This window comes from Enterococcus sp. RTP21361st1_A6_RTP21361_211029, from assembly GCF_040910045.1.
Lineage (GTDB): Bacteria > Bacillota > Bacilli > Lactobacillales > Enterococcaceae > Enterococcus_D > Enterococcus_D gallinarum.
The window spans coordinates 1-57,671 of the sequence record NZ_JBDGBK010000006.1 but is presented as its reverse complement, the minus strand read 5'-3'; the positions used below and the strand labels follow the sequence as shown (position 1 = coordinate 57,671).

Genomic DNA, 57,671 nt, shown 5'->3' with positions numbered 1-57,671 from the left:
GAATTTGATCTGCTTCACGGACAGAAGAGATCCGATGAGCAATGATGAAAGTCGTTTTTTCTCCAGTTAGTTTGGTTAGCTCTTGTTGGATCTTGGATTCTGTCTCCATGTCAACCGCTGAAGTGGTATCATCAAGAATCAAGATCGATGGATCTTTCGCCAAAGCCCGTGCCAATGAAATACGTTGTTTTTGGCCACCGGATAAGCCTACTCCCCGCTCACCGACGATAGTTTCATAACCTTGAGGCATTCGGGAAATAAAGGTGTCGGCATCCGCTACCACCGCCATTTGCCGGATAAAGTTTTCGTCTGCCAACGGATTTCCAAAAGCGATATTGTCAGAGATCGTGTTAGAAAACAAGAATACATCTTGCATGACCATTGAAATGTTCTCCCGCATTTGGCGGACCGGATATTCTTTCGCATTTTTGCCATCAATCAGCACTTCACCCTCAGTAGGATCATAAAACCGGCCTACAAGATTGACCAATGTTGTTTTACCAGAGCCGGTTTCACCTAAAATCCCTAACGTTTGCCCAGGTCCGATTTTAAAGCTAACATCTTCCAAAACATTTTGATCCGGATCATCGGAAAAATGAAAGGAAACATGTTTAAATTCCACAAAGCCTTTGATTGGTTCCAAGGCTTTCTTTTCATGGACAGGAATTTTCGACTCTTGTGCGAGCATTTGACGAATCTTGATACAGGCGGCAGAAAAACGTTGAACATCATTGATCAGCCAGCCACTCATTCGCATCGGGTTATTCAACATCCATAGGTACCCGTTGAATGCCACTAGATCACCTAATGTCATGTCTCCATTGATCACAAAGATTCCTCCTAAGACCAAAGCAATGACATTCAAACTTCCGGCTAATCCATCCAACCAAGGCAAATAGGTTCGGGATACTTCGGCAGAAGCCATGTTGCGGGTCTTGAAATCTTGGTTGTACGCTTTAAACTTGTCGATCTCATAATTTTCTCTGGCAAATGCTTTGACGACGCGATTACCACCAATATTTTCTTCTACCATCGAATTCAACCGAGAAAAGCTTTCCCGAATCTCAAAGAACAATGGATGAGCTTTTTTTGACATTTGATTCGTTAATAGAAAGATGATTGGCGTCACAGCGACTAAAGCAAGCATCAATTTCCAGTCAATAAAACTCATGACCACTACGGCTGAGAAAAACCACAAAAAACATTCGGCTATATTATAGGTCACCCAAGAAACAAAGTGTCGAATAGCATCGGTATCCCCTGTCATACGCGCCATAATATCCCCAACTCGCGTATGATTAAAGAAGTCAAAATCCAGTTCTTGCAGTTTGTGATACAAATCTTCTCGTAAATGATAGAGCGTGTTTTGTCCAACTCGTTCAAATAATAGTTGATACGCATAGCGGACAATGGTTCGGATCACTGTCGTTGCGATCATAATCAGTAATAATGGAATCAATAAGTGCGTTTGCTGCTGATTGATCACATCATCGATCACCATTCCCCCTAGATATGGATTGACGACGATCAACGCAGCATTAATAAGTAAAAACAGGATTGCTAAAATGATTCGGCCACGATTTTTTTTCGCATATCGCCAGATCCATTGTGTGTTACTCATCTAATTCCCCCTCTCGTTGTTAAGCTTAGCGATTTACTAGGCGATTAAAATGGTTTTTCTTACTCATTTTGATGTAAAATATTACTAAGAAGCCGTCGACCTGAAATTACCAGGTTCTGACACCATTGGAGTGATAAATGAATGAATCTAGTAAATCCCAGAACCTTTAATCCCGAAATTATCTACTTGTTTGATCCTTGGACACAGTCTGAAAGTCATGGAGAAATGCATCACCATGATTTCTTGGAAATCAGTATCGTTTTAGAAGGAGAAAGCAATTATTATTTTGAAGAGGCGCCAGCTACTAAAATCAAGGCAGGCAGTATCATGTTGTTTAACCCTGGTGTCAATCATTGTGAGTTTCAGGAGTCAGGGACTTGTTCCCACCAACTGCATATTGGCTTAAAGAATATTTCTTTAGAAGGATTCAAACGCAACTTTTTCCCCAACAAGCAACCGTTACTGGATTTAGGAAAATACCACCACCAAGTTTTAGATAAAGCGTGGCAGCTCGTTCGGGAGAGTAATGAGGAGCAAGATGAATTCCAATTAATGCAAAAAGCATTGATCATCGAGATGCTGGTCTATATATTAAGAGGCTTAAACGACAAACGTCTGAATGTGGTTCCCTATCTCACGAAAAGCCAACGCCGCCACCAACAAATCGTTAACTACACCATCTACTTTTTAGAGAACCACTATAAAGAAGAAATCACTTTAGAAAAGCTCGCACAAGATCAGTTTCTCAGTCCAACCTATCTTTCAAAAGTTTTTAAAGAGGCTACTGGAGTCAGCCCAATCAATTATTTAATCGAGATCCGGCTAAAACGTGCGAGAGATATGCTGACAAACGAGAAACTCACGATCAAAGAAGTCGCTTCTGCTGTTGGTTATCAAGACGCGTATCACTTTAGCAAGTCTTTTAAAAAACTTTTTGGCGTTTCTCCTTCGTCAGTCATTCCCAAGTTGCAAAAATAAATTTACCATCATGGTCCCATCATCGATACGAATAAGACAAAAAAGCGAGGCGTCTCTTATAGAAAAGAGGCGCTTCGCTTTTGATGAATGGATCTACTTTGATTGAAAGGAATACCTAGTTTTTTCAACGAATAAAATAGTTCATAAATAAGCTAGCAATGTTGAAATAAATCAAGACACTAGTCAAATCACTAAGTGTCGTAATGAATGGACCACTGGCAACGGCTGGATCAAAGCCTAATTTATCCATTAACATTGGAATCAGACTTCCTGCGAGATTCGCTACCGTAATGGCACACATCATCGCCATTCCAATAACAAAACCTAAGATCGGGTTTTGTTTCCAGACAGCCACGATCGCAAAAATCGTTAAACCGGTGACAGCACCAGTCACTAACCCTGTGAGGACTTCACCGATCACCGTTCGCATAAAGCTTTTTTCTTTATCATCTGAGATGGCCAAACGGCGGACCGCAACCGCTAAAGATTGCGTACCGGCATTTCCTGCTGTACCAGTGATCAATGAAATAAAAACGGCTAAAATACTTGCTTCACTTACAAGCTCTTCATAATGACTGATCAAGCTTGCTGTTGCCATCCCCAAGAAAAGCAATGTGATCAGCCATGGCAAGCGTCGTGAAGAGGCTTTGAGGGGATTTTCACTGACTTCTTCCACGTTGACCCCGGCTAATCCGGAATAGTCACTGGCAGCTTCATCATCGATTACGTCAATGATGTCATCGACAGTTACGATCCCTAATAAATGGTCATCGTAATCTGTAACTGGCAAAGCTAGAAAGTCATAATCCCGAAATGTCTGAGCTACATCTTCCTGATCATCCCCCACATGCACGGACATGACCCGTTCATTCAAAATATCTGCAATCATCGTATCCTCATCATTGATGATCAAATCCCGCAAAGAGATTACTCCGACCAGTTTGTTGTCCGTATCGACGACATAAATATAGTAAATCGTTTCGGCGACATCTGCTGCATTTTTTAGGACATACATTGCGGATCGTACCGTTTGATTGGCCACGATCGAAACAAACTCTGTCGTCATCAATGAACCAGCTGTCTCATCTTCATAATGCAGGAGCTCTTTGATTTCACTAGCATCTTCTGCCGGCATCAAACTCAAATATTTTGCTACTTGCTTCTTATCTAACGTATTCAGAAGATCGACGGCATTGTCGGTATACATCTCTGCTAGCATGTCAGCCGCATAGCCGGGACGCATTTCCGAAAGATACTCTGTCATATGTTCATCATCTTCTTCGATCACGTCAAACATATCCGCCAACTCTTTGGGTGAAAGGTACGTATAAACGATTTGGCGCTGCGACTCATCGAGAGATTGGTAGAATTGTCCCTGCTCATAAATATGCAGATCCAAAAACACTTCACGAAATTTTTGGATATCTGTTTCATTCAACGCCTGAGTTAGCTGCTCAAAGCGCTCATTAAGTTCTTGATTTTCATCCAATCTCTTCACCTCTTTTATTCACTCATTGCTTGTTTGATTGATGCCATATCTGCCGGCAAGTCTGCTTTAAAATGCAGCGATTTGCCGCTGAAAGGATGGGTAAAAGCCAATTCGCAACAATGAAGGGCCTGACGATCAATGCCAAGATCCATCGCACCGCCATAAAGTTCATCTCCCAGTAATGGACAATGGATGGCAGCAAAATGAACGCGAATCTGATGGGTACGACCGGTATGAAGAAGAATCGTAACCACAGCAACTTGCTGATCCTTTTTCGTCAACCAATATTCCGTACGTGCGGATTTCCCTTCCAAACTTGTTTTTCGTTTTAATAATGAACTGAGATCTCGTGCAATCGGATAAGTGATTTCTCCGTGAGAAGCCAATTCTTGAATCTGTCCCGCAACGATTGCTTGATATTTTTTTATCAATTGCTTTTGCCGCAGCTGAACATCTAACTTCGCATGGGCAAAGCCATGCTTGGCAAACAACATCAATCCAGATGTATCCCGATCTAAGCGAGTGACCACATGAATGACCTGATCTTGATAACCTTGCTGTTTATAATAAGCTTTGACACGATTAGCCATCGTCCCATTAGGATGATATTGAGCCGGGATCGAGGCAATGCCTGCTGGTTTGTTTACAATCAAAAGATGCTGGTCTTCATAAACGATCTCGATTGGCGTCTCATCTAATAAGACCGTTTCATGTTCACCTTCGTCTGGGATCACAATGGTTACCGTATCATTTTGCACCAAAGAATACAAGACATTTTGTCTTTGGTCATTAACAAAAATCTTGCCTCCTTGAAACTTGATTTTTGCCAACAATCCTTTAGAAATCCCTTGCTCTTTCAAAAAGTATTTTAACTGTTGCGGCTCTTGCCGCTCATAATGATAAGTAAATTCCATAACTGTTAAATTTCTCCAATAAACGCATCTTTGACACGGTTCCAAAAGTGCATATGCCGATAGGAGGCAAAGTGGATCCGTTCGTCTGCAATACGATAATAAATCGCATCGATTTCTTCCTGTTCAATCGTAAATTGATCAATGGTCACTAGATAGTCCGTACTAGCTTGTAGTTTGACTTTGACCCACTCATGATCTCCGACAATGATCGGTGACCCTAACGTTCGGAAAACACGATTGTTTAAAGAAGCGATTTCTGCTAGTTGAAAAGCATTGATACTTGGATGCAATACTGCCCCTCCCACGCTTTTGTTATAAGCTGTTGAGCCTGTAGGTGTCGAAATCGATAAGCCATCTCCACGAAATTTCTCAAAAAGATCTTCTTTGATTGAAATATCAGCTACCATTGTCCGATTTCCCCGCTTGATCGTTGATTCATTCAATGCAAGAAAATGTTTGTCTGATTTCCCATTGGTATAAGTGATGCGGACATCAAGCAAAGGATAGCTCACACTCTTTTGACGATCATTGCACAACGTATCGACCAATTCTTCCAATTCATAGTCTCGCCAGTCGGTATAAAACCCAAGATGTCCTGTATGGACCCCCAAAAAACGAACCTCTGCTAAGCGATGACTGAACAAGTGAAACGCAGACAACAGTGTCCCGTCTCCGCCCACTGAAATAACCAATTCTGGGTTCTCTTGGTCAATCGTATTGTCAGACTGGGCCAACAATTCTGTTAATCGCTTTGTGACAAGCATCGACTTTTCTTCTTGATTGTTGATAATTGCTACTTTGATCCCTGTCATACTTCATCCCCCTGCCGCTGTTCCTTATGATTGCCTTTCCCATGTGAAAACAGCCGTTGCGCTTCTTGGATTTCTTCGCGAATATTCGACATCTCCTCATCTAATTGGTAGGCAGCTTCTGCAGACCGACGCAGGCGCTCGCTGATTTCATCTGGAAATTCTCCTTGATATTTATAATTCAGTGAATGCTCGATCGTTGCCCAGAAGTTCATCGCTAATGTACGAATCTGGATCTCTGCTAAAATGATCTTTTCACCATCGATCAATTGGACAGGATACTCGATCACTAAATGATAGGAACGATAACCGCTCGCTTTTTTATTTGTAATATAATCTCTTTCAATAATTACCTTCATATCATGTCGGGTGCGCAAAAGATCAACTACTTGATGGATGTCTTCAACAAACTGACACATGATCCTCAAGCCGGCAATATCTGACATTTCTTCTTCTAAACGATCCAAAGGGATTCCCCGCAATTTGCTTTTAGTTAAAATACTATCGACTGGTTTTACACGACCCGTGACAAATTCGATCGGCACGTGTTTATTTTGTTCTCGATATTGTTTGCGGATTCCCCGCAACTTTACTTTTAGTTCTGAGACGGCTTGTTCATATGGTGCCAAAAAATCTTCCCAATCTCGAATCATTTCTATCCCTCGATTCTTTTCATAACATACGGTTCTATTTTACCACAATCTTAAAGGAAAACAGAATGTTCAATCGGTGCCACCTGCAAGAAAAATAACAGAGCTCTTTTTTGCTTCAACTCTTCCAAGGGTTTTCATTTGACATATTGCCCGTCGTTATGTAAACTTGATGGACTGTAAGGAAAGAGGAAAACAATGACACATCAAGTAGAAATCGAATTTAAAACATTGTTGACTCGTGAAGAATATCAGAGAGTCTTTGCCTTCTATCAGCTTGATCGCTCCGCCTTTCATACCCAAACAAATCTTTATTTTGATACATTGGATCATCAATTAAAACAAAAAAAGTTTGGTTTGCGGATTCGGACGACGGAAGATAAAGCAGAATTAACGCTTAAATCACCTCTTAAAGAAGGGTTATTGGAAACGACCGATATCCTTTCGTTAGATGAAGCAGCTGATTTGCGTGAGAATCAAAGAATCCTATTTACCGGTGCGGTTGCCGATCGCTTGATCCAAGAGCAAATTGATCCGGCAGCTGTGAAACCTTTTGCTGAGTTGACGACTCGTCGAGCAGAATTCAGCGTAACAGAAGGTTTACTTGCTTTAGATGAAAGCTGGTATGGCCAATCCCATGACTATGAGCTCGAACTGGAAGTCTCAGAGGCTTCTTCAGGAAAACGAGCATTTTTGTCTTTGCTTGATCGCCTGCATATCAGTTATCGTCCAGCAAAAAATAAAATTATTCGTGCCTTAGAAGAGAAGTTGTCAAAAAAAGAGTATGAATAGTTCTCATTAGGCATTTCTCATTTATAATAATTTCTGTTATATTTAATATATACAAAAGAAAAAGAATCTTAATTGGGGAGAGATTCAGATGATCGAGATTTATTTGTTTGTGAATCCGATAGGTCCAATTTGTTATCAATCCGAGTTGACCTTGTTGGACGCACTGAGTGATCAAAGAAAAAAAATACAATTGCATATATTACCAATCATGAATTTACACACTGTGGGGATTTCAATGGATTACCTTTCAATGGATCGATCCGATCTAGGATTGCGTAATCAACAAACCAGTCAAATCTATCAGGCTTCATTGGACTACAAAGCAGCTCAGCTTCAAGGTCGAAAAATCGCCCGCGACTTTTTACTTAAACTTCAATGTCAAGTAGGCGTAAATAAAGAACCTTATTCCTTCGAATTAGTCAAACAGATTTTCGCTGAAACAAACGGCGATCTTGACATGTTTTTAGAAGATCGCAAGTCTGATTTGATCAAGCAGAATTTCGCATCCGACCAAAGTGTTGCTCGCGAAATGGGCATTACGATGTCTCCTTCGGCTGTAGTGTATAATTTCGGTTGTGAACGAGATTATGGTGTCTTATTAGAAGGAATGGAAGCTCTTAGAAATATTCCACACCTTTGCCGAACAGATCAGGAAAACTATCGTTTATTCTATCAAAAGAAAGATATCAGGGATGCTGATGTTCCTCGTATCGACTCGTTGAATCGACGACTTGTCTTGCTTTAAACAATCAATAAAACATCCAAACGCTGATCGAGTCACCCTCGTTTTGGTGGTCTCCTATTAATAAGAGACCGTCAAAGGGTGGATCCACCGTTTGGATGTTTTTTCTATTCAGTCCTATCAGAATTTTTCTTTGAAGGATCTTTTTTATATGTAGGGTCTTGATCCGGCAATTCGGTCTGCTCTAATTCGGTCTGCTTCTCTTTGTGGGCAGATACAGCTTCTTTCGTGACAACTTCCCGTTTTTTCTTGCTATTATCCAAGCGACGGGCAAAAATTTCTTCCTTGTCCATTCCAAAGGCCCCCTTTCCTCTTTCATTTCTATCGTAACATGGAAATACTTTTGCTTCTTGCAATTTGCTTACTCATAAAAAAAGATTTTCTCACTTTAAAGTTTAAATTGAGGTTTCTGTTGACAAGCAAATCCTTCCTATACTTACTTTTTTTCTAGGCGTCACCGTCAAAATAAGGCAATCAACCTGTTGCTTAAAAAAGCCACTGACGATCGATCAACGATCCTTCAGTGGCTAAGACAGTCTTGCTTATACTTCTAATTCCTTGACTAATGCTTCCAATTCATCCAACCGTTGTTCAAAGACTTTCATCGCGTCTTTGATATAATCTGCTTTAGTCATATCAACTCCAGCTTTTTTCATCACTTCAATTGGATAATCGCTGTTGCCTGCTTTTAGATAGGTCAAATATTTCGTTAAGGCATCAGGCTCTCCTGTTAAAATTTTCTTAGCTAGTGCAGAAGCTGCCGAAAAGCCTGTTGCGTATTGATAGACATAGTAATTGTAGTAAAAATGCGGGATACGTGACCACTCTAGACTGATCTCAGGATCTTTTTCTACAGAAGGACCGTAGTATTTAGCATTCAGCTCACCATAGCTGTCACTCAAAAATTCACTAGTCAATGGCGTTCCTTTGGCATCTTCTACGTGCATAAAGTGTTCAAACTCAGCAAATTGTGTCTGACGGAAAATCGTTCCTTTAAATCCATCCAGAAAATGATTCAAGACATAGGCTTTTACGCGAGGATCAGTTTCAGTTTGCAACATGTATTCTGTCAAGATGTTCTCGTTAGTTGTTGAAGCAATTTCCGCCAAGAAAATAGAATAATCGCCATAAACATAAGGTTGATTGTTGCGAGTAAAATAACTGTGAACACTGTGACCCATCTCATGCACCAATGTGAACAATTGATCCAAACGATCATTCCAGTTCATCAAAATATAGGGTAATGTGTCGTACGCGCCAGATGAATAGGCGCCACTGCGTTTGCCTTTATTTTCGACAACATCGATCCAGCGATTTTCAAACGCTTCGTTTACCACGGCTAAATATTCTTCACCTAGAGGTTTTAAAGCATCTTTGGCTTTTGCGACAGCTTCTTCATAGCTATAGCGAATCGGAGCTTCCCCTAGAATTGGTGTATAGACATCATACATATGCAAAGTATCAACAGCCAATAAGCGTTTTCTTAACTCCATGTAACGATGCAGCAGCGGCAAATGTTCATTCACGACAGCTACCAAGGTGTCATAGACACTTTCCGGGATGTGGTTGGCACTTAATGCAGCTTGTCGAGCAGACTCATAGTGGCGTGCTTTAGCTTTAAAGTTATGGGCTTTGATATTGGTACTTAATGTTTGGGCAAATGTATTACGGAACTGCTCATAGACACCATACAACCCTTTAAAGGCAGCTTCCCGTACGGAACGGTCGGTATTTTCCATCAATTGACCATAAACACCATGAGATAATTGAACTTTCTCTCCATTCTCGTCTTCAACGATCGGAAATTCTAAATCGGCATTGTTTAATACTGAAAAAATATTTCCAGAAGCGCCGAATATTTCTCCTGCACCTGCTAGTAAAGCTTCTTGTTCAGCCGGCAAAACATGGGGACGGTTATTGACAGTTTTTTCAATAAGATGGCGGTAAATGGCCAATTCCGGCTCTTGGTCGAAATAACCCCAAATAGTTGCATCATCCATTGAAAGCAATTCAGGATCAAACCAGGCAATCGCCTCACTTACTTGAGCAACAAGGTTGCTGGCTTTTGCATAAAGCCCTTGATAGGTTGTGTTGGCTGTATCTTGATCATTTTTCAGATGACTGTATACATAGAGTTTTTCCAGTTTACGGGAGATCGCTAACACATATTCTAATGCTTCCTTGAAAGCTGCTGGTCCTTGTGATAATGTCCCTTTGAAATCATCAGCCTGCTTCAACTCAGCCACGATCTCTTGGAACGCTTCTTCAAATGCCCCATCATCGGCATAGATCTTTGTAAGGTCCCATGTTAATGCTTCCGGTAGATCCGCACGATCTGGTAATTGTTTTGTTTCTGACATATTCTTCACTCCTTTACATACTAAAATAATCTTAACATACTTTTGGTGGGAACCGAGCTAAGAGAATCAAAAAGGTTGAATTTTCTGGAAATCAGAACATTCTTGATAAATACGTTTCAATAGTTGCCCTTGATCAATCATAGGAAACAACCAGTTCCAATTCATTTTGCGCAACTGATTCAGCCAGTGAGAAAAATTTCGATTTGCATTTTGATGAAATAAAAAACGCAGGACTAAAATTCGATGTTCCAACAAAAAACCATAATCACTGGGATGATAGCACCAATGCGGCAGATTGCCGATATGTCCTCCGAGAGGGTAAAGGAGTGCTTGAAGACTGAGGATCTGTTTTTGCTGTTGCATCAGCTTGTGTAATAACCAGACTCGGTAAGCTTCCGGCTGCCACCTTTGATGGTATGTTCGACAGGACTTTCTAGAATAATTGTTTAGCGATGGGCAGCAGCCGATAGGTTCTCCTTTCCGAAAATAACGTCTACGAAAAGAAACACCCCACTTATAATGCCAATTGATCTCGTATATGAGACCAACGCGTTGCTCTTGTGTATCTATGATCCACAAATAAAACCCCGGTTGCTCCGCAAAACGGCAACAGGCCTTTTGCAAAACGGTCCATCGATGGTGGAGTTGCGGCTGTAGATGTTTGCCTAGAAGCCACCAAGGAGAATAGTTATAGGCAAGATACTTCTCTGTTCGTTGGACAAAGCGCCTCCAAGACAAAGCCGAACACTGTACTTCAATCGCTGTTTTGCCCACAAGAAGATCCGGTCGCTGCTGCAAATCCGGCAAGTAAGCTTCTATTTCGATCGTTTCATCTGTTAGCCATTCGTAGAGGAGCTCCTTTGCTGACAAATGTTCCTCCGTCTCTCCTTCACTAAACACTTCGCAGTTAGCCGCAGCATAATGAGCGAAATGATGGCGTTTCAGGAGGCCTTTCCTTAAGTGCACCGGTCCATGACATCCTGGACAATAAAAGGGTTCTGAATCTTTCTTCGCCTGATCAGCTTTGATCCGCTGCTGCTGGTTGTCATACGCAATAATCATCTTCTCACCTCAAAAAGAAATACGCAAAAAAGCGAGAAAATGATTGTAGCCATTTTCTCGCTTTTACGATTATAAGTGAACATTAGACATTTTTGAAGTAGTAACGGGTCAATTCCAATGCGTCATGCTCCATAATGATTTTTCCATACTCTGCCAAAACCTCTGAAGTGACTTGTGTCCGGTTAGCAAATTCCATTAAATAAGCCAGTGCATTCTCAACTTCGATGTCTGTCGTATCGTTATCCATAAATTGGACTTCTAGATAGTAACGGTCATTCATTTGATAAAGATTCGTGGTCACTGAATCCAAATACACTTCGGACGCTAATTGAACCATTGCTTCAAAGCTGTTCAATTCAAAAATAAAACGATTGCCTAACTCCGGCTGGGACTCTGTCTCTTGTAATTGTGACGCGACATGCTTCTTCAACATATCCGTAATGTCCTCAGTTGAACCATCGCTCATATCATCAAAGTTTTCCATTCCTTCAGGCGGTAGATTTTTGCTGATAAACAATTCTAAGCCATCCCCTTTAGGTAAGACTTGGAAGGTCACCGCTTCACTGCCTTTAAATTCTTCATCAATATCTACTTCTTCTAATATGCTATAAAAAAAGTTTTCAATCTCATTGTGATTTCCAAGAAGGTCAAGAAAAGTGATGCCCCTAGCAGCTAAATCTTCGCTCTTGATCAGTACACGGATCGTATTTTCATTGATATGTTCCATTTCCATATTAGCTACACCTCACTTTTGCTAATCACTATAGGTTCATTTTAACGAAACCTGTTGAAAAGTAAAGAGAAAACGCATATCCTCTTAAGAAAATCCTAAAATGGCAAAAAAAGAGATCAGCTTTTCATTCACTGATCTCATAACTATTTGATTTTTATAAGCCTGCCATCAATTGTGCTTGACGTAGTTCTAGTTGACGAACATCTCTTGGCAAGAAACGACGGATTTCATCTTCATTAAAACCAACTTGGAGTCGTTTTTCATCAATCATGATCGGACGACGCAATAATCCTGGGTTCTCTTGTACAAGTGTCAATAAATCTTTTAGCGGCAGGTCATCAAGATCCATGTTCAATTTTTGAAAAACTTTGGATCTTGTAGAGATAATTTCTTCTGTACCATCTTCTGTCATTTGTAAGATTGCTTTTAATTCAGAAATATTTAAAGGTTCTGAGAAAATATTTCTTTCAACAAAAGGAATCTCATGCTCTTGCAACCACGCACGAGCTTTGCGACAAGATGTGCAACTTGGGGAAGTATATAGTGTCAACAACGTGCATCTCTCCTTTTTTAAATTCCATTCGCAAGTTCTGTTGTCTTGCTTGATTTTAATTATACAGAACTATTTAAAAAAAATCTAGTGTAAATTTTGTATTTTTTAATAAAACTCTCAAGTTATATTAAAAGAGAAACCTCTCAAACAAAAGCTTTCACAAACTTTACATCAATTTAAATGAGAAAAATCAAATTTTTTTTTAATTTCATTTCTTTTGTATAACAGTGTGTCAAAATTGTATCATGAACCATAGATTTATTTAAATCACTCTAGTGATTTAATTCTATCGTTTTTTAATTTTGATAAAATATTCGATAATATCTGACTCCTCTATACAAGTTTCTTTCTATAATACTAGTACTCTTTCATTGGTCTTTACCAATCTTTTTTTACACCTAAAACTCGTTAAAAACTTACAAACAGAGAAAAGAACTTGTTATTAAAAGATTTCAAAGAAACGAAAATCTGTATTATCACGTATTCTATTCCAAGTCATTAGTTGCTCATTATGAGTGAAAAATCATTTCATCGGCAACGAATATGACAAATGTTACAAACAAAGAAAGCGTTTGATAAGTAAATCCTAACAAATCTCTTTGAAGAAATCAGCGATATCCACTGAATATGTTTATTTGCATATAAACGAAAAAAGCGATCGAAGTCGCTTTTTTCGTCTAATTTTTGAACTGGGCATCATATAATGCTTTGTAATGTCCCCCTGTTGCTAACAGTTGCTCGTGGGTTCCTTCTTCCAAGATCCCTTTATCGCTGACAACAATGATCCTTGTCGCATGTTTGATGGTAGCCAAACGATGGGCAATAATCAATGTTGTCCGTCCATCAGCTAATGAGTTCAATGATTCTTGAATCACTTGTTCTGTTTCTGTATCCAACGCAGAGGTCGCTTCATCTAAGATCAAGATTGGCGGATTTTTTAGAAACATTCGGGCAATCGCTACCCGTTGCTTTTGACCACCAGAAAGTTTGACCCCGCGTTCTCCAATGACTGTTTCCAATCCTTCAGGCATTTGGTCGATTACTTGTTCTAAATGAGCGAGTTTCACGGCTTGAGCAATTTCTTCTTCTGACGCATCCAATTTCCCATAAGCAATGTTTTCTCGAATCGTTCCCGGGAACAAGAAAACATCTTGCTGAACAGTTCCGATCTGGCCCCGTAGTGAGGCAAGCGTCATGTCTTGGATATTGATTCCGTCAATCGTGATCTGACCCTCAGTTACTTCATAAAACCGCGGCAGTAAATTGCAAAGCGTTGTTTTTCCAGAACCGCTTTGTCCCACAAAAGCGACAGTCTCGCCGGATTGAATCGTTAGATCAATATGGTTCAATACCTTCGTCACATCTGCATAAGCAAAGGAAACATCTTGATAAACGATATCGCCTTTTAGTGCGTGTACATCGATGGCATTTGGCTTATCTTGAATCGCCGGTCTCTTGTCCAGCTCTTCTGTCAGGCGTTTGAAGCCAGCAAATCCTTTCGGATAGCTTTCAATCATGGTATTGACCTTTTCGATTGGCCGAACAAAGACATTGGATAACAAGATAAATCCAACAAACTGTCCATTCGTCAATTCCCCTTTGATCACGTAATAGGCCCCAAAAATCAAGGCAAACAAATTGATCAGTCGAATCAGAAAGTAATTATAGGCAGAACTGATTGCCATCACTTTATAAAAGACGATTTTTGAACGACGATAAAGGCCGCTCAGACCGTCAAATCGTTGATGTTCAAACGTCTCATTGGCAAAAGACTGAGTCACGCGAATGCCGCTGACTGCTGCTTCTACCCCAGCATTGAATTCACCTAGATTGTCATAGATCTCTGTATTGACTTTCGTCATTTTCTTATTGAAGAAAACCAGTGCAATCGTAATCAATGGAATCAGTGCAAAAGTAGCAAGTGCAAGTTGAACATGCATATTGAGCATCAGCAAGAATGAACCGATCAATGTCATGATCGTAATAAAGACGTCCTCGGGACCGTGGTGAGCAACTTCTGATATTTCAAACAAGTCAGTCGTTAGCCGACTGATCAAACGTCCAGTTTTTTGATTGTCATAATATTCAAAAGACTGTGTCTGTAAGTGTCGGAATAATTCTTGACGCATATCTGTCTCGATATTGACACCCAATTTATGGCCATAAAAGACCACGATATATTGCAAGATCGTATTGACCAGATAAAATAAAAATAGCCCCAAACAAGCGAGCAAAATCAGCCGAAAATTGTTCTGCGGCATAATCTTGTCGATCACTTGATTCACGGCAACTGGAAAAACCAATTCAAGCAGCCCTGCAAAGACAGCACAAGTAAAATCTAAGACAAACAATGACCGGTATGGCCGATAATAGCTAAAAAACCTTTTTAACACACGTCCTCCTCCTTTTCATTAATCTACATTATAAGCAAGTCTTTCTGGAAAAGCAAAATGAGAAATCGATTGAAAAGGGTAAAATTCACTCAAATTTGAAAAAGCGATGAGACCAAGGATTTCTAAAATTAGTAAATAAAACCTTTATTTATCAAGCTTTAAGCCCTTTTTTTCTCTCAAGATATCCGCTATTATATGTTCGAAAACAAAATGAAAATTTTCACTACAATTGAAAGGCGTGTCTCTTTTGCTTAATGCGGTAATCTTTGATGTCGATGATACTTTATACGATCAACAACAACCATTTCGAAATGCGGTTACAACCATCATACCTGAAGTAGCAACAACAGATCTCCATCCTCTTTATATTCGTTTTCGCGTACATAGCGATAACCATTTTGGAAAAGTCATCTCAAAAGAATGGACATTAGAAGAATTTCGTACCTTTAGACTATGTCAATCGCTGATTGATTTAGGCTACTCTCCTTTATCAAATGATGCTAGCCGATTGTTTCAAGCGACTTACGAGACAGAGCTAGACAACATCCAACTTCATCCAGCCGTAGAAGAAACTCTCAATACCTTGGCTTCATTACCTATCAAGCTTGGAATCATTACCAATGGCCCAACAGATCACCAACAAAAGAAAATCGATCAATTGGAATTGACTCGCTGGATCCATCCAGAATACATGCTGATTTCTCAAGCAACAGGGTACCAAAAACCGGATATTGAACTTTTTCAGCTTGCTGAAGAACGATTTGATTTAGATCCCTCACGGACATTATACGTGGGAGATAACTTTGACAATGATGTCTTTGGCTGTAAACAAGCGGGATGGCAAGCCCTTTGGCTGAATCATCGCCGACGCCAAGCTCCCGAAATCAAAAATTGTCACCCTGACTGTACGTTAACTGCTTTTGAAGAGCTGACAGAAGGTATCTTATCCTTTACAGATGCAGTTGTGATGGCTCGCTAAAAACTAAGAGACAGCTATAGATGCAAATCTTCGCATCCTAGCTGTCTCTTGCTTTCGTATCAAGGGTTTTGTATTCGCTGAATCTATTCTTCACCAATGCTTAAAATCAAGCGAATATCTTCTTCCGTCATTTGGTTCAGCTGGGCTTCATTCCCTTGGATGACTTTTTGGAATAGTTCCCGCTTTTCTTGTTGCAAAGCATCCATTCGTTCTTCAATGGTTCCTTCAGCGATCATTCGCCAAACTTCCACAACCTTTTTCTGACCGATTCGATGTGCCCGGCCAGCGGCTTGTTCTTCCACTGCAGGATTCCACCATAAGTCATATAGAATGACCGTATCCGCCCCTGTCAGATTCAATCCAGTTCCGCCGGCTTTTAATGAGATCAAAAAGACATCTTTTTCTCCATTATTGAAAGCATCGACCATACTCAAACGTTCTTGAGGAGGAGTGCTTCCTCGTAAATAGAAGGTTTCAATTCCTTCTTGAGCAAGTTCTTCTTCAATGATCGAAAGCATGCTTGTAAACTGTGAGAATAAGAGCACACGGCGGCCGTTTTCTTTTGCTGCTTGAATCAGGTCCTTGACCTGTTCTAGCTTGCCTGATGTGCCTTCGTAATCTTCCACAAACAATCGCGGATCGCAGCAGATTTGACGCAAACGAGTAAGGCCAGCCAAGATGCTGATACGATTTTTGCGAAATGCTGCTGTATCCATTTGTGCGATTTCTTCCCGCATTTGGCGCAAATACGCAAGGTAGATTTTTTTCTGCTCTTCTGTCAGTACACTATAATAATTCGTTTCTAACTTCTCTGGCAGATCTTGAAGAACGGATTTTTTATCGCGTCGCAATATGAATGGCTTGATCATTTTTGCGATCTCTTGTGTCGTCAATTCTTTGTAGCGTTGTTTATTTGGGAAAAATCCCGGCATGATCATCTCAAATAAGGACCACAACTCTTCAAGATTATTCTCGATGGGTGTCCCACTCAATGCAAATCGATGGGGAACATTTAAAGAACGCAACGCTTGTGCTGTTTTGGTTCCGCTGTTTTTGACCATTTGCGCCTCATCCAAGATCAAATACGCTAAACCTAATTCTTGGTACTGGTCGATGTCCTGCCGTAAGCTGGCATAAGATGTGATGCGGACATCTGCCGGCAGCTGTAATTGGCTGCCGCGTTCCTCCCGAGAACCACTGATCACCACCGACCGGATCGTTGGTGCAAAGCGTTTGATTTCTTGCTGCCAATTATACGTCAAACTCGCAGGTGCAACGATCAGAGCATTCAACTGTTGCTTCTCTTGCTTTTCGGACAACAAGTAGCTGATTGTTTGAACTGTCTTCCCTAATCCCATTTCGTCTGCAAGTATGCCGCCAAATTGATACTGACTCAGCATCTTCAGCCAACGAAATCCGACCTCCTGATAGTGTCTTAATTGCGCTTGGAGCTGATGAGGCAATGGTGCAGAAAATTTTTCTGGATGAATCAAATCTGTCGTCATTTGTTTGAATCCTTGACTAAAAGTTGCTTGGTCAGCTAGTTCTTCTTGCAAATACAATCCTTGGTTCAACGGAACTTGTAACGTACCTGACTGAGATACAAAGGCTGTCCGTAATTTTTTCAGCGCGGCGCTTGCTTCTTGAAAGGCTTCTGTTTCCAGTGAAAGAACTTGCCCATTTTCTGTCGTGTAAAAACGATCAGCCTGCAACAAACTCCGCAAGACAGCATCGATCTCCGATTCAGCGATCCCGCTGACATCAAAGTGAATATCCAGCCAGGAACCATTTTCTTCAATTTCGATCGTTGGACGGTGCTGCTGTGCATCTAAGTAAAGTTCCCGCAATTTTTTGCCGATACGTACTTCTCCTAGTTGGCGCAGTAAAGGAATTTCACGAGTGAAAAAGGCAAACACTTCTTCCCCTTCCGGTAGCGCTTTGAACCAATTTTTGGTACTTTTTTGATACTTCATTCTTTCAACTACTTGTTCGATCCGCTTTTCCTGAGGGTAATCCCTTAAAATCTCTGGATGGGCCTCAGGAATCACTTGATGCTTTTCGTCAGTCGAAAAAGTCACTTCGCCATAATTGAAATCAATTTGCAAATCGATCTGACCTTTGATTTTACGCAGTGAAAAAACAACGGCTAACGGACTCTCTTGGATCTCTGCTCCGACCTCTTTTGTGATCTCTACCGTGCCGATCTTGCGTAAATGAGGCAAAACTTGCATAAACAAGTTGGACAGTTCCGCTTTTGGATAAATGATCGTTGGTTCTTCAAAGCGTTTGAATAATTGCTGCATCGTCAAATAGACTTCTTTTTGGTCCATCGTCAATTCAACGATCGTATCGCCTTGAAGGCCCCAATTGTAATAGCTCAGCAAGTGATCAAAATCCCTCGTCAAAGATAACGTAAATTGACCGTGTTCTTTTTGAACACGAAAATGCAGCGGCTTGCCTTCAGAAAAAGTCACTTGACGAAGTTTAGCGTTGCCAATCGTTAACTGCATATAAGCAGCGTTCATTTTCTCTAATAGTTCTTTCCCGTATTCAACTGGCAATAGCAAATACTTTTTGTCTAGTTTGCCTTTCACTTGGATGCCAGCTTGTCCAATCAGCTGCTGTGTCTGAGCAATGCCTAGTAAGCGGATCAGAATATCATTGTTGGTTTGGTCAAATGCTTCACTCGTTAAAAGAAACTCTGTTTGTTTGTTCGCCAGATAGCTTTTTTTTTCTTGATAGATTTGCAAAAATTTATAGATATTTTTGACGACATACGTCTTTGAAGTTCCCCGTTGACCGACTTTTAGTGAAATCCCTAGAACATCCATCTCCTGGTGGTAAGGGTTCGTGGTCAGATTTTCGACACGATATTCAATTTGCAAAGGAGTGATCGTCCGCTGTCCAGACTGCAATCGATTGAATCCCTGAGAAAACATCTCCGAAGCCGAAAATGCGGCTTTTGTTGGCTTTTTTTCTTCTGTGATTTGTCTTGTTTTGCCTTGCTTTCGTAAATAAAGTTCAACAGCTATAGTGTGTTTACAATAGTGATGTTCTTCCCAATAGGGGCATTGGCAATAATCGATCTCTTTAGCCGTCGCATCAAGATCGACTAAATATAGCTCACTTCCCAAGACTTCCGCATGCCATACCTTTCTCTCTGGATCTGGAATAACCGATAGGACGCGACCTTCATTTAGATAGGTCCGACCTCTTTCAATGACTTTTTCTGGAATACTCCATTTCATATGCTTCTGATTCCTCCTTTCTCTAAAGTTTTGTACGAATTTTGCTTTGTCCGCTGCCATCTGTTTGAACAACGACTTGCTGCAAGATTCGCTCTCTTAATTCTCTTACATGACTAATGATCCCAATCATCCGCCCTTCATTTTCAATCATTTCTAATGCTTCCATCGCCATTTCCAACGATTCTTCATCTAATGAGCCAAATCCTTCGTCAATAAACAACGCCTCGATCTCGATGCCTCCCGAACGATTTTGGATCACATCAGCTAATGAGATAGCCAATGCCAATGCGGCAATAAAACTTTCACCACCCGATAAGGTATGTGCTCGCCGAAGACTGCCAGCATTATCATCATAGATATCGATCTCCAACCCTGTCGAGCTTCGATAGCTCCCCACTTTGTCTGCCAACTCGAATTGATAACGTCCTCTTGTCAATCGAGCTAGGCGAACATTCGCCACTTCTAAGATCTCTGTTAAAAATCGTTGCAGAACATAGCGTTCCAAACTGGTCTTCTTTTCATTTTCTCCATTGATGACTTCTGATAGTTGCTGTAAATGGCTGATTTTTTCTAATTGCTTGGTGTTTTGTTGATAGATTATCTGCAATTCTTCAAGTAATCGCTGATTTTGCTTGATTTGTTCTTTTCCTCGGATTACTTGTTCTTGTAATTGTTCTACCGCTGTTTCAGACTGGTCTACTTGTTCTTGCAAGACTTCCAAGTCAGGCACAGCTTTGTTTTGCAAAAATTGTGCCAGTTCAAGCTGTCGCTGTTGAACAAAACGTTGTTGTTGTTCATAGGTTTTTATCGTACTGCGTAGCTCCTGGCGTTCCTCAAGATCATTGAGCAGACTGCGCATCTGTTGTTCGGTACATGCCGCAGGCAAGACTTCTTCCAAGCGTTCTTGGGCTAGCTGAGCAGCTTGTTGCTTGTCGGCTAGAAACTGTTGCAGATTTCGTTGCTGCTCTGTCAGGATCGTATACTGTTCCTTCAAACGTTGCTCTTCCAACTGATCCGCTTCAATCAGAGCTGCTAAACGAGACGATTGTGCTGCTAGTTGCTCCTGTTCCTCGTTCAACTGCTCCAGAGATACTCCCTCCGTTTGCTCTTTTAGTGAGGACAGTTTTCCTTCTTCCAAACGTAAAGCGTCACTAGCAGTCTTGAGACTTGCTTCAAGTGCTGTCAATTCTTCTGTAAGATGTTGGCTGTTTGTTTGGACCTCTGTCAATTTCTGTCTGTCTAGAGCAAATTGCTCTTTCAACTGCTGATTGATTTGTTGGCATTTGAAATAGGTAGTGGAAATTTCCTTTTCAGTCAATCCTTCTACCAGCAATGGGTCAGCTGGTTCCTTGCCAGCTCCTTCTTTCAGGACTGTTTGACCTAGCATATTTTCCATCAACGGCTGGAGGATTTCTCGCAGTGTCTGATACGTTGTCTGTTGTTTTTCCTTCAACGCGCTCATTTTTTGTTTAATTGTTTGAAACTGGTCATTGACTTGTTCTAGCAGCAGCAAGTTCGTCGAACGGTCTTCACCAACTTGTTGCAGCTGGTTCTCCAAAGATTCAAGTTGCTGCTCGCTATCAATGATTTCTTCATTACTATACTCTGTATGTTTTTGAGCAGCGGGGTGTTCAAAAGAGCCACAGACCGGACAAGGTTCCCCCTCCACCAATAAGAGACTCAAACGAGCAATCTGCATCTTGGCATTTCGACTTTTTTCTTGCACCAATTCTTCAGTTAACTCATCATATTTACTTACTAACTGCTGCTGCTTCTCTTGCAATTTTCGCTGCTGGTCTGTTAGTTGCTGTTGGGTATCAGTCAGCTGCTGCTCCTCTTTTTTCAACATCTGCCATTGGTACAACAGATTTTCTCCACGAACCAGTTGGACTTCCTGTACTTGGTAGATCGAATGCTTTTGGATTTCTTCTTTTAATCCTTGCTCCTGATTCATAGCAAGATTTTGCTGTTCTTTCAGATGCTGCGCTTGTTTTTCCTGTTGAGTCACCGTTTCCTGCAAAGAAGCGACCTGTTTTTCTTGTTGCTGAACTTGCTCGGCTAATGGTTTTAACTGTGCCAGTATTTGTAAACGTTGCTTAGCTGCTGTATGTTCGTCCTTTCGATCTACCTGAACTTCTCGGCTTTTGTCCCATATCTCTTGAGACTCTTGCCATTGTTCTAATGATTGCTGATTGAATGTAAGTTGTTGAATAGCCTGTGCTACTTCAGCTGTCCGCTCATCTTTTTGGCGTAAGATTTCTTGATGCTCACTCGCCCAGTCTAGCTGCTGCAGCCGCAGTTTATCGTCTAAAATTTGACTTTCTTTCGCAGCTAGATTCGCTGCCTGTTGGCTGAGTTCCTGTTGCTCGGCAAGTGCTTTATGGATTTCTTTTGCCAAATAAAAAGCTTCCTGTGCGGTCTTTTTCTCTTGCTCCGCTTGGAATTTTTTTGCTTCAATTGTTTGCTGATGACTTCGTTGTTTCTCAAGATCTGTCTGCCAGTACGCTAATGTCTCAACCAACGAAACCGGAGTTGCCGGTTCGGTCCACTCAAAGCGTGTGACCAAATGATCCGCTGCCGTTTGTTGTTTTTCAATTTGTTTGGTTTGCTTTTTGACCTGTTCATTGAAGCGCTGATACATTTCCGTTCCAAAAATATTCCGCAAAACTTTTTCTTTCTCATTACTGCTGGCGATCAAAAAATTGCGAAATTCTCCTTGAGGCAGCAAAATGATTTGGAAGAATTGTTTGGCATCCAATTGCAGCAGATCTTTGATGAAGATATCTACTTCATTTTTTTTGCTGATTTGTTTGCGCTCTTTTCCTTGCTGATCATAGATCGTCAACCGTACCTTAGCTGCTTGATTCGTGACTCCATCGCCGCGTTTTTTGGCTAAGACTTGTTCGGGACGTCGTTCGATCTCATAGTGCAAATGTTGATGGTCAAAGGAAAAACGGACACTCGTCTCTTCTGTGGGGGAAGCGAATGTCGAACGCATTTCTTTACCGGACCGCAAATTTCCGGAAGTTTCTCCAAATAATGCAAATGTCATTCCATCAAAGATCGTCGTCTTGCCAGCCCCGGTTTTCCCGCTGACTAGAAACAAACCACCTTCTTGAAAGTCGCCAAAATCCAGTTCCTCATGAATGTAGGGACCAAAGTTTTTCATGATTAATTTTCTTGGCTGCATGACTTCTCTCGCTCCTTCTCTCCACCCGCTGTCAAACCTGTGAGCCATTTTTGCTGCTGCTCATTTAACGGTTCTCCAGTCATTTCTTTATAAAAATGGGCGATCACCCGTTGCGGATCCTCCTCATCGGCTAATGTCAAATTTTTCTTGCTGACGGTTCGCCCATTTTGCCGCTCCACAGATAAAATTCGAGGATAGACCCGCCGTAATTGATTCATCATATTAGGAATTACGGCTCGATCCGTTAACGTGAAGTGTAAGAAGGCCTCTCGATCCACTTGCCGATAAAAGGCAGGATCAAGCAATGTTTCAAAAGAAGCAGTGTATTGCTGAAGATCTCTTTTCGGCCGCAACGGATAAAAATGCTGCTGGTCCTTTTGAGTATCTACGATATAAACACCTTTCTCATTGGTTATTTCAGACAATGAAAATTTCAACGGAGACCCGCTATAACGGATTCGTTCATGATTTAGCGCAGTATTTGCATGCAGATGTCCTAAGGCGACATAGTCAAACCCTTCAAACGCCGTTGTCGGAACACTATCCAATCCGCCTACTTGAATTTTGGTTTCCGAATCCGTCTGGCTTGAACCAGCTACAAAAAAGTGAGTCACCAGGACTTGTTTTTTCGTAGAATCAAAATACTGCTTCATCTCTTGAAGGACCCGAGTCACCCCTTCTGCGATCGTTGTGATTTTTTCATCAAAAAACAAACGCGCTTCGATCGGTTCAAAATAAGGTAACAAGAAAAACTGGGTGTCAGAAAATTCAATCGGCTCAATACTTTCTTCAATGGAGGTCGTTAGGTAAAATTGCGTATTTTTGAACCATGGACTTCCAGTTTCAAGTCGTGTCGGACTATCGTGATTACCAGAAATCGCTAGTAAAGGAAACTTTTTTTCTAAATTGATTTTCGCTATTTTCTCATTTAAACATTTCACTGCGTCAACGGCTGGCACCGTGCGATCATAAAGATCCCCAGCAATGATAATTGCATCTACTGATTGTTCTTCCGCCAGATCAATTATCTGGTCAATAATGTAACTTTGATCTTCGAGAAGATCATAGCCGTGTAATTTTTTACCTATGTGCCAATCTGCTGTATGTAAAAAACGCATATACCCACCCTCTTAAAAATATCCTTCCCATCATTATACCACTTTACGATTATGAATTGAATGTATCAACGTGATCTTCTCGTTCCCAGACAATTGAGTCCTTCTTTTTCCAAACGGGTTCTCACACTGATTTGTCAAATTAATGAAATTAAATTTCCTTTTACAAAAAAAAATCATTGAAATGCAATTACACATACACTACAATAAAGACGAGGTTGAAACCGAATACATTTCCGCCCAAGTTCATCTAATTTGGTTTCGACAAACACAAAAGAAAGGAGGAGAAACAATGCTTGGAATTGGACTCATGTCTGGAACTAGTTTAGACGGTGTTGATGCCGCATTAGTAGAAATCGATAATCATTCACAGCCATCTATTCGTCTGTTGCATCTGACGACTACTGCTTTTTCCCCCGAGTTGCGCCAAAGAATAAAACAAGCCTGTGACCCGGAGGACTCTTCTGTTTCCTTGATCTGTCAGTTAAATGTTGAGCTAGGCTATGCCTTTCTCGCTGCTTGTCGTCAGGTCTGCCAAGAAACAGCAGTAACCGAAACTAGCATTGACTTTGTTGCTAGCCACGGACAAACTATTTGGCATGCACCCTCGGAAAACCCGCTTGTTTCCAGTACGTTTCAAATTGGAGAGCCGTCAATCATTGCCTACGGACTCGGAACAACTGTGGTTGCCGATTTCCGCGCGATGGATATGGCTGCTGGTGGACAAGGAGCACCGCTTGTACCTTATACTGATTATCTCTTGTATCGTTCCCCTGATAAAACCCGCTTATTGCAAAATATCGGTGGGATTGGAAATGTGACGGTCCTGCCGAAAAATGGCACATTAAGTGATCTTGTCGCCTTCGATACTGGTCCTGGAAATATGATCATCGATGAACTGATGCATCAATTATTCCAACTTCCTTACGATGCTGAAGGAAGGATTGCTCAACAGGGAACCATTATTCCTAAATTGCAAACACAATTAAGAAATCATTCCTATTTCGATCAAGCACCCCCTAAGAGCACTGGACGGGAACTATTTGGTCAAGCATTCAGTGATCAACTATTAGCAGATTTTTCTGCAGAAAAACCAGCAGACTTAATAGCAACAGTGACCGATTTTACTGCCTACTCGATTGCCGAGAGCTATCGGCGCTTCGTTTTCCCACTTGTTGAAAGCGGACCCATTGAAGTGATTTTAGCAGGCGGCGGCTCGCATAATTCAACACTAAAAAAAATGCTGGTCAACTACTTACCCGTTGAGATTACAGTGATTACCCAAAATGATTTAGGTTGGTCCAATGATGCGAAAGAAGCTATGGCATTTGCCCTTTTAGGATACGAGACCTTACAGGGACATAAAAATAATGCTCCTGCCGCGACTGGTGCCAAACAATCCGTGATTCTGGGAAAGATCATCCCAAATCCATTTGGTCCCATAGGAGAGCGGAATCACCCAACATAACTTTATTAATTCAACCATATGAACGTTTTCACAGGAGGTTAAAAAATGTTAGATAAATTTACACAGTTCATTGAACGTCACCTGGCTGGACCAATGGAAAAACTGGGGAGTCAACGGCATTTACGGGCGGTCCGCGATGGGATCGTCTCTACTTTGCCACTGATTATCGTCAGCTCATTTTTTATGATTTTAGCTTTTCCTCCCCTGCCACAAGACTGGGGAATCTATCAATTTCTTTCGAGCCATGCGACCACGATCTTGCTTCCTTACCGCATGACGATGTACATTATGAGTTTATATGCCGCATTCGGGATCGGCTTTAGCTTAGCCCGTTCCTATAAACTCGATGGTCTCTCTGGTGGTATCTTAGCCACCACAGCTTTTTTATTGACTTTCACGCCAATAAATATTCCCCCCGAAGCTTTGGAGGCTGCTGGTACAGCCGGATTTGTTTTACCAATGGCAAACTTGGGCAGTGCCGGGATGTTCGTAGCGATCATTACATCGATTTTAGCTGTCGAGATTTATCGTTTGACGGATAAATCTAAATTTAAAATCACGATGCCGGAACAAGTCCCTCCTGCTGTTGCTCGATCTTTTGAAGCTTTAACGCCAACATTGATCATTATTTTAGGTATGGGGGCAATCACCTATTACATTGGCTTTGACTGGCATACCATCGTAGCAAAAGTTGTTGATCCTCTAGTTAGCGCAGCCGATAGCTTGCCAAGTGTCTTATTGATCACTTTCTTAACGACATTCTTTTGGTCCTTTGGGATCCATGGTGCCTCGATCGTTGGTTCACTGGCACGGCCGTTATGGCTGCAATTATTGGAAGGCAACACCACTGCGTTAGCTTCTGGCGATGTGATTCCCAACATTGCTGCTGAGCCATTCTACCAATGGTTCATTTGGATCGGCGGCGCAGGGTCAACCATCGGTCTGGCGATCTTGCTTGCTTTTCGTACAAAATCCGAATTCGGATCAAAACTAGGAAAAACCGCATTGATCCCTGCTATTTTCAATATCAATGAGCCGCTGATTTTTGGGACGCCTATCGTCTTGAATCCAATTTTGATTCCGCCATTTATCATTGCACCATTAGTCAATGGTGTAATTGCCTGGGTAGCCACCTCGGCTGGTTTAGTCAACAAAGTGACCGTCAATGCCCCTTGGACATTGCCAGGACCAATTGGTGCCTTTCTTGCAACAGGCGGTGACTGGAGAGCAATCGTCTTAAACATTCTTTTGATTGTACTTTCCATCCTCATTTATTATCCATTTGTAAAAATCTATGACAAAAATGAATTGGAAAAGGAAAATCAACCAGTCACTGAATAACTCTTGATGAGCTAAAAAAGGAGCCTCTGTCTAACAGAGACTCCTTTTTAAAATTTTTTTGAGCATACCAATAAGGAGCTGCTTTTCCTAGGTAAGAAGCACGAAGCAAGCCTACTTTAGAAATTAGAAATAAGACTATGTTTTAACGCAGTGTTACTATTCTAACAATCATTAAGGGAAATTATTATCCTTCCCTTAATGCACCTTTTAAGAAATTTACAAACTATTTATATAAGATATCTATTCATTTTATTCAATAGGCAAATTGTGCTGTTTCAAGAAAGATAGCTTATCCCAGTAGCCTCTTTGAAATAAAATTTTATTATTTACTATTTGAAAAAAACCGCAACCTCTCAAACCTAACGGGTCACGCCACTCTAAAATTGCCCATTGTCCATCTTCGAAAATGTTTTCAACGATACAAACCATTTCTGCGTTAGAGAAGTCTTGTTCAAACATTTTCTTTATAGCCTCTTTTCCAATAACTGGCTCATTGGCAACCTGATGGTTTATTGCATTGTCATCATATAATTCTGAAATAATTTCTACATCCGCATGATTAAATGCGTCAACCCATTGGCAAAGTATTTCTTTTGGCTTCATATCATTTTACCTCCTCGATGTGTAAAAATCTTCATTTTAATTTGCACTATAAAACAAGTATCTAATTGTATTTATATATTCTACTTTCACAAATAATTTTTGAACATCTGAAATCAAAGAATTACTATTTGCCATAATAGGCCCTCTAAACCTGTAACTAAACCCTTGTTATTGATTATCTCATAGCATATCCTCAAAAAATTATCAAGTTCAATATTTATTTAAAACACAGTCAAAAATAAAAGAAGAAACGCATCAACGTTTCTTCTCTTCTACTTCATAAACAAAATTCGGATCTATTTCTTGGTCGAGCTTTGTAAAAGCACCTTGAATGCGGCGTTCCACTTCTGCTAACCCTTCTTTATCCATTTTCTTGATATCACTGATATCGATCGCCTCCCCAAAACGAACGGTTACTCGTCGACGTTTAAATAAATCTTTTAGCGTTAAGGGACCTTGATAAACAGAAGGAACGATTTTTACCTTCGCCATTTTGGCGATCAGTGCCATGCCACCCTTCAGCGCGGTCGAATGTCTTGTTCCGCTAGGAAACATAATGAGACTCAGATCTGTATCTTTTAAGATTTTCACCGGTGTTTTGACAGCACTCGGCCCTGGTTTGTCACGCTTTACCGGAAAAGCATTCGCATGAATCAAAATAAAGCGCAAGATTGGATTCTTAAACAGTTCTTCTTTTGCCATAAAGCTGAACTTTTTGGGACGAGCAGCCACCGCCAGATACAACGGATCCCACCAGGTACGGTGAGGTGCAACCAATATGTAATTTTCATTTTGCGGCAAAGCCTCTTTGTTTTGATATCGGGCGTTCCCGTTGATCAAAAACAAAATGACCCGAACCACGCCTCGCATAAAGCTAAAAAACATACTCACTTTCCTTTCCAGTTTCTTTTATAAGTATGCAAAAAAACGCTTCAAATGACAAGCCTTTTTTGTCGTTTCCGATTATTCTTAATCGTAGTATAATACAAAGGAAATGAATTAGAACAGGAGTATGCTTTCATGTTGCAATCAAACGAACGCATAGATCAATTATATGCGGAAGATATCAAAATCATCCAAAGCAGCGAGGTCTTTTCTTTCTCCCTCGATGCCGTTTTGCTAGCTAACTTCCCAACGATTCCCAAACGGGGACGAATCGTTGATCTGTGTGCTGGAAATGGTGCAGTCGGCTTGTTTATCAGCCGTAAAACTTCGGCTCACATTTACCAGATCGAGCTGCAGGATCGGCTGGCTGATATGGCCCAACGCAGTGTAAGCTTGAATGGGCTTGAGGAACAAATAACGGTTTACCCAATGGATTTAAAAAACATCTTTACCAAAATCAAACCGGACTCGGTGGATCTCTTGGTCTGTAATCCGCCCTATTTCAAAAATGTTCCCACTGCTGTTAAAAATCCTAATCCTTATCTGGCGATTGCTCGCCATGAAATCGAGACCACATTAGACGAGGTGGTCTACACAGCCAGTAAAGCGCTGAAAATGAATGGGCGCTTTGCTATGGTTCACCGACCTGATCGTTTTTTGGATATTTTAGACTGCATGAGAAAATATCGAATCGCACCCAAACGTGTCCGTTTCGTCTATCCCAAAGCAGGGAAAGACGCGAATATCCTATTGATCGAGGGCATCAAGGATGGTAAAGCTGATGGTTTCAAGATTGCCTCACCGCTGATCACTTATCATGCGGATGGGAGCTACAGTGAGGAAGTGAGTCGGATGCTTTATGGCAGCTGATACGCATTACTTCTATGTATTGCTCTGTAAAGACAATACCTTTTACGGTGGTTATACCACAGATTTGATACGCCGCCTGCATCAACACAATCAAGGCATTGGAGCAAAGTACACTCATCCAGCTAGTCGTCGCCCCTTACAAATGATCCATGCGGAATGTTTTGCTACCCGTAGTGAAGCCACAAAAGCGGAAGCTGCCTTTAAAAAACTGGTGCGCAAACACAAAGAACGTTATTTGACTGAACAGAAAGAAAAAAATGTTTTGAATGCTCAATCTTCAATGGGAAGTAAAGACATCACAAAAGGATAGATGAATCGGATGATTCACCTATCCTTTTGTCTCATGTAATGACATTTTTTATTGGTTTCCAGGGACTGCCCAAGCTGTTTGACTTTTGCCAAACTCTTTTGGCAAGATCCCATCAATGGATTCATAGACTAACTCTTTTTTGCTCTCAGGCAAAACGATGGCTGTTAAATAATTGTTTGTTTCTGTAAAAAAACCGATGTCTGCAAAAGCGGACTCAATCAGATGGTATTGGACACCTTGCAGCTCAGCTTGTTCTTGTTTCGCAAAGATTGGCTCTTGGCGCAAATAGTAATACTGTTCTCCTAGTTTGAAATACACAGAGTTGTGCGCAATACCCAGAAATTGGATTTCTCGGCTAACCGGTTCTGCTTGATAGATCCCCAGAGAAGGAATGGCTTCACTTTGGATTCGCTGATAAGCCGCCAACGTGCTCTGATCATAATATTTATATCCGATAAAGCGTTTTTCCCGATCGCGGATATTTGGCGTAATTTGTGCATTGTCATTTTTAAAGTCGTGAAAAAAATGATCTCCTAACAAGAAACCGCCGCCGCAAAGCAACAAAACTACGACAGGCAGCCAGATCAAACCCTGCCGCCGGTTCTCCCGATACAACAAAAGGATCAGCAAAAGTAAAAGCGCCACTAATCCAACGACTAATAAAACCGGAACGATTGAATAATAAAAAAACTCACTTTTAAGCCACATTTCTGCTGACATGAATGCAATCATCGTCTACTCCTTTTCAGTTCAAATAAGCACCTATCATCAACCCAATAAAACTAGCCGTCAATCCTACAATGTACGTACTGAAAAAATAAAGATAAAAGTACTGGCGATTGGTCTTTAGCAATGTAAATAATTCAATCGTCATTGTTGAAAAAGTAGTATAACCGCCCATGATCCCTGTTCCAAGCAAAAGATACAAGTGTTGATCAATCTGAAGACCGGCAAGAATCCCTAGTATCAACGCACCAGATAAATTAATCAGCAAAGTGGCTTTGGGAAAAGGATGTGGTCTTCGTTCAAAATAACGATTGATACCATAACGCAGGACAGCGCCCATGGCTGCACCAATTCCTACAACGATATATGCCATACTTACACCTGCTTTCTAACGAGGGCTTCGCCTAACCAGACAAAAAATAACCCGCCGCAAATCGACAGGATCAAATACCCCGTCGCTAATCCATAGGCTTGCTTTTGCAGCAACTGCACCGTGTCAAGTGCAAAGGATGAAAAAGTCGTCAAAGCACCGCAAAATCCGGTCCCCATGCCCAAGATCAAACGTCCATTCAAGTGTCTTTTCGTCATGATCTGCTTGACTAAAAAGCTAAAAATAAAACAGCCAATAAAATTAGCCAGTAATGTGCCTAAAGGGAAGATGCCCCAAGACGGCAATTCCGAAGCAAGAAAATAACGTGCCATGCCGCCAAAAAATGCAAAAAATGCCACAACAAGTACATTCATGTTGATCCTTCTTTCTAAAAGAAAAAGAACCAAGTTCATAAAACCTTGGCTCTTCTAGAAAATGATTATTTCGCGCGTTTGATGTACGTACCTTCAGAAGTATTGATTTCTAGAGATTCGCCTTCTTCGATAAAGTCAGGTACGTTGACGACCAAACCTGTTTCCATCGTTGCTGGTTTACCTGAGCCAGTCACAGTCGCACCTTTGATCGACGGTTGTGTTTCAACAACTTTCAAGATGACTGATGATGGTAATTGAACCCCAATCACTTCACTGCCGAAGAATTGGATCTTCACTTCCATGTTTTCCAGAATGTATTTCATTTCTTCTTCTACAACTTCAACCGGAATTTCATATTGTTCATAGGTTTCCAAGTCCATGAAGAACGCTGTATCGTCCATTGTATACAAATATTGAACAGCTTTCGTATCAATATGAGCTTTTTCAAATTTTTCTTCTGGACGGAATGTTGTATCATAGGTTGAACCTGAACGAACATCGCGCAATTTCATACGCATGACTGTATTCCCTTTACCAGGTTTGTGATGGCTGGCTTCTAATACCTTGATTAGTTTGCCGTCTTGCACGAATGTCATTCCTGCTCTTAAATCACTTGCATTGATCATAATGGTTTATTCTCCTTCGTCTTAGATAATCCTTGTCTATTGTATCAAAAAAACTGGCTTTGTTCTACAAAAATCAGTCTTGTGATCGGACAAGTTTTCGCCGTTTCTCCATATAATGAGGATCATACTCATCCGTTTCAATATAAATATACATTTTTTTATCCGGCATGAAGCTGCGGATCTTTGCTTCGATCTCATTAATGATTTGATAACCGATCTCCTCTTGTTTTGCTGTGATATCAATTTTGGCAGCGACTAAGATTTCCGCAGGACCTAAATGAACGGTTTTGATATCCAATAATCGATCGACATCTGGACGATCAAAGGCTTCTTTGATCAGTACAAGATCTCTTTTCGTCACGCTTTCGCCAATCAATAAACTGTAAAATTCTCGTGCCAAAAAGATAGCAGCAATCATCAACAAAATACCGATCAGCAAGCCACTGAAAGCATCAAAAAACGCATTGCCAGTGACCATTGTCAAGATCGTTCCACCCATTGCCAACATCAAGCCAATCACTGCACAAAAGTCTTCGGTAAAGATAATCAAGATCTCACTATGGCGACTTTCTTTCAAAAACCGATAAATAGGCTGCTTTTCTACGTTCAAGGTCCGAATTTCTTTGATCGCGATCCACAAAGAACTACCTTCTACAACTAAACCGAAAAGCAAAATACCAATCACTAGCCAAGTATTACCAACTTCATGAGCAGGATGCAGCAGCTTTTCAAAAGCTTCCATTACACCTAGAGCGCCCCCACCAAAAAACAGCATCATCGCTACGATCGTACTAAAGAAGTATTTCGCGCGTCCTTCGCCAAATTGGTGAAGTTCACTTTGCCCTTTCGTTGCTCGTTTATCACCGATCAACAGAAAGATTTGATTGCTGCAATCGACCACGCTGTGAATACTTTCATTCAACATCGCCGCACTGCCGCTCAATGCGTAGCCGACAAACTTGCTGATGGCAACTAAAATATTCGAGATGAGTGCTGCTATCACCGCCATCATGCCGTTTGCTTGTTTTTCCATTCAAATTCGCTTCCTTCCAAACCAAATTCTTGCCTATTATATCTCAAAAAAGGACCGTCGCACAGGAGAGAAAAAGAGCTATTCCTTTTTTTGTTCTTTTTTGACCCGAGCTTCTCTCCGACTGATTTTCTTCGTCCAAAAGCCGCCAGAAATATATTTGGGCTCATAGCTAATGATAAAGGCCCGTTCTTCGATTTGTTTGATTTTTTGAAACAGTTTCTTCTCGCTTTTGCGTTGTGAGAGAATTTCAAGGATCAATCGCGGACCTTCTAATCCTTCTCCGTAACTTTGAGTAACACCATATCCTTCTTGGCGTAAAATTTTTGGCAAATTCTTTTCTTCATCTGTATTCGTCGGTAAAATCACCGTGACCATCGTATAGCCTAAAGCTAGCTGATCTTCGATTTTGATTCCAACACTAACTCCTGCGGCGTAACCTAATGCATAAAACAGTAGGTTCAATGGATTGTCTAAGCGATCCAATACCATCGACAATCCTAATATATAAATCGTGATCTCGACCATACTGACCAGCGGTGCAATCAGCCGATACCCTTTCATCGTCAATAAAAAACGAATTGTATTCAATGTGACATAAGCCATATTGATAAAGAAGATCATCGCTAACATTTGCAAATCAATTTCCATCCCGTATCCCTCCTCTTTTAAGAATAGCAAATGCTTCTCAAAAGTGAAAATAATTGAGAAGTTGCCATCTGTTAGTCACCGTTTTCTTTCAACAAATAAAAACAAGGAGGACAGCTGCCGCTTCTTTAACGGAAATTGTCGCTTCAGCTTTCTTGATATTTTTTGAAAAGACTAGCGGTATTCTGAAGCACAAAACAACTATCCAAATCACAGATGATAGCGACTGGTTTTGTCAGCTTACTTCATCCAGCAAGCTAGCGCCACAGCTTCATCTACAATTCAGATAGTTGCTTTCTTTGTTGTTTAAATCATTATCCTTGTTTTATTAACGAATAACTCCCAACTGCTTGTTGAGCGAGAGATTCTCACGAGTGCCTTTGCTTATTTCAGTTGTCCTACTCATCAAGAGCGAAAGTAGCCATTTTTATTGCTTTCTGACTGCCCCTCTTCGATCATTCCTTCTAAGGAACGATCTAGAACAGCTCGCTTATCGCCGTTTTTTTTGTTCATGCCGCGAAATTCCCGCCGTGTCATGCCTACAGATTGCGGTCGATTGAACTTTCTGACCGTGGGATCATCGCCTTCTTTTACTTGGTAGGCTGCTGGCTCAGTATCAAAGAGCAAATAGGATTCGCGGGGTTTCTCCATTGAATCCATCAGTTCTTGTGAAGTGATCTCTTCTTTTTCTTGTTCAGGGATGATCGATGCAGGAATGTATTTGGGAACAAAATAAGATCGCCCAGAATACTCTTTCTTGGTCGGTGTTGGCGTTTCAGCCCGTTCTGCTTTACTCGTCACTTTATAAGAAGCACGTCGTTGATCATTGCCAAAAAGATTTGTTTTGCCGGTAGGTGTACTTTCCTGCAAAGGTCGTTTTCCATAGCTTGGTAAATTTGCCCGATGTTGCGCTAATTCTTCTTTTTGCCGCACACTATGACCGTAATTGGGGTGACTGGAAGGAACTTTCCGACGCAATGAGTGAGCAGAATCCTTTTCTTTGCTGCTCGTGCTAGGTTGATCCTTGATTTCTGTCAAAATCCAATCATCAGACTGACTGAAAACTTCCTTGTGTTCGGACTGCAGCTTTACCCCTTCTTGATCATCATATGCTGGAAAACGGAAATGTTTGCGTTTCACATCTAAATAATTTGCCAATTCACTCATCCTCTGGTTGCGATTTTATCTAATCATATCATATTTCAGTGAATAATTCACGAAAGCTGTGGTGTCTTTTGGGAATATTCAATGAGCAAGTACAATAGATTATTACGTCAGACTAGCTGAATTTGGCTCTTTGACATGTGCATACAATGGTTCGATCTGCCAAATGTCATCAGCATAATTTTGAACCGTATAATCTGCGGAAAATTTGCCGGCATTCGCAATATTCATCAAGCTGATCGCTTGCCAGCGCTGTTGGTCTTTATAAGCTAAATCCACGCGATATTGGGCATCACAATAAGATTTGAAGTCTTTCAACAAGAAGTATTCATCATTATATTTTAATAGTGAATCAAACACTTCCCGACCTTCTCTTTCTATATTTGGGATCGTTCCATCAATAAATGCATTCACGACCCGTTGCAGCACAGGATCTTCTTCGTAAAACGCATACGCAGAATAGTTTTGTTGGGCATAATAAGCATAGACCTCTTCTTCTGTTAATCCAAAAATGGCAATGTTCTCATCTCCGATTGCATCTCGAATCTCAATGTTCGCGCCATCCAATGTCGCGATCGTGACTGCCCCATTCAACATCAGCTTCATGTTGCTCGTACCGGAAGCTTCTTTTGATGCTAAGGAAATTTGCTCACTGACATCCGCTGCGGGAATGATCCGCTCAGCCAATGTGACGTTGTAGTTTTCCAAAAAGACGACTTTCAGCTTATCATTGATTGTCGGATCATGATTGATCAGGTTAGCTACTTCATTGATCACTTTAATAATGGCTTTCGCATAATGATAACTAGGTGCGGCCTTCGCTCCAAAAATAAATACCCGTGGATGAATCGGTGCTTGAGGTTCATCTTTCAAGTCAAAGTATAGTTTCAAAATATGCATCACATTTAGCAACTGTCGTTTATACGCATGGAGCCGCTTGATTTGGACATCAAATATCGCGGTTGGATCAACTTCGATCCCGGTTGTCTGCTGGATATATTCAGCTAACGCTTGTTTGTTGGTCAGTTTTGCATCTGCTAGACGTTGCAAAACTGTTGGATCTTCTTGGTAATTTTTCAATAATTGCAAGTCTTGCGGGTTATGGCGCCAACTTTTGCCGATAGTCGTATCAAGCACCTTTGATAAAGGTTGGTTGGCTAACTGCATCCAGCGACGTTGTGCGATCCCATTGGTTTTATTATTGAAACGTTCTGGGAATATCAAATAAAAATCATGTAGGACAACGGATTTCAACAGATCAGAATGGAGCTTTGCGACACCATTGACACTATGGCTGCCAATAATCGCTAAATGCGCCATATGGACTTGGCCATTAATAATAATACGCGTCCGATTAAGAAGGGCAGCTTCGTGAACCTCTGCATACTCTTCAAGATAACGACGATCGATTTCTTCAATGATTTGGTAATTCCGAGGAATAACTTCTTTGAATAGATCAATCGGCCATTTTTCTAACGCTTCAGCCATAATCGTATGGTTGGTATAGCTCATGACTTTCACTGTGATTGCCCATGCTTGTTCCCATGGCAAATCATGATCATCTAACAATAACCGCATCAACTCGGATACACATAATGCAGGGTGGGTATCATTGATATGGATAGCAATTTTTTCACTCATCATCGTTAGCGGATGATTCAATTTTAAATAGTAGCGAACAATACTTTGAATGCCTGCTGAGACAAAGAAATATTCTTGCATAAGTCGAGTCTTCTTGCCTCGTTCATTAGAATCATCTGGATACAAGACAGCGGTCAGATCTTCTAGAGAACGACGAGATTCAATGGTTGCATAGTTGGCTTCTTCCGCTGCAGGAACCTCAACGCTCCACAAACGTAATGTATTGATCATATCATTTTGATAGCCAACCATTCCGGTATCATAAGGAACCGCACGCCAGACATACCCACCATGCCGTTCAGGACGCAGCCTCCCATTCTCGTCTTCAATCAAGTACACTTCGCCGCCATATTGGATATCCACGGCTTTACTCTCCTTTCGAACCTCCCAGACATTTCCGGCACGTAACCAGTCGTCAGGCAGCTCTACTTGATGCCCATCTACAAACTTTTGTTTAAAAAGGCCATAATTATAACGGATGCCGTTCCCATTTCCTGGCAACCCTAATGAAGCCAAAGAATCCATGAAACAAGAAGCTAATCGTCCTAGTCCACCATTTCCTAATGCCATATCTTTTTCAACTTCAGCAACTTCATCTAATGAAAAGGATAACTCTTCGAAGAGCTCTTCCGCAGTATCCAGCAACCCTAAATTCAGTAGATTACTTTTCAACAGTTTTCCAGGTAAAAATTCGATCGAGAAATAATACGCCTGTTTCTGCTGTTCAACGAGCAGATTTTTTCGTGTCTGGCTCCAATCATTCGCGTAGCAGCTCTTGACCACGTTAGCTAAAGCTAAAAACAATTCTTGCGGTGAAGCTTCTGCGATCTCGATCGAAAAAATATCTTTCAACCGGCTTTCTAATAATTCTTGCAAGGTAGCTTTCTCCATTACAATTCACTCCTTTATGACTATCAATTTGTATGAAAAAGGACAGAAGCACCAATCGCCCTTGTCGCTAGGTCGTTCTGTCAAACCCGCTCTACTTTCAGACTAATGAATACTTCTGTCTTATACTTGATTATACTTTGATCGCTTGGTAGAGATCAATATATTGATTGGAACTAATGTCCCAGCTAAAATCTTTATTCATGGCTTGTGCTTGCAAAGATTTCCACGTTTGCTGGTCGTCTTGATAAAGCAGGATTCCTTGTTTCACTGCATTCATCAAATAAAATGACGTGAACTCTTGGAAACCAAATCCGGTGCCTTGATGAGTGATTGGATTGTATGAATCTACCGTATCTTTTAGTCCGCCAATCTCATGCACGACTGGCAATGTTCCGTAACGCATGGCGATCATTTGTGAAAGCCCGCAAGGTTCAAAAGCAGAAGGCATCAAGAACAGATCCGCTCCGGCATACATTTTTTGCGCCAGTCCAATATCAAAAGAAATCACCGCGGCACATTTTTCCGGATATTTTGCAGCAAAGTAACGGAATCCTTCTTCAAATTCCGGTTCTCCCGTTCCTAAAAGCGCAAATTGAACATCAAATTGCAATAAGTTTTCCATTTCCGGCATTACAAGATGAAAGCCTTTTTGTGTAGTCAAGCGGCTGACCACTGTGATAAGAGGCACATCACGCGCTGGTAGCCCCAGCATCTTTTGCAATTCTTGTTTGTTTGCAGCTTTACCGGACATTTCATCGGAAGTAAAATGATAGGGCAGCAATGGATCTGTTGCAGGATCGTTGGTTTCATAATCGATCCCGTTCAATATTCCTTGCAGTTTCCCAGATTCCATTCTTAGAATGACTTCAAGTCCGCAACCAAATTCCGGTGTTTTGATTTCCTCACTATAAGAAGGACTAACTGTTGTGATACGATCTGCGTATAAAATACCTGCTTTCATGAAATTCAAACAGTCATTTAATCGTAATGTCCCGTCATCGTAACGCTCTGTCCCCATGCCAAACAAGTCCGGTAAAATATCTTTGCTATACCATCCTTGAAAGCCAATATTATGAATCGTCAAAACGGTGCGGATATTCTGATAAGCATTGATCCAATGATATTTTTCTTTCAGAAGAAAAGGAATCATTGCTGTATGGTAATCATTCACATGAATCACGTCAGGAATAAAATCGATTCTCTCCATCATTTCGATAGTTGCTAGTTGAAAGAAGGCAAAACGTTCGCCATCATCATAATAATCGTATAAATTATCACGACCAAAATAGTACAGATTATCGATAAAATAGTAGGTAACACGATTGAGAACTAGTTTCTTCAACCCACAATATTGCTTACGCCAACCCACATTGACTTCAAATGAAAAACAATCTTCCAGCTGTTCTTGATAGTCGGCTGACATTTTAGTAAAGAATGGCAGAACCACGACTGTTTCTACCCCTTTTTTGACAAGTTCTTTGGGCAATGCACCCACGACATCCCCTAGTCCACCTGTCTTGAAAAATGGCGCGCATTCTGCTGCGGCAAATAGTACCTTCATGCCGTTGCTCCTCCAATTAGATCTTCAGTGACATGGGTATTTTTTTTGACGACGATCGGTGCGTCACTGGTTCCTCTAACTTTGACACCTTCTGCGATCACAACATTTTTATCGAGAATAGCATAGGAAACTTCAGCACCTTCCTTGATTTCATTATTCCCAAAAATGATCGTGTCTTTGACATGGGCATTCGGATGAATCGTTGTTCTGCGGGCAACAAGTGACCGTTCGACAGATCCTTCTACGATACAACCAGAAGCAAAGTGACTATTTTTGACATCCGAAGTTTCAGCGTAATAGGTTGGCACTTCATTCTTCAGCTTGGTGTAGATCTTTTGATTTGAGTAAAGCAATGAGGTAAATTTGTGGACATCTAACATATCCATGTTGGTTTGGTAATAGGATTGAATATCATAAATATTGCTTAAATAACCAGTATATTCATACAAGCTAGTATTTTCGATAGAGATTCGTTCCCGCAAGAAACGACCTAGGTCTGGAGTAGCTCCTACAGCTTGTCCTTCTTTTAAAGCTTGGATCAGGCGGTCTGTTTTGATGATGAAGATATCAGTGCAAAGATTGACCATACTTTCTGTCTCGCATTTCTTCGCTTGGACAGCTTCATTCAAATGGCCTTCTTCGTCAACTGAAAAGATCAAGTCGTTGTCACTTACGTTATCACTGCTGATTCGTTTATAAACGACCGTCATTTCTTTATTCTGTAACTGGTGGATTTTCAGCAACGCCCGCAAATCGATGTTGCACAAAATATTGCTGCCCATATAAACCGTATGCTCTGATTTAGATTTTTCCAAATAATCGATCACGTTATAGTAATACTCTTGACCAGCAGCTTGCTGTTTTAATGAGTCTTGGAACAAATGAATGAAGAAACGGTTTTGAACACCATCTAGATTCCATTCTTTCCCGCCACCGATATGGTCAAATACGGATTGTGTTTCTCCTTCATTAAAAATCATATACACTTGTTTGATATTTGCATTTTCAATACTTGACAAGTTGAAATCAAGCAAACGATATTTACAATCAAACAATAGCGTCGACAACGGACGACTTTCCGTTAAGGGCATCAGTTCTTTGTAGCGGTGCAGATTGCCTAAAATGGCACACATTTTATTAGTTCTCATCAATCGTCACTCCTATCACTTCAGAATAACCAACAACAGCAATTTCATCTGTTCCGTCTATGACTGCATCATCACCGATCACTGCATTTTCTCCAATGATCGCGCGTTTTAGTGTTACATTTTTCCCAATGACTGCTCCAGGCATGACCACACTATCTGTGATCTTGGTTCCTTCTTTGACTTGAACATTTTCTGATAAAATACTATGTTCAATATCTCCAGCAACATAGCAACCATCCATGATCAACGAATTTTTTGCAGAACCTGTTTCTGTAATGAAATGAGGAGGAGCAATCGGATTTTTTGAGAAGACTTGCCAATTTTTATCACGGATTCCCAGTTCCATCTGTGGATCGATAAATTCCATATTAGCTTCCCAAAGAGAATCAATGGTACCCACGTCTTTCCAATAGCCTGAAAAACGATAAGCAAATACATTGTCGCCACTTTCCAAGTAAGATGGAATCACGTGTTTCCCAAAGTCGACCATTTCGCCGTCTTTTGTATAATTGCTTAACAGTACGCTGCGTAAGCGAGCCCAGTCAAAGATATAGATTCCCATTGAAGCTAAGTTACTTTTTGGCTCTGCTGGTTTTTCATCAAATTCAATGATCCGGTCATTTTTATCTGTGTTCATGATACCAAAGCGGGAAGCGTCTTTCATTGGCACTTCTAGCACTGCAACAGTAAGAGACGCATCGTTTTCTTTGTGTTTTTCCAGCATTTCTTCGTAATCCATCTTGTAGATATGGTCACCGGATAATACTAATACATATTGAGGGTCCATTTCATCAATGTAGGCAATGTTTTGATAGATCGCATGGGCTGTTCCCTCAAACCATTTTCCACCTTCAGAATTTGAGTAGGGTTGTAAAATCGTCACTCCGGTATTGATACCATCTAACCCCCAACTTGATCCGTTTCCAATGTGACTGTTCAGTGCCAAAGGTTGATACTGTGTCACCACACCAACATTCTTAATCCCTGAATTGACACAATTACTTAATGTAAAATCGATAATACGATACCGACCACCAAAAGGTACTGCAGGTTTCGCAATATTTTTGGTCAACTTCCCTAAACGTGTGCCTTGTCCTCCTGCGAGGATCATCGCTAACATCTCTGTTTTCATTTTCTTGAGCCGCTAAAAAGCCAATCTCTTTCACGATGCCGGTGTTATTTTCGATATGAATGCTTTTCTTTCAAAAAGCCTTCTTTTCGATATCACCTTTCACGTTGTCACTTCGATTGGACTTTCGAGCCAGCTCCTCCCCCCTTTCATTTTTTCCTGCGTTTGATTTGAATCTTTTCTGGTTTTATAATCAATGCCCCAAGTGCTGGCAAAATTGTTTTGATTTGATAAGGATATTCTTTGAATGGAATCGCTTCTGTTTGTTGGTCTTGATTATTCTGGGTCCAAGTCCCGCCAAAACTATCGCGTTCGGTATTCAATACTTCACGGTAGGTCCCTTCATACGGAACGCCAATGGCGAAATCGTGGCGTTCAACAGGTGTCAAATTCAATACAACGATCACGAAATCTTTTTTGGTTTTACCTTGTCGCAAATAGGTCAATGTTGTTTCCGCTAAGTTATCAGCATCAATGACTACCAGCGATTCTTCTTTATCTTCGATTTCCCACAATGAGCGCTCCTGTTTATACAGTTCATTTAGTGTCTTTGTAAATTGCTGCATACGCTGATTTAGTTCATCTGATAAATCAACCCATTCAAGCCCGTGATCATATTTCCATTCCAAAAATTGTCCCCACTCACTGCCCATAAACAGCAGTTTCTTCCCTGGATGGGTCATCATGTAGGTATACAAATTTCTTAATTGTGAAAATTGCTTGTAACGATCTCCCCACATTTTGTGCATTAAGCTACGTTTGCCATGGACGACTTCGTCATGGGAAAGGGGTAATATATAGTTCTCATTCATGCGGTACATGAATGAGAACGACAACAAACTCAAATGATCCTTACGGAAGATTGGATCCATTTGGTAAAAACGCAGGACATCGTTCATCCAGCCCAGATTCCATTTGTAATCAAATCCAAGAGCCCCTTCTTCAATCAGGCCTGTAACTTTCGTTTCTGAGGTACTTTCCTCAGCGATCATCATCACTTCTGGATGCGCCAGTTTCACGACTGCATTTAGTTTCTGCAAGAAGTAATAACCTTCATAATTTCGATTGCCCCCCTCATGATTTGGTTGCCAAACACCCTGGTCGTAGTCTCGATAGATCATGTTCGAAACCGCATCCACGCGAATCCCATCGATGTGATAAAATTCGATCCAAAAAAGGGCACTGGATAGCAAGAAACTTTGTACTTGTGGTTTGCCTAAATCAAAATTGATTGCTCCCCAACGAACATTTTTTGCACGATCGGCATCTTGATATTCAAATGTCGGCGTTCCATCATAGTAAGCCAAACAATCATCATTGACACAAAAATGGCCCGGCACCCAGTCAACTAGGACACCGATATTTTCCAAGTGACAGGCTTCAACAAAATCTTGAAATTCTTCTGGTGTGCCGTAATAAGCGCTGAGCGCAAAATAGCCAATCAATTGATAACCCCACGATGTGCCTAATGGATGTTCCATCAATGGCATAAATTCAATATGGGTGTAGCCCATTTGTTTGAGGTAAGGAATGAGTTCATCTTTTAATTCAGAAAAACGATAAGGGGTTCCATCTGCGTGGTGTTTCCAAGAACTTGCATGGACTTCATAAATATTAAGTGGTCGTTTAAATTGATTTTGACGCTTTTTGCGGCCTTGCCACAAACCATCACGCCATTTTTTTGCCGGCACGGTGTACAAGACAGCAGCCGTTCCAGGACGTTCTTCGAAATAAATTGCATATGGATCAATTTTCATGATTTCACGGCCGTCGGCTTGCTTGACCTTGAATTTATAATGCTGTCCTTCTTGAGGCTGATTGGTGGTAATTTCCCAAATCCCCGATTCGGAGCGTTTCGTCATCGGCAAAGAGTCATCCCATTGATTGAAGTCACCTACTAGCCAGACATTTTGCGCATTTGGCGCCCAGACACGAAAAACATAGCCTGCTTTCATACGATGTGCACCTAAAAGATGCTGTGAATAAAAATTTTCACCGGTCGTAAACTGCTTCTCTGCTGTAATCATTTGCTCATTTTCCACTCGTATGTCAAACCTCCTCTTAAATCAACCCTATTTTTTCAGCCAATCAACCTTCCATCTAAAAACAGAATATTAGGAAGATCACTGGGAAAATAGTTCAGGGCAGATGGCTTTAATTTAGCATTGCTGCTCCTATATGTAGAATAGCATAAATTAAAGATCTCGTAACGTAAAAGCCTTGGCGATTGCCGGAATAGAACAATTCCTATTCCTGATTCGTTGTATTTCGATCCTCTGCTTATAATCAAAAGATTTAAGGCAGAAAAAAAACAGCTTGAACACGATTGGTTCAACCTGTTTCAGTGCTGCTTCTTTTTTTGGAAACAAAAGCGACATAAGAAGCGACACTTACTTGAAACAAACCGACGATCAAAAATAAAGCAAACAAAAATGGATGGAATTGAACTTTCATCTGGAAAGCCGTTATGACCGCAGCGATCCCAATTCCGGCTGAAAGATAAGGCCAAGAACGAAAAGACCAAAAGCTGGCAACTGTTGTATATAAACTACAGATGCCCAATAAAAAAAGCCTTGTGACCACATCAAAGACTGTGTCTGAAAAATGTATATTCTCTGAAAAAATTTGATTTGCATTAAATGTGTTAGGAACTTTTAAAATAAATAAAAGTGCCGACACCATACTAAGAATAAAAATAAACACATGGCTACTTGCAAAGACGATTCTTTGATTTGATTTCACCTGAGACTCACAACCTTTGATTAATCCATTCAGAGACAGGCATGACCTTTCTCTCGATCCTAAAAAGGATCATGCCCGCCAAAGTTCTTTCACTTGTCCATCTGTATATACTTTATACACTTTTTTATATTGCTTATTCATTGATCGACAGGCAATCAAAAAGTATTTTCCATCCCCGTCAAACTCAAGATCTCCTAATGCTTTCAAAGATACTGATTCTGTCTGTCCTAATTTATTCGTCAAAAAACGAACAGCTTGGGCCGGAGTCAATAAATAGTTTTTCATTAACAACCAGTCGATCACGATTGGTACGATTGTATTTGCATGACATTCATTTTTTTGTTTAAGTGCAAAAATTAATTCTCCATCAGAAAAGCGGCTTTCTTGAATACCGGCTTCGCAAAGTTCTTTTCGTGCATGCTCAATTTCCGCCATCGAAACAAAAGTGATCATCTCTGCTTTGCTTCTTGTTTCTTCAATCACTTCTGTATGAAATGCTTTGATTCCTTCCAATTTTTACGCCCTCTTTCAAAATTCTAAAGTTATCATACCACCTCAAATGAGAACAATCAATTAATACGCTCGTTATTTTCTAATCATTTTCAAATAATAAAAAATGCAAAAAAAGAAAGAAAACGTTATCCCAAAGAGGGTTTTAACGAATTCTTTCTTTTTTATCTTTTCTATTTCTAAACATTTATTAAAATTTTATCATTTCCGTAATGAGAATTGTTTGTGGATTAGATGTTTTTCCAAGATAATCTGCTAATAATGTACGCCGATCAAATTCGGACAATCCTTTCATCAATGACCCATTCTGCTCAGTGAGAAATGCAGCCTCAACAATAGGAAGATCAAAACGCTGTTCTGACTGAAGAATATTTCCTTCTATGAGTGATGTGAGAAAAATACTTGGCCGGATTTTTCGCTGTTTTGCCACCCGTTCAAAGATGACACTGATTTGATCTAAGTAATAGGCCTCATCAACATCCCCTAGCAAATGCAACAGCTCCTGATAAATTGGCAATGACAGTTGTTGTCGATTTGCTGCAAAAAAAGCGGGAATCGTTGCTGGCCATTTTTCTTTGGAAAAAGAAATAAGCTGAAAAGACTCATGGATTAGCCGATAAATGAATGCTTGTACCACACCTTCTTCACAAGCATAGAAAAAGCGCTGATCACTCATGATGTCCGCTTGTAAAATGAACGCCAACTCTTCTAAAATTATCGTATTAGGTTGTTGCCAACGCTCACGACTCTTCTGCTGATCTTTTGTGGAATAGATAGGAAATGCCACTTGATAGCGACGATCCTTTCGGGTAATGATCCCAGCATCGATCAACTGATCAAGTATTTTTTCAAAATTTTTCTCTGGAAAATTTTGTTTTAATTCTCTTAAGATTGGTGGTTTTTGTTGTTTTTTCAAGAAAAGAATCAGTTTTGAGAACAACTCTGAATCAATAATTTTCTGAATCCCTTGATAATGACTACTATAAAAAAATTCCATGTCTTTCGCTCTCTTTCCATTCCCACTAGGAGGGCCGTCTCTCATTCAAAAATAGCCGGACAATCTTAAGCTCCCCTGCTAGCCAAAAACCTTTCATTATTACAGTGAAAGGACTGCAGTTGCTGATTGTCCGACCAATTCAAATGTTCATCTTTTTTGCCCGTATTATCCTGTCAGCTATTAGTTATTAAAGCTTTCAGTTAATTGCGGCACAACTTGTTTTTTACGAGAAACAACCCCCGGTAAGAATGCGCGATTTGCTGTCAAGACAACGTTAAACGCCGCTTCAACCGGTGCAGTTGGCTCTCCAATCACTAGCAATTCAGAATTGCTGTTCAAAATATCAGTAACGACTAGTAGGTACAAGTCATAACCTTTTGCCTGATTTTCGGCCTTCATTGCTGTTTCTAGCTCTTCTTGGCGGCTAAACACTTCATTCAAATCCACTGTATTTACTTGACCGATACGAATGCTTTTTCCACCCATCGGAAAACTTTTTGCATCTAGATCCAACAATTCAGCAGCTGTTTTAGTTGTTAAATTTGTTCCAGCTTTCAGCATATCCAGGCCATACGCCTCTAGATCCACATTAGCAATTGCTGCTAACTCTTTTGCAGCGGCGATATCTTCCTCAGTACATGTAGGTGACTTGAACAACAATGTATCTGAAACGATCGCTGACAACATGATTCCGGCAATAGCTGCTGGAATCTCTACATTTGCCTCACGGTATAATTTCAACACGATCGTACTCGTACAGCCAACCGGTTCTGCACGGTAGTAGAGAGGGTTTGCAGTTTCAAAATTGGCGATACGATGATGGTCAACTACAGCTAAAATGGCAGCTTCTGCTATCCCTTCTGCACTTTGCTGAAACTCATTATGATCCACAAGCATCACTTCTGAACCAGCCTCAATCTGCTCAATCACACGCGGGGCTTCAAGTTCAAAATGAGACAAAGCAAATTGCGTTTCTTCGTTTGGTGTTCCAAGAGCAACTGCTTCGGTATCTTTTCCTAATTCCTTTTGCAAGTGCGCAAAAGCAATTGCTGCTCCAATAGCATCTGTATCAGGATTTTGGTGTCCAAATACTAATATTTTCGACATAATGATCGCTCCTAATTCATTCATTTTCCACTTTCTAATGATAGCAAAAAATAGGAAAGAATCAATAGTTATCTTCTCTACGCTTGTTAACGGGTAAGATAACCTTTATAGTCATCGACATGAAGCAACTCTTTTGCATTTTTCACGCGATCTTGTGTTGGCGGCTCAATTCCTTCCAGTGGATACTTCAGCCCTAATTCATCCCATTTATATTTACCCATTGTGTGATAAGGTAAAATCTCTACTTTATCTACATTATTCAACGTCTTGATAAACGCATCTAAACGGATCAAAAACTCATCATAATCACTTCTGAATGGCACCAGCACGTGACGGATCCAGACTGGCTTATTGATTTCTGAAAGGTATTTTGCCATTTCTAAGATGTTGTCGTTGGATTGTGTGGTCAGCTTCTTATGAGCATCATTATCAATATGCTTGATATCAAATAATAGCAAATCAGTGACAGTCATCAACTCTTGAAATTTGCTAAAAAAAGGTTCTTCCCGAGTAAAAGGTTTTCCGCACGTATCTAAGGTGGTGTTCACCCCTGCAGCTTTGGCTTTCCGGAAAAGATCGATCAAGAAGTCCAACTGAAGCAATGGTTCTCCGCCACTCACAGTCAGCCCACCTTTTTCTCCCCAAAATTCTCGATATTTGAGTGCTTCTTCCAGTACGTCATCTGTCGTCCGTTCGATACCGGCACCGATTTTCCAAGTATCTGGATTATGACAAAACTCACAACGCATCCGGCATCCTTGCATAAAGACAATAAAGCGAATACCTGGTCCGTCCACTGATCCGAAACTTTCTGTTGAATGAATATGTCCTGTTACTGACATGTTGCTCTTCCTTTCTTGAAGAAACTAAAAATAAAGTTGCATCGTTTTATTCCATTGATTCCTCGCCCATACTCGCAGTGAGGCAATAGTTTGATGAACAAACTACGCTTGTCATCATCTGCTCTGCTTCGCAGTCGCAGTGATTCCCTTCGGACTTTGATTACTACGGTCTCTTCGTTCCCCTAGTATTATTCATCATCTGCTCTGCTTCGCAGTCGCAGTGATTCATAACAATAGCGGCGGAATGTTCCATCCGCCGCCTTTTTTGTGCTATTACATTGCTTCGTGCATGGTACGAGCGATAACGTCATCTTGTTGTTCTTTTGTCAACTTGATGAAGTTAACTGCATAACCTGATACACGAATTGTTAATTGTGGGTATTTTTCTGGATGCGCTTGTGCATCAAGCAATGTGTCGCGGTTGAATACGTTGATATTCAAGTGGTGACCACCTTTTGCTGCATAACCATCCAACATAGTTGCTAGGTTTTCTTGCTGTGTTTCGTCGTCACGTCCTAATGCTTTAGGTACGATTGAGAATGTATTTGAAATACCATCTAATGAATAGTCATATGGCAATTTCGCAACAGATGAAAGACTAGCCAACGCACCGTGTGTATCGCGGCCGTGCATTGGGTTCGCACCTGGGGCAAATGGCGCACCAGCGCGGCGTCCGTCAGGAGTGTTCCCTGTTTTCTTACCATAAACGACGTTTGAAGTGATCGTTAAGATCGATGTTGTATGTTTTGAGTTACGGTAAGTTTTTGTGCGTTTTACTTTCTTCATGAAAGTTTTCAATAGGTTAACAGCAATATCGTCTACGCGATCATCGTTGTTTCCATATTTAGGATAGTCGCCTTCGATTTCGTAATCTTCAACGATGCCGTTTTCGTCACGAATTGTGCGGACTTTCGCATATTTGATAGCAGATAATGAGTCAACTGCTACAGAGAATCCTGCGATACCAGTAGCCATCGTACGCAAGATATCTGTATCTTGTAAGGCCATTTCAATTCGTTCATAAGAATATTTATCATGCATGTAGTGGATAATGTTCAATGTATTGACATACAAATCACAAATCCAGTCCATCATTGTGTCATATTTTTCCATTACTTCATTGTAATCAAGATATTCTGAAGTGATTGGTTGGAATTTAGGTCCCACTTGCGCTTTTGATTTTTCGTCGACCCCACCATTGATTGCATACAACAACGTTTTCGCCAAGTTCGCACGAGCACCGAAGAATTGCATTTGTTTACCAATGCGCATAGCAGATACACAACATGCGATTCCATAGTCATCGCCCCAATGTCCACGCATTACATCATCGTTTTCATATTGGATTGCTGATGTTTGGATAGACATTTTCGCACAGAATGTTTTGAAGTTGTGTGGCAAGCGTGTTGACCACAAAACAGTCAAGTTTGGTTCTGGAGCTGGTCCCAAGTTTGCTAGTGTGTGCAAGAAACGGAAGCTGTTTTTAGTTACCATGTGGCGTCCGTCTTCACCCATCCCGGCGATTGATTCTGTAACCCATGTTGGGTCACCAGAGAATAATGCATTGTATTCAGGTGTACGAGCAAATTTCACTAGACGAAGTTTCATTACGAAATGGTCAACGATTTCTTGTGCTTCTTCTTCTGTGATCACGCCATTTTTAAGGTCGCGTTCTACATAGATATCCAAGAAAGTTGACGTACGTCCTAGAGACATTGCTGCTCCGTTTTGTTCTTTGATGGCTGCTAGATAGCCTAAATATAACCATTGGAATGCTTCTCTTGCAGTTTGTGCAGGTTGAGAAATATCAAACCCGTAGATTGTACCAAGTTCTTTCAATTCGCTTAATGCGCGAATTTGTTCACTTAATTCTTCACGTTGGCGAATGATATCGTCTGACATCGTGCCATTGCCGCAATACAACAAGTCTTGTTGTTTTTCTTTGATCAAGTAATCCACACCATACAATGCTACGCGACGGTAGTCACCGATGATACGACCACGACCATAAGCATCAGGAAGTCCAGTGATAACACCAGAACGGCGTGCAGCTCTGATTTCAGGAGTGTACGCATCAAATACACCTTGGTTGTGTGTTTTACGGTAGTCACGGAAGATGTGAGAAACTTCAGAATCAATTTCATACCCATAAGATTCTGCTGATTGTTCTGACATTCGGATACCGCCGAACGGTTGCAAGCTGCGTTTGAAAGGTTTGTCTGTTTGGAACCCGACAACTGTTTCTAACTCTTTGTTCAAATAGCCCGGGCCGTGAGAAGTAATCGTTGAAACGATTTTAGTATCCATGTCTAAAACGCCGCCAGCGTCACGTTCTTGCTTGTTCAAGTCCATAACTTGATCCCAAAGCTTTGTAGTTGCTTCAGTTGGGCCAGCTAAAAATTCGTCTGTTCCGTCATAAGGTGTGTAGTTTTCTTGGATGAAGTCGCGTACGTTAACTTCTTCTTTCCAAGTTTTTCCTTTAAATCCATTCCATTGTTCCATTTGATGGACCTCCTTAAATTTTCTGTTCACTAAGTGTAACAGCTTTACGTGAATAGTATAACACAAAGCGTTTGCATTGCAAGCATTTACAAGAATTATTTTTAACAAAATTAGCTATTAAAACATAAAACGCAACGAAACAGCTTTTAAATCAACGTTTTTTAAATGTGAATTTTTTATTAAAGTCCATTTTTTGAAAATGTGAAAAATTAATTATATAGAAAAAAACACGCGTCTGTATTGGTACAGATGCGTGTTTTACATTTAACTTATAGTACAGAATCTTCTTGAATCGCAGGATCAATCACTCGAGCAACTTCATGGATCAAGCCGCCGGATTTTTCATCGGTAACAAAGGACCCATTCGATGTCCGGTCATTGATTGGGATTTGATTCGTCTCGATCTCGATCATTTGCCCCTTTTGAGTAGTCAAAATCAGGGATTGGTTTTCACCGCTTCCCATATAAACAATCCGATGAGGATTTTTCTTTAACTCTCTGAGAACCATCAGTCCTCGTTTCGCTCGTCCTAACTGACTGATTTCTTGAGCCAGCATTCGTTTGACCGCCCCTCGCTGAGTGACCATGATTACAGGCGTATCTCCTTCCGAGTAAACCAATAATCCATTGACGATCTGATCATCTTCTTTAAGATTCATCGCTTTGACTCCAGCAGCTTTTGGTCCTACAACAGGCACTTCGGCTAATGGATAGCGTAGGCCAAAAGCACGATAACTAACTAGAAAGACATCCAACGGCTCATTTTGATCCGCTAAATACACGTTGACAAGTTCATCGGCCTCATCTTTTAGTTTCATCATAGTCAATGGCCGACTCTTGTACGTACGCCAAGGTTCAAATTCTGTCATTCTTGTTTGTTTAATCATACCGTTTTTGCTAATCAGCACGAAATTCTTTTGCGGATCAAGTTCTTGATAGGTGAATACAGCTAAAATGGTTTCTTCGGTCGCTAGATTCATTACCGTTTGCGAAATATGTTCCCCTAGATCTTTCCATTTGAGATCCGGCAACTCATGAATGGGGCGATAAATGACGTTCCCTTTATTGGTCACCAGCAACAAATGATCCAATGTGCTTGCTTGCCCGCTATAAAGCAGTGCATCGCCTTCTTTCATGCCTAACTCTTCTGGCTTAGAAGCGCCATAAGACCGCAAGCTGCTGCGTTTGACATAGCCATCTGTCGTAACAGTTACCACAACATCTTCTTGGGCGACAAGTACTTGGGTCTCGATTTTGATTTCTTGGATCTCTGCTTCAATCTCGGTCATCCGATCAGAGTGGTATTTCTTCTTGATTTCTCTTAGCTCTTTTTTGATGACTTTTAATAATTCCGTTTCTTCATTCAAAATTTTCGTCAATTCGCGAATCGTTTCAGCTAATTCTTGGGCTTCTGCCTGTAATTGCGTGATATCTGTATTAGTCAAGCGATACAATTGCAATGTTACAATGGCTTCTGCCTGTTCTTCTGTAAACCCATGCTGAACGACCAGATTATTTTTTGCATCTTTTTTGTCTTTACTGCTGCGGATTGTCGCGATCACTTCATCGAGGATCGAAAGAGCCTTCATCAACCCATCAACGATGTGCTGACGTTTCTGCGCTTTCTTCAGCTCATAGCGGCTCCGCTTAGCAATGACTTCCCGACGGTGTTTCACATAACTTTCTAAGATATGTTTCAACCCGACTTGCTGCGGCCGCATTTCATCGATGGCTACCATGTTGAAATTGTAGTTGATTTGCAGTTCCGTATTTTTAAATAGATAGTTCAAAATTCCTTGAGCATTGGCATCTTTTTTCAGCTCAACCACAATTTGCAAACCGGTACGGTCCGTTTCGTCCCGGACCTCGGCAATCCCATCGATTTTTTTGTTTAAACGAATCTCATCCATTTTTTTGACCAGATTCGCTTTATTGACTTCGTAAGGAATCTCATTGATGACAATTTGCTGTTTGCCGCCTTTGATATCTTCGATTCTAGTCTTTGAACGTAAGATCACTTTCCCACGACCTGTTTCATATGCCTTCTTGATTTCTTCTTTTCCTTGTAAGATGCCGCCAGTTGGGAAATCTGGACCTGGAATGAATTCCATCAATTTATCCAATGAGGCGTTCGGGTGATCAATCAAATAAATCGTTCCGTCAATGACTTCACTTAAATTGTGTGTGGGAATTTCAGTTGCATAACCGGCAGAGATCCCTGTCGACCCGTTGACCAGCAGATTGGGATATTTTGCTGGCAAAACAGTTGGTTCCTTTTCGGTATCGTCAAAATTCCAAACTAACTCAACGGTATCTTTTTCAATATCCTTCAATAATTCTCCGCTTAATTCAGACAAACGGGCTTCTGTATAACGCATAGCTGCTGGCGGATCACCATCCATACTCCCGTTATTCCCGTGCATTTCGATCAGGATTTGTCTTAATTTCCAGTCTTGACTCATACGGACCATGGCTTCATAAATACTGGAATCTCCATGGGGATGAAAATTCCCCATGATATTCCCTACAGATTTTGCGGACTTACGAAATCCTTTGTCATAAGTATTTCCATCTTGATTCATGGCAAACAAAATTCGTCGCTGAACGGGCTTTAGGCCATCTCGAATATCCGGTAATGCCCGTTCTTGGATAATATATTTAGAGTATCTGCCGAAACGGTCCCCCATCACTTCTTCTAATGTTAATTCTTGTATATTGTTTTTATGTTCCAAGAGATCCCCTCCTAATCCTCAGACAAGCTGATTGCTGAAATTTGCTCAGCTTCTTGTAATTTTTCTTCGACCAATCCAGGGATCGTCTCTTCTTTTTTCTCTAAAATACTGCCGTCTTCTTCCAAGCTGAATTGGACATGGCTTTCGATCCACTTCCGCCGCGGTTCTACTTTATCACCCATCAATGTAGTAACCCGTCGTTCCGCTTGTGCCGCATCATCGATTCGAACACGGATCAATGTTCTTGTTTCTGGGTCCATCGTTGTCTCCCAAAGTTGATCTGCATTCATCTCACCTAACCCTTTGTACCGTTGCAGCATATAGCCTTTACCAATTTTTTTGGTCACCGCGTTTAATTCGTCATCTGTCCAGGCATATTCAACTACGGCTTTTTTGCCTAGGCCTTTTGAAACTTTGTACAAAGGCGGCAATGCAATATAAACTTTGCCAGCTTCGATCAATGGTTTCATATAGCGATAAAAGAAGGTCAGCAACAAGACTTGGATATGAGCACCATCTGTATCTGCATCGGTCATGATGATCACTTTGTCATAATTGCAGTCTTCGATCGAAAATTCTGGACCAACACCTGCGCCGATCGTGTAGATCATAGTATTGATTTCTTCATTTTTCAAAATGTCTTGCATTTTGGCTTTCTCGGTATTGATGACTTTTCCACGTAACGGAAGAATTGCTTGAAACTTACGGTCTCGGCCTTGTTTGGCTGATCCACCAGCCGAGTCTCCTTCGACTAAGTACAACTCATTTTTTTTCGGATTACGAGACTGGGCTGGTGTCAATTTTCCAGATAACAACGATTCGCCCTTTTTGCGTTTTTTCCCACTGCGGCTTTCTTCTCGTGCTTTCCGAGCAGCTTCCCGCGCTTCCCGAGCCTTGATGGCTTTACGGACAAGCATTTGGCTCATCTCGCTATTTTCTTGCAAGTAATAACCCAGTTGTTCACCAATCACATTGTCTACCGCATTTCGTGCGATCGGCGTTCCTAGTTTTTCTTTTGTTTGACCTTCAAATTGAAGCAGATTCTCTGGTACCCGAATCGACAGAACTGCCGCTAAACCTTCCCGAAAATCACTGCCTTCCAGATTTTTGTCCTTTTCTTTCAGCAGGCCGACCTTTCGAGCATATTCATTGAAAGCTTTAGTCATAGAGATCTTCATTCCCACTTCATGGGTACCGCCGTCTTTCGTACGCACGTTATTTACAAATGATAGGACATTTTCGGAATACCCATCATTATATTGGAAAGCAACTTCCACTTCGATTGCTTCTTTTGTGCCAGAAAAATACACAACAGGCGTTAATGTATCTTTTTCTTCGTTTAAATAATCAACAAACTCTTTGATTCCTTCTTCAAATAAAAAGACCTCTTGCTGCAATTCAGCCCGCTCATCTGTTAGGGTGATTTTCACTCCTCTTAATAAGAAAGCTGATTCTCGCAATCGTTCTGCTAACGTGTCATAAGAAAATTTCGTTGTTGTAAAAATCGTGTCATCCGGCTTGAAACGTACGGTTGTTCCAGTTGCTTTCCGCGTCTTTCCGATTTTTTTCAATGTACCGTCAGGTTTGCCACCATCTTTGAATTTCTCTTGGTATTCGATACCATCTCGTACGATAGAAACTTCTAGCCAGCTTGATAGCGCATTTACGACACTGGCACCCACTCCGTGGAGTCCACCTGATGTCTTATAGCCCCCTTGGCCAAATTTGCCGCCAGCATGCAGTACAGTAAAGATGACTTCGACTGTTGGGATTCCTGAAGCATGCATTCCCACCGGCATTCCACGACCATTGTCTCGCACACTGATACTATTGTCTTTGTGGATAGTGACATCAATTTCATTCCCGAATCCTGATAGTGCTTCGTCGACCGCATTATCAACGATTTCGTAGACCAAATGGTGCAAGCCTCGGCCGTCAGTCGATCCGATATACATACCAGGTCGCTTTCTCACTGCCTCCAAGCCTTCTAGGACTTGTATCGAGGCATCATTATACTCTGTGGTTTTCTTTGCCAAAGCCACCGCTCCTTTAACTAAATTAAGTGGGTTTCCGCGGAAACCCAACATGAATGATTCGCAAAAAAAATCTTAACATAAAATCGGCTTTTTTCAAGCGAACATTTTTCTAAACTATCTTATCCTTTTTCCTACCGTTCGACAAGGCAAAGTCACTTTTAGCTTTTGGATGATCCATCTATCATTGCTCGTTTATCCATAGCTTCAGTATTTTCTTATTGTTGCTGCGACGGTTTCATGCTAAAATTGCTCTAGACTTTCAAGGAAAGTGGGTTATCATGAAGACGATTCTGTTACTATTTATTGCTTATTTGCTCGGTTCGATTCCCTCTGGTGTCTGGATCGGTCAGCTATTCTTCAAAAAAGACATTCGCCAATTTGGCAGCGGGAATACAGGAACTACGAATACCTTTCGTGTTCTTGGCAAATCAGCTGGCGTCATTGTTTTATTGATGGATATTCTGAAAGGTACCTTGGCTACTTGTTTGCCGGCGATCTTTTCAGTCACAACAATCAATCCTCTTTGGTTTGGTGTTTGTGCTATTCTAGGTCACACGTTTCCAATTTTTGCCAAGTTCAAAGGAGGGAAAGCGGTGGCGACCAGCGCAGGCATGCTTTTAGGCTACAATCCAATTTTCTTCATTTATTCAGCGCTTATTTTTGTGATTTGTTTGTTCATAACCAGCATGGTCAGCCTGACAAGTATGATTGCAGCCTGCTTGATCACTTTGTCGACAATCCTATTGCCTTATGTCGCACCAATGATTTTACCAAAACAAAATTGGTTATTGACGTGTATCGCAATTGGTGTCACCTGTTTTATTTTTATCCGTCATCGTGAAAATATCAAGCGGATCAAAGACGGCACAGAGAGCCGTATCTCTTTTGGTCTTAATAAAAAAGAATAGGAGAAGCTGGGAAAAGTCATTCATGACTTTCGTCCCAGCTTCTTTTTTTCTTATTCACATAGGCTTACTTAACTGTGATCGAATATTTCGTTTCAAATTGCTCGTTGGCTGCCAAGCATTGGATTCCTGTTTTTTCATGTAGTTCGCCACTAGTCTCTAAGGTATCTGCAATACCTACCCATGGCTCAATACATAAAAAAGGAGATTCTACTGGATAAGTCGTCCAAAAGCCAACGTAAGGCATATTATTATAGCTCAATGTCACACTGTGAGGAGATTTTTCACTGCGGATCGAAAATGAATTCAACCCTTTCGTTTCATAAATCAAGGCATCGTTCTTAAACATCTCATGAGTCAACCGTAGATCAGTGTTCGTTTGTCCCAATGTCCGCTGCTCCAGATCGATATAATTGCCTACCAACGGCAATTTTACACGAGATTTCTTAGGTGAGAATGTGAGATAAAAATCTTCAAATACATTATCCTCTCCTAACGGTACATTGAATGCAGGATGACCACCGATAGAGAAGAACATGTCTTCCTGACTATCATTTACGACTTGATACTTGACTACAAGACCGTCTCCACCTAATTCGTAACTAACAAACAACTGAAAATCAAAGGGATAGTTGCTCTTTGTCTCCTCACTGCTAGCTAGTAGTAAACGAACATAATCTACTTTGTGCTCCACGACTTCAAACATCATGTCTCGAGCAAAACCATGCCGTGGCAGATGATACGTTTCACCTTTGTAGCGGTATTGATTGTCCTTCAACGCACCCACTATCGGAAATAAGATTGGTGCATGCTTTCCCCAATGTGCAGGATCAGCTTGCCAAATATATTCTAAGTTGGTATTCACATCAATCAAACTTTGCAGTTCGGCTCCTTTTTCGGCAATTGTTGCCTGCAAATGCCCTGCGCTGATCGTAACTGTCATATCGCCATCTCCTAATATTGATGTTTGTTCAATTCCTCTTTGAAACGACTATTCAACACTTTTAAATAAGTTCCTTTCATTCCCAAGGAACGTGACTCAATAATACCTGCTGATTCCAGTTTGCGCAATGCATTTACAATAACAGAACGTGTAATACCGATTCGATCCGCAATACTAGAAGCGGTCAAACGTCCTTCATCCCCTTCTAATGCTTCAAAAATCGCTTGGACAGCTTTCAATTCGCTGTATGACAGTGTATTGATCGCCATTTGTACGGCAGTCGCACTACGAACGTCTTCTTCGATATTGCGGGATTTTTGATAAAGAAACTGCATGCCAACTACAGTTGCACTGTATTCTGCTAAGACTAGATCATCGTCATCGAACGTTTTTTCGATCCGAGACAAAATGATCGTGCCCAACCGTTCGCCTGCACCATAAATGGGCACGATTGTTGTTAAACCATTCGGATATAACTCCCGCATCTCAATAGGAAAAGCAGTCATATCGTTGCTGATGGGAACATTTGCTTCTGTCGAAGATAAATTATCTACTAAACTTGTATAATTTTTAGGAAACTGTTTTTCTACAAACATCTTTTTGATACGTTCATTGTTGACATCATGCGTCTCAACGAATCCCAACACACTACCGTCACTACTGATAATATAAGCATTGCTATCGAGTATGTCACCTAAAATAACCGCCATTTTATCATAAGGCAAATCAGATGCCAGATTGAAGGTATTTTTTTGTTGCAGTAATTCATTGATTTGACGTGTCTTTTCTAAAAGTGTTTTCATTGGTTCTCTCCCTTTATAAAATATACCGGCTTAGGTCTTCATCTTTGGCAATAGAAGCAAGTTTGTCTTCAACGTACGCTTCTGTAATAGTGATTTCTCCCATTTGCATGTCGGATGCTTCAAACAATAAGTCTTCAAGTAACTTTTCTAGAATTGTGTGTAAGCGACGGGCGCCAATGTTATCTGTATCGCGATTCACTTGAAAGGCAATTTCCGCAATTTTTTGGATTGCTTCCAGCGTAAAAGTGACTGTCACATTCTCTGTTCCCAACAAGGCAATATACTGCTTGATCAAAGCATTGTTTGGCTCCGTCAGGATCTTGACAAAGTCTTCTTTCGTTAAATCATCAAGTTCTACACGAATCGGGAAGCGTCCTTGTAATTCAGGGATCAAATCACTTGGTTTTGACAAATGAAAGGCACCTGAAGCAATGAATAGGATATGGTCGGTTTGTAAAGGGCCATATTTCGTGTTGACTTGTGACCCTTCCACGATCGGTAAAATATCCCGTTGCACACCTTCACGAGAAACTTCGCCTGATTGTTGCGATTTTGATGTGATCTTATCGATTTCATCAAGGAAGATGATCCCGCTAGATTCGGCTAAACGCAATGCCGCACTATGGATATCCGCATCATTCACTAATTTTGAAGATTCCTCTTGGATCAATAATTCTCGAGCTTCTTTTACCGTTACTGTCCGTTCGATTTTCTTTTGCGGTTTCAATGCACCTAATGTTTCATTCAAATCGATCCCCATTTGTTCCAATCCATTGTTCATCATTGGTGACTGTGTTTTTGGTTCATCCACCTGGATCGTTACTTCACGATTGTCCAATAAGCCTTTTTCTAATTGCTCATAAATGGCTTGACGGTTGCTGCGGATTTCGTCCGTCAGTTCTTCTTTTGGTTCTTCTGCCTGCTGACCAGGATTGAACATATTCATCATTTGTTCATATGGATTCGTGGATTTCTTTTGCTCTTTTTTGATTCCAGGTACCAGTACTTTAACCAGTCGACGATTGGCTTTCTTTTCTGCCTGCAGCCGAACGTTTTTGTATTGCTCTTTTTTTACGATCTGGATGGCATTTTCCACAAGATCCCGAATCATTGATTCCACGTCACGTCCGACATAACCG

48 protein-coding genes (1 of these 48 running past the window's edge) are annotated in these 57,671 nt (G+C 40.9%); 9 read left to right on the top strand and 39 right to left on the bottom strand.

Translation table 11 applies throughout. From position 1 onward, the window contains the following. Positions 1 to 1,621: the 5' portion of an ABC transporter ATP-binding protein gene (locus AB5Z52_RS02080; RefSeq protein ID WP_003127043.1), read on the bottom strand. The gene continues 131 nt to the left of window position 1, outside the view; only the first 1,621 of its 1,752 coding nucleotides appear in the window; the start codon lies at positions 1,619 to 1,621; its stop codon lies beyond the left edge, outside the window. 141 nt (positions 1,622 to 1,762) lie between these two features. Between AB5Z52_RS02080 and AB5Z52_RS02075 the strand changes: the two genes are divergently transcribed. Continuing rightward, positions 1,763 to 2,599: an AraC family transcriptional regulator gene (locus tag AB5Z52_RS02075; RefSeq protein ID WP_003127042.1), complete on the top strand. Its 837-nt coding sequence runs from the start codon at positions 1,763 to 1,765 to the stop codon at positions 2,597 to 2,599. Between the two features lie 124 nt (positions 2,600 to 2,723). Here AB5Z52_RS02075 and mgtE read toward each other — a convergent pair whose 3' ends face one another. From mgtE to AB5Z52_RS02055, 4 genes are read right to left on the bottom strand one after another with little or no spacing between them, the layout of a single operon-like run. Continuing rightward, the gene (mgtE, locus tag AB5Z52_RS02070) at positions 2,724 to 4,088 is read right to left on the bottom strand and encodes a magnesium transporter (RefSeq protein ID WP_003127041.1); all 1,365 of its coding nucleotides are present in this window, start codon (positions 4,086 to 4,088) and stop codon (positions 2,724 to 2,726) included. 14 nt (positions 4,089 to 4,102) lie between these two features. Next, the gene (locus AB5Z52_RS02065; RefSeq protein WP_003127040.1) at positions 4,103 to 5,002 is read right to left on the bottom strand and encodes an RluA family pseudouridine synthase; all 900 of its coding nucleotides are present in this window, start codon (positions 5,000 to 5,002) and stop codon (positions 4,103 to 4,105) included. A 5-nt stretch (positions 5,003 to 5,007) separates the two neighbouring features. After that, on the bottom strand, positions 5,008 to 5,805 hold the full coding sequence (locus AB5Z52_RS02060) for an NAD kinase (protein ID WP_029486937.1): 798 nt from the start codon (positions 5,803 to 5,805) through the stop codon (positions 5,008 to 5,010). A gap of 5 nt (positions 5,806 to 5,810) precedes the next feature. After that, positions 5,811 to 6,464: a GTP pyrophosphokinase family protein gene (locus AB5Z52_RS02055; RefSeq protein ID WP_003127038.1), complete on the bottom strand. Its 654-nt coding sequence runs from the start codon at positions 6,462 to 6,464 to the stop codon at positions 5,811 to 5,813. Between the two features lie 195 nt (positions 6,465 to 6,659). Here AB5Z52_RS02055 and AB5Z52_RS02050 point away from each other — a divergent pair, with 195 nt between their 5' ends. Together AB5Z52_RS02050 and AB5Z52_RS02045 are read left to right on the top strand one after the other, a co-directional pair. Continuing rightward, positions 6,660 to 7,253, top strand: a complete 594-nt coding sequence (locus tag AB5Z52_RS02050; protein WP_003127037.1) for a CYTH domain-containing protein — start codon at positions 6,660 to 6,662, stop codon at positions 7,251 to 7,253. Positions 7,254 to 7,341: 88 nt separating this feature from the next. Further along, the gene (locus tag AB5Z52_RS02045) at positions 7,342 to 7,998 is read left to right on the top strand and encodes a DsbA family protein (protein ID WP_003127036.1); all 657 of its coding nucleotides are present in this window, start codon (positions 7,342 to 7,344) and stop codon (positions 7,996 to 7,998) included. Positions 7,999 to 8,102: 104 nt separating this feature from the next. On the opposite strand, the gene AB5Z52_RS02040 is transcribed toward AB5Z52_RS02045, so the two are convergent. The 6 genes from AB5Z52_RS02040 to AB5Z52_RS02015 all read right to left on the bottom strand — a co-directional run bounded on the left by AB5Z52_RS02040 (position 8,103) and on the right by AB5Z52_RS02015 (position 15,096). Beyond that, positions 8,103 to 8,288, bottom strand: coding sequence for a hypothetical protein (locus AB5Z52_RS02040; RefSeq protein ID WP_288551410.1), 186 nt, complete (start codon positions 8,286 to 8,288; stop codon positions 8,103 to 8,105). 249 nt (positions 8,289 to 8,537) lie between these two features. Further along, positions 8,538 to 10,355, bottom strand: coding sequence for an oligoendopeptidase F (pepF, locus tag AB5Z52_RS02035; protein ID WP_288551411.1), 1,818 nt, complete (start codon positions 10,353 to 10,355; stop codon positions 8,538 to 8,540). Between the two features lie 66 nt (positions 10,356 to 10,421). Then, the gene (locus tag AB5Z52_RS02030; RefSeq protein WP_003127032.1) at positions 10,422 to 11,417 is read right to left on the bottom strand and encodes a competence protein CoiA; all 996 of its coding nucleotides are present in this window, start codon (positions 11,415 to 11,417) and stop codon (positions 10,422 to 10,424) included. Between the two features lie 82 nt (positions 11,418 to 11,499). Beyond that, a complete protein-coding gene (locus AB5Z52_RS02025; protein ID WP_003127031.1) occupies positions 11,500 to 12,150 on the bottom strand; it encodes an adaptor protein MecA in 651 nt (216 codons plus the stop codon). Positions 12,151 to 12,304: 154 nt separating this feature from the next. Then, the gene (gene spxA / locus AB5Z52_RS02020) at positions 12,305 to 12,703 is read right to left on the bottom strand and encodes a transcriptional regulator SpxA (RefSeq protein ID WP_003127030.1); all 399 of its coding nucleotides are present in this window, start codon (positions 12,701 to 12,703) and stop codon (positions 12,305 to 12,307) included. Between the two features lie 677 nt (positions 12,704 to 13,380). Further along, the gene (locus AB5Z52_RS02015) at positions 13,381 to 15,096 is read right to left on the bottom strand and encodes an ABC transporter ATP-binding protein (RefSeq protein WP_288551412.1); all 1,716 of its coding nucleotides are present in this window, start codon (positions 15,094 to 15,096) and stop codon (positions 13,381 to 13,383) included. Between the two features lie 247 nt (positions 15,097 to 15,343). On the opposite strand from AB5Z52_RS02015, the gene AB5Z52_RS02010 reads away from it, so the two are divergent. Further along, the gene (locus AB5Z52_RS02010) at positions 15,344 to 16,075 is read left to right on the top strand and encodes an HAD family hydrolase (protein ID WP_117474593.1); all 732 of its coding nucleotides are present in this window, start codon (positions 15,344 to 15,346) and stop codon (positions 16,073 to 16,075) included. A gap of 83 nt (positions 16,076 to 16,158) precedes the next feature. Here AB5Z52_RS02010 and AB5Z52_RS02005 read toward each other — a convergent pair whose 3' ends face one another. From AB5Z52_RS02005 to AB5Z52_RS01995, 3 genes are read right to left on the bottom strand one after another with little or no spacing between them, the layout of a single operon-like run. Further along, a complete protein-coding gene (locus AB5Z52_RS02005) occupies positions 16,159 to 19,323 on the bottom strand; it encodes an SNF2 helicase associated domain-containing protein (RefSeq protein WP_368266821.1) in 3,165 nt (1,054 codons plus the stop codon). Positions 19,324 to 19,345: 22 nt separating this feature from the next. After that, positions 19,346 to 22,561 carry an AAA family ATPase gene (locus AB5Z52_RS02000; protein ID WP_368266819.1) on the bottom strand — a complete coding sequence of 1,072 codons (3,216 nt, stop codon included), beginning with the start codon at positions 22,559 to 22,561 and terminating at the stop codon, positions 19,346 to 19,348. After that, complete coding sequence (locus AB5Z52_RS01995; protein WP_003127024.1) at positions 22,495 to 23,631, bottom strand: exonuclease SbcCD subunit D; 1,137 nt, start codon at positions 23,629 to 23,631, stop codon at positions 22,495 to 22,497. The genes AB5Z52_RS02000 and AB5Z52_RS01995 overlap by 67 nt, the downstream gene beginning before the upstream one ends. A 289-nt stretch (positions 23,632 to 23,920) precedes the next feature. Here AB5Z52_RS01995 and anmK point away from each other — a divergent pair, with 289 nt between their 5' ends. Both anmK and AB5Z52_RS01985 read left to right on the top strand, forming a co-directional pair. Next, the gene (anmK, locus tag AB5Z52_RS01990) at positions 23,921 to 25,096 is read left to right on the top strand and encodes an anhydro-N-acetylmuramic acid kinase AnmK (protein ID WP_117474594.1); all 1,176 of its coding nucleotides are present in this window, start codon (positions 23,921 to 23,923) and stop codon (positions 25,094 to 25,096) included. Positions 25,097 to 25,141: 45 nt separating this feature from the next. Continuing rightward, on the top strand, positions 25,142 to 26,437 hold the full coding sequence (locus tag AB5Z52_RS01985) for a PTS sugar transporter subunit IIC (RefSeq protein ID WP_003127022.1): 1,296 nt from the start codon (positions 25,142 to 25,144) through the stop codon (positions 26,435 to 26,437). A 249-nt stretch (positions 26,438 to 26,686) separates the two neighbouring features. Here the strand turns inward: AB5Z52_RS01985 and AB5Z52_RS01980 are convergent, their stop codons facing one another. Together AB5Z52_RS01980 and AB5Z52_RS01975 are read right to left on the bottom strand one after the other, a co-directional pair. Beyond that, positions 26,687 to 27,040: a nuclear transport factor 2 family protein gene (locus AB5Z52_RS01980; protein ID WP_003127021.1), complete on the bottom strand. Its 354-nt coding sequence runs from the start codon at positions 27,038 to 27,040 to the stop codon at positions 26,687 to 26,689. A 255-nt stretch (positions 27,041 to 27,295) separates the two neighbouring features. Then, positions 27,296 to 27,925, bottom strand: a complete 630-nt coding sequence (locus tag AB5Z52_RS01975; protein ID WP_003127020.1) for a 1-acyl-sn-glycerol-3-phosphate acyltransferase — start codon at positions 27,923 to 27,925, stop codon at positions 27,296 to 27,298. Between the two features lie 135 nt (positions 27,926 to 28,060). Here AB5Z52_RS01975 and AB5Z52_RS01970 point away from each other — a divergent pair, with 135 nt between their 5' ends. Together AB5Z52_RS01970 and AB5Z52_RS01965 are read left to right on the top strand one after the other, a co-directional pair. Continuing rightward, positions 28,061 to 28,795, top strand: coding sequence for a tRNA1(Val) (adenine(37)-N6)-methyltransferase (locus tag AB5Z52_RS01970; RefSeq protein WP_003127019.1), 735 nt, complete (start codon positions 28,061 to 28,063; stop codon positions 28,793 to 28,795). Next, positions 28,785 to 29,105: a GIY-YIG nuclease family protein gene (locus AB5Z52_RS01965; RefSeq protein ID WP_003127018.1), complete on the top strand. Its 321-nt coding sequence runs from the start codon at positions 28,785 to 28,787 to the stop codon at positions 29,103 to 29,105. Before AB5Z52_RS01970 ends, AB5Z52_RS01965 begins: the two co-directional genes overlap by 11 nt. A 48-nt stretch (positions 29,106 to 29,153) precedes the next feature. Here AB5Z52_RS01965 and AB5Z52_RS01960 read toward each other — a convergent pair whose 3' ends face one another. The 20 genes from AB5Z52_RS01960 to parE all read right to left on the bottom strand — a co-directional run bounded on the left by AB5Z52_RS01960 (position 29,154) and on the right by parE (position 53,881). After that, entirely contained in the window at positions 29,154 to 29,837 is a 684-nt protein-coding gene (locus AB5Z52_RS01960) for a hypothetical protein (protein ID WP_005472327.1), read from the bottom strand. Between the two features lie 13 nt (positions 29,838 to 29,850). Beyond that, positions 29,851 to 30,204, bottom strand: coding sequence for a CrcB family protein (locus AB5Z52_RS01955; protein WP_005472325.1), 354 nt, complete (start codon positions 30,202 to 30,204; stop codon positions 29,851 to 29,853). A gap of 2 nt (positions 30,205 to 30,206) precedes the next feature. Continuing rightward, a complete protein-coding gene (gene crcB, locus AB5Z52_RS01950) occupies positions 30,207 to 30,575 on the bottom strand; it encodes a fluoride efflux transporter CrcB (RefSeq protein WP_005472323.1) in 369 nt (122 codons plus the stop codon). Between the two features lie 65 nt (positions 30,576 to 30,640). Continuing rightward, on the bottom strand, positions 30,641 to 31,201 hold the full coding sequence (gene efp / locus AB5Z52_RS01945; protein ID WP_003127013.1) for an elongation factor P: 561 nt from the start codon (positions 31,199 to 31,201) through the stop codon (positions 30,641 to 30,643). A gap of 73 nt (positions 31,202 to 31,274) precedes the next feature. Further along, positions 31,275 to 32,234 (bottom strand): cation diffusion facilitator family transporter, encoded by a 960-nt coding sequence (locus AB5Z52_RS01940; RefSeq protein ID WP_003127012.1) that lies wholly within the window; start codon positions 32,232 to 32,234, stop codon positions 31,275 to 31,277. A 78-nt stretch (positions 32,235 to 32,312) separates the two neighbouring features. Further along, positions 32,313 to 32,882: a DUF2179 domain-containing protein gene (locus tag AB5Z52_RS01935; RefSeq protein WP_003127011.1), complete on the bottom strand. Its 570-nt coding sequence runs from the start codon at positions 32,880 to 32,882 to the stop codon at positions 32,313 to 32,315. A 402-nt stretch (positions 32,883 to 33,284) separates the two neighbouring features. Continuing rightward, positions 33,285 to 34,046, bottom strand: a complete 762-nt coding sequence (locus AB5Z52_RS01930) for a hypothetical protein (RefSeq protein WP_029486949.1) — start codon at positions 34,044 to 34,046, stop codon at positions 33,285 to 33,287. Between the two features lie 102 nt (positions 34,047 to 34,148). Beyond that, the gene (locus tag AB5Z52_RS01925) at positions 34,149 to 36,575 is read right to left on the bottom strand and encodes a glycogen/starch/alpha-glucan phosphorylase (RefSeq protein ID WP_005472318.1); all 2,427 of its coding nucleotides are present in this window, start codon (positions 36,573 to 36,575) and stop codon (positions 34,149 to 34,151) included. Between the two features lie 130 nt (positions 36,576 to 36,705). Beyond that, positions 36,706 to 38,136: a glycogen synthase GlgA gene (gene glgA / locus AB5Z52_RS01920; RefSeq protein WP_005472317.1), complete on the bottom strand. Its 1,431-nt coding sequence runs from the start codon at positions 38,134 to 38,136 to the stop codon at positions 36,706 to 36,708. Further along, positions 38,133 to 39,284, bottom strand: coding sequence for a glucose-1-phosphate adenylyltransferase subunit GlgD (glgD, locus tag AB5Z52_RS01915; RefSeq protein WP_005472316.1), 1,152 nt, complete (start codon positions 39,282 to 39,284; stop codon positions 38,133 to 38,135). Before glgD ends, glgA begins: the two co-directional genes overlap by 4 nt. Beyond that, positions 39,274 to 40,416 carry a glucose-1-phosphate adenylyltransferase gene (locus AB5Z52_RS01910; RefSeq protein WP_003127006.1) on the bottom strand — a complete coding sequence of 381 codons (1,143 nt, stop codon included), beginning with the start codon at positions 40,414 to 40,416 and terminating at the stop codon, positions 39,274 to 39,276. The genes glgD and AB5Z52_RS01910 overlap by 11 nt, the downstream gene beginning before the upstream one ends. A gap of 146 nt (positions 40,417 to 40,562) precedes the next feature. Continuing rightward, entirely contained in the window at positions 40,563 to 42,440 is a 1,878-nt protein-coding gene (glgB, locus tag AB5Z52_RS01905; RefSeq protein ID WP_029486951.1) for a 1,4-alpha-glucan branching protein GlgB, read from the bottom strand. A gap of 304 nt (positions 42,441 to 42,744) precedes the next feature. Then, positions 42,745 to 43,155 carry a hypothetical protein gene (locus tag AB5Z52_RS01900; protein ID WP_005472313.1) on the bottom strand — a complete coding sequence of 137 codons (411 nt, stop codon included), beginning with the start codon at positions 43,153 to 43,155 and terminating at the stop codon, positions 42,745 to 42,747. 69 nt (positions 43,156 to 43,224) lie between these two features. Further along, positions 43,225 to 43,668: a hypothetical protein gene (locus AB5Z52_RS01895; RefSeq protein WP_005472306.1), complete on the bottom strand. Its 444-nt coding sequence runs from the start codon at positions 43,666 to 43,668 to the stop codon at positions 43,225 to 43,227. A gap of 187 nt (positions 43,669 to 43,855) precedes the next feature. Then, positions 43,856 to 44,662: a DUF1803 domain-containing protein gene (locus AB5Z52_RS01890; RefSeq protein ID WP_005472304.1), complete on the bottom strand. Its 807-nt coding sequence runs from the start codon at positions 44,660 to 44,662 to the stop codon at positions 43,856 to 43,858. A gap of 180 nt (positions 44,663 to 44,842) precedes the next feature. Next, positions 44,843 to 45,769 (bottom strand): manganese-dependent inorganic pyrophosphatase, encoded by a 927-nt coding sequence (locus AB5Z52_RS01885; protein ID WP_003126997.1) that lies wholly within the window; start codon positions 45,767 to 45,769, stop codon positions 44,843 to 44,845. 86 nt (positions 45,770 to 45,855) lie between these two features. After that, a complete protein-coding gene (gene pflA, locus AB5Z52_RS01880) occupies positions 45,856 to 46,611 on the bottom strand; it encodes a pyruvate formate-lyase-activating protein (protein WP_003126995.1) in 756 nt (251 codons plus the stop codon). A 273-nt stretch (positions 46,612 to 46,884) separates the two neighbouring features. Then, entirely contained in the window at positions 46,885 to 49,113 is a 2,229-nt protein-coding gene (gene pflB, locus AB5Z52_RS01875) for a formate C-acetyltransferase (protein WP_003126991.1), read from the bottom strand. Between the two features lie 269 nt (positions 49,114 to 49,382). After that, complete coding sequence (gene parC, locus AB5Z52_RS01870; protein WP_003126989.1) at positions 49,383 to 51,845, bottom strand: DNA topoisomerase IV subunit A; 2,463 nt, start codon at positions 51,843 to 51,845, stop codon at positions 49,383 to 49,385. Positions 51,846 to 51,856: 11 nt separating this feature from the next. Next, positions 51,857 to 53,881, bottom strand: a complete 2,025-nt coding sequence (parE, locus tag AB5Z52_RS01865) for a DNA topoisomerase IV subunit B (RefSeq protein ID WP_003126988.1) — start codon at positions 53,879 to 53,881, stop codon at positions 51,857 to 51,859. A 278-nt stretch (positions 53,882 to 54,159) separates the two neighbouring features. Between parE and plsY the strand changes: the two genes are divergently transcribed. Next, positions 54,160 to 54,789 carry a glycerol-3-phosphate 1-O-acyltransferase PlsY gene (gene plsY, locus AB5Z52_RS01860; RefSeq protein ID WP_003126987.1) on the top strand — a complete coding sequence of 210 codons (630 nt, stop codon included), beginning with the start codon at positions 54,160 to 54,162 and terminating at the stop codon, positions 54,787 to 54,789. 64 nt (positions 54,790 to 54,853) lie between these two features. Here the strand turns inward: plsY and AB5Z52_RS01855 are convergent, their stop codons facing one another. The 3 genes from AB5Z52_RS01855 to hslU form a co-directional block, all read right to left on the bottom strand. After that, positions 54,854 to 55,729, bottom strand: coding sequence for an aldose 1-epimerase family protein (locus AB5Z52_RS01855; RefSeq protein WP_003126986.1), 876 nt, complete (start codon positions 55,727 to 55,729; stop codon positions 54,854 to 54,856). Between the two features lie 11 nt (positions 55,730 to 55,740). Further along, positions 55,741 to 56,532 (bottom strand): GTP-sensing pleiotropic transcriptional regulator CodY, encoded by a 792-nt coding sequence (gene codY / locus AB5Z52_RS01850; RefSeq protein ID WP_003126985.1) that lies wholly within the window; start codon positions 56,530 to 56,532, stop codon positions 55,741 to 55,743. A 13-nt stretch (positions 56,533 to 56,545) separates the two neighbouring features. Next, positions 56,546 to 57,671: ATP-dependent protease ATPase subunit HslU (gene hslU / locus AB5Z52_RS01845; protein WP_368266817.1), on the bottom strand; the 1,126-nt coding region annotated here is incomplete at its 5' end.

Bases quoted from the DNA above. Each gene is read 5' to 3' on its own strand.
- AB5Z52_RS02075 (WP_003127042.1), top strand. From the start codon at position 1,763: ATGAATCTAGTAAATCCCAGAACCTTTAATCCCGAAATTATCTACTTG.
- AB5Z52_RS02065 (WP_003127040.1), bottom strand. From the start codon at position 5,002: ATGGAATTTACTTATCATTATGAGCGGCAAGAGCCGCAACAGTTAAAA.
- AB5Z52_RS02055 (WP_003127038.1), bottom strand. From the start codon at position 6,464: ATGATTCGAGATTGGGAAGATTTTTTGGCACCATATGAACAAGCCGTC.
- AB5Z52_RS02050 (WP_003127037.1), top strand. From the start codon at position 6,660: ATGACACATCAAGTAGAAATCGAATTTAAAACATTGTTGACTCGTGAA.
- AB5Z52_RS02045 (WP_003127036.1), top strand. From the start codon at position 7,342: ATGATCGAGATTTATTTGTTTGTGAATCCGATAGGTCCAATTTGTTAT.
- AB5Z52_RS02040 (WP_288551410.1), bottom strand. From the start codon at position 8,288: ATGGACAAGGAAGAAATTTTTGCCCGTCGCTTGGATAATAGCAAGAAA.
- pepF (WP_288551411.1), bottom strand. From the start codon at position 10,355: ATGTCAGAAACAAAACAATTACCAGATCGTGCGGATCTACCGGAAGCA.
- AB5Z52_RS02030 (WP_003127032.1), bottom strand. From the start codon at position 11,417: ATGATTATTGCGTATGACAACCAGCAGCAGCGGATCAAAGCTGATCAG.
- AB5Z52_RS02025 (WP_003127031.1), bottom strand. From the start codon at position 12,150: ATGGAAATGGAACATATCAATGAAAATACGATCCGTGTACTGATCAAG.
- AB5Z52_RS02005 (WP_368266821.1), bottom strand. From the start codon at position 19,323: ATGAAATGGAGTATTCCAGAAAAAGTCATTGAAAGAGGTCGGACCTAT.
- AB5Z52_RS02000 (WP_368266819.1), bottom strand. From the start codon at position 22,561: ATGGCTCACAGGTTTGACAGCGGGTGGAGAGAAGGAGCGAGAGAAGTC.
- AB5Z52_RS01995 (WP_003127024.1), bottom strand. From the start codon at position 23,631: ATGCGTTTTTTACATACAGCAGATTGGCACATAGGTAAAAAATTACAC.
- anmK (WP_117474594.1), top strand. From the start codon at position 23,921: ATGCTTGGAATTGGACTCATGTCTGGAACTAGTTTAGACGGTGTTGAT.
- AB5Z52_RS01985 (WP_003127022.1), top strand. From the start codon at position 25,142: ATGTTAGATAAATTTACACAGTTCATTGAACGTCACCTGGCTGGACCA.
- AB5Z52_RS01980 (WP_003127021.1), bottom strand. From the start codon at position 27,040: ATGAAGCCAAAAGAAATACTTTGCCAATGGGTTGACGCATTTAATCAT.
- AB5Z52_RS01975 (WP_003127020.1), bottom strand. From the start codon at position 27,925: ATGTTTTTTAGCTTTATGCGAGGCGTGGTTCGGGTCATTTTGTTTTTG.
- AB5Z52_RS01970 (WP_003127019.1), top strand. From the start codon at position 28,061: ATGTTGCAATCAAACGAACGCATAGATCAATTATATGCGGAAGATATC.
- AB5Z52_RS01965 (WP_003127018.1), top strand. From the start codon at position 28,785: ATGGCAGCTGATACGCATTACTTCTATGTATTGCTCTGTAAAGACAAT.
- AB5Z52_RS01960 (WP_005472327.1), bottom strand. From the start codon at position 29,837: ATGATTGCATTCATGTCAGCAGAAATGTGGCTTAAAAGTGAGTTTTTT.
- AB5Z52_RS01955 (WP_005472325.1), bottom strand. From the start codon at position 30,204: ATGGCATATATCGTTGTAGGAATTGGTGCAGCCATGGGCGCTGTCCTG.
- crcB (WP_005472323.1), bottom strand. From the start codon at position 30,575: ATGAATGTACTTGTTGTGGCATTTTTTGCATTTTTTGGCGGCATGGCA.
- efp (WP_003127013.1), bottom strand. From the start codon at position 31,201: ATGATCAATGCAAGTGATTTAAGAGCAGGAATGACATTCGTGCAAGAC.
- AB5Z52_RS01940 (WP_003127012.1), bottom strand. From the start codon at position 32,234: ATGGAAAAACAAGCAAACGGCATGATGGCGGTGATAGCAGCACTCATC.
- AB5Z52_RS01935 (WP_003127011.1), bottom strand. From the start codon at position 32,882: ATGGAAATTGATTTGCAAATGTTAGCGATGATCTTCTTTATCAATATG.
- AB5Z52_RS01930 (WP_029486949.1), bottom strand. From the start codon at position 34,046: ATGAGTGAATTGGCAAATTATTTAGATGTGAAACGCAAACATTTCCGT.
- AB5Z52_RS01925 (WP_005472318.1), bottom strand. From the start codon at position 36,575: ATGGAGAAAGCTACCTTGCAAGAATTATTAGAAAGCCGGTTGAAAGAT.
- glgA (WP_005472317.1), bottom strand. From the start codon at position 38,136: ATGAAGGTACTATTTGCCGCAGCAGAATGCGCGCCATTTTTCAAGACA.
- glgD (WP_005472316.1), bottom strand. From the start codon at position 39,284: ATGAGAACTAATAAAATGTGTGCCATTTTAGGCAATCTGCACCGCTAC.
- AB5Z52_RS01910 (WP_003127006.1), bottom strand. From the start codon at position 40,416: ATGAAAACAGAGATGTTAGCGATGATCCTCGCAGGAGGACAAGGCACA.
- glgB (WP_029486951.1), bottom strand. From the start codon at position 42,440: ATGATTACAGCAGAGAAGCAGTTTACGACCGGTGAAAATTTTTATTCA.
- AB5Z52_RS01890 (WP_005472304.1), bottom strand. From the start codon at position 44,662: ATGGAATTTTTTTATAGTAGTCATTATCAAGGGATTCAGAAAATTATT.
- AB5Z52_RS01885 (WP_003126997.1), bottom strand. From the start codon at position 45,769: ATGTCGAAAATATTAGTATTTGGACACCAAAATCCTGATACAGATGCT.
- pflA (WP_003126995.1), bottom strand. From the start codon at position 46,611: ATGTCAGTAACAGGACATATTCATTCAACAGAAAGTTTCGGATCAGTG.
- pflB (WP_003126991.1), bottom strand. From the start codon at position 49,113: ATGGAACAATGGAATGGATTTAAAGGAAAAACTTGGAAAGAAGAAGTT.
- plsY (WP_003126987.1), top strand. From the start codon at position 54,160: ATGAAGACGATTCTGTTACTATTTATTGCTTATTTGCTCGGTTCGATT.
- AB5Z52_RS01855 (WP_003126986.1), bottom strand. From the start codon at position 55,729: ATGACAGTTACGATCAGCGCAGGGCATTTGCAGGCAACAATTGCCGAA.
- codY (WP_003126985.1), bottom strand. From the start codon at position 56,532: ATGAAAACACTTTTAGAAAAGACACGTCAAATCAATGAATTACTGCAA.